The sequence below is a fragment of the Paenibacillus tundrae genome (assembly GCF_030812775.1).
Lineage (GTDB): Bacteria > Bacillota > Bacilli > Paenibacillales > Paenibacillaceae > Paenibacillus > Paenibacillus tundrae_A.
On record NZ_JAUSTI010000005.1, the window covers coordinates 287791 to 345461 of the forward strand.

At 44.5% G+C, this 57671-nt stretch carries 54 protein-coding genes and 1 tRNA gene (2 of these 55 only partly in view); 45 read left to right on the plus strand and 10 right to left on the minus strand.

The window, feature by feature from the left end:
• The 9 genes from J2T19_RS11620 to J2T19_RS11660 all read left to right on the plus strand — a co-directional run.
• Positions 1-1258 carry the final stretch of a DNA polymerase III subunit alpha gene (locus J2T19_RS11620; RefSeq protein ID WP_307215812.1) on the plus strand. 2756 nt of this gene lie to the left of the window's left edge, so 1258 of the gene's 4014 nt are visible here — the last part of the coding sequence; the start codon falls outside the window, past its left edge; the stop codon is at positions 1256-1258.
• Positions 1259-1473: 215 nt separating this feature from the next.
• Positions 1474-1965, plus strand: a complete 492-nt coding sequence (locus J2T19_RS11625; RefSeq protein WP_307215814.1) for a phosphatidylglycerophosphatase A family protein — start codon at positions 1474-1476, stop codon at positions 1963-1965.
• Between the two features lie 288 nt (positions 1966-2253).
• Complete coding sequence (locus tag J2T19_RS11630) at positions 2254-2442, plus strand: hypothetical protein (RefSeq protein WP_017689496.1); 189 nt, start codon at positions 2254-2256, stop codon at positions 2440-2442.
• 209 nt (positions 2443-2651) lie between these two features.
• Positions 2652-2846 (plus strand): hypothetical protein, encoded by a 195-nt coding sequence (locus J2T19_RS11635; RefSeq protein WP_156395426.1) that lies wholly within the window; start codon positions 2652-2654, stop codon positions 2844-2846.
• A 2-nt stretch (positions 2847-2848) separates the two neighbouring features.
• Positions 2849-3742 carry an acetyl-CoA carboxylase, carboxyltransferase subunit beta gene (accD, locus tag J2T19_RS11640; RefSeq protein WP_307215817.1) on the plus strand — a complete coding sequence of 298 codons (894 nt, stop codon included), beginning with the start codon at positions 2849-2851 and terminating at the stop codon, positions 3740-3742.
• Positions 3743-4774 carry an acetyl-CoA carboxylase carboxyltransferase subunit alpha gene (locus J2T19_RS11645; RefSeq protein WP_307215819.1) on the plus strand — a complete coding sequence of 344 codons (1032 nt, stop codon included), beginning with the start codon at positions 3743-3745 and terminating at the stop codon, positions 4772-4774.
• A 106-nt stretch (positions 4775-4880) separates the two neighbouring features.
• On the plus strand, positions 4881-6308 hold the full coding sequence (gene pyk, locus J2T19_RS11650; protein ID WP_145047808.1) for a pyruvate kinase: 1428 nt from the start codon (positions 4881-4883) through the stop codon (positions 6306-6308).
• Positions 6309-6444: 136 nt separating this feature from the next.
• On the plus strand, positions 6445-6948 hold the full coding sequence (locus J2T19_RS11655; protein ID WP_307215822.1) for an acyl-CoA thioesterase: 504 nt from the start codon (positions 6445-6447) through the stop codon (positions 6946-6948).
• Between the two features lie 5 nt (positions 6949-6953).
• Entirely contained in the window at positions 6954-7349 is a 396-nt protein-coding gene (locus J2T19_RS11660; protein ID WP_056695468.1) for an FxsA family protein, read from the plus strand.
• A gap of 108 nt (positions 7350-7457) precedes the next feature.
• Here the strand turns inward: J2T19_RS11660 and ytvI are convergent, their stop codons facing one another.
• On the minus strand, positions 7458-8576 hold the full coding sequence (ytvI, locus tag J2T19_RS11665; protein ID WP_307215824.1) for a sporulation integral membrane protein YtvI: 1119 nt from the start codon (positions 8574-8576) through the stop codon (positions 7458-7460).
• 605 nt (positions 8577-9181) lie between these two features.
• On the opposite strand from ytvI, the gene citZ reads away from it, so the two are divergent.
• From citZ to J2T19_RS11685, 4 genes are all read left to right on the plus strand, one after another.
• Complete coding sequence (gene citZ / locus J2T19_RS11670; RefSeq protein WP_307215826.1) at positions 9182-10294, plus strand: citrate synthase; 1113 nt, start codon at positions 9182-9184, stop codon at positions 10292-10294.
• A 150-nt stretch (positions 10295-10444) separates the two neighbouring features.
• On the plus strand, positions 10445-11737 hold the full coding sequence (gene icd / locus J2T19_RS11675) for an NADP-dependent isocitrate dehydrogenase (RefSeq protein WP_251382920.1): 1293 nt from the start codon (positions 10445-10447) through the stop codon (positions 11735-11737).
• A gap of 15 nt (positions 11738-11752) precedes the next feature.
• On the plus strand, positions 11753-12694 hold the full coding sequence (mdh, locus tag J2T19_RS11680) for a malate dehydrogenase (RefSeq protein WP_056695460.1): 942 nt from the start codon (positions 11753-11755) through the stop codon (positions 12692-12694).
• A 135-nt stretch (positions 12695-12829) separates the two neighbouring features.
• The gene (locus J2T19_RS11685) at positions 12830-13255 is read left to right on the plus strand and encodes a hypothetical protein (protein ID WP_307215829.1); all 426 of its coding nucleotides are present in this window, start codon (positions 12830-12832) and stop codon (positions 13253-13255) included.
• A gap of 316 nt (positions 13256-13571) precedes the next feature.
• Here J2T19_RS11685 and J2T19_RS11690 read toward each other — a convergent pair whose 3' ends face one another.
• Entirely contained in the window at positions 13572-15131 is a 1560-nt protein-coding gene (locus J2T19_RS11690) for a histidine kinase N-terminal 7TM domain-containing diguanylate cyclase (RefSeq protein ID WP_307215831.1), read from the minus strand.
• A 371-nt stretch (positions 15132-15502) separates the two neighbouring features.
• On the opposite strand from J2T19_RS11690, the gene J2T19_RS11695 reads away from it, so the two are divergent.
• The 12 genes from J2T19_RS11695 (at position 15503) to J2T19_RS11750 (ending at position 28872) form a co-directional block, all read left to right on the plus strand.
• Positions 15503-16372, plus strand: coding sequence for an SDR family oxidoreductase (locus tag J2T19_RS11695; protein WP_307215833.1), 870 nt, complete (start codon positions 15503-15505; stop codon positions 16370-16372).
• A gap of 336 nt (positions 16373-16708) precedes the next feature.
• Positions 16709-17050, plus strand: a complete 342-nt coding sequence (locus J2T19_RS11700; RefSeq protein WP_307215835.1) for a cupin domain-containing protein — start codon at positions 16709-16711, stop codon at positions 17048-17050.
• A 119-nt stretch (positions 17051-17169) separates the two neighbouring features.
• Positions 17170-18999 (plus strand): two-component system histidine kinase PnpS, encoded by a 1830-nt coding sequence (pnpS, locus tag J2T19_RS11705; RefSeq protein WP_307215837.1) that lies wholly within the window; start codon positions 17170-17172, stop codon positions 18997-18999.
• A gap of 164 nt (positions 19000-19163) precedes the next feature.
• Positions 19164-19892 carry a response regulator transcription factor gene (locus J2T19_RS11710; protein WP_128101191.1) on the plus strand — a complete coding sequence of 243 codons (729 nt, stop codon included), beginning with the start codon at positions 19164-19166 and terminating at the stop codon, positions 19890-19892.
• 151 nt (positions 19893-20043) lie between these two features.
• Positions 20044-21225, plus strand: a complete 1182-nt coding sequence (locus J2T19_RS11715) for a methyl-accepting chemotaxis protein (RefSeq protein WP_307215841.1) — start codon at positions 20044-20046, stop codon at positions 21223-21225.
• A 248-nt stretch (positions 21226-21473) separates the two neighbouring features.
• Positions 21474-22229, plus strand: a complete 756-nt coding sequence (gene pstB, locus J2T19_RS11720) for a phosphate ABC transporter ATP-binding protein PstB (RefSeq protein ID WP_145045917.1) — start codon at positions 21474-21476, stop codon at positions 22227-22229.
• Between the two features lie 59 nt (positions 22230-22288).
• Positions 22289-22948, plus strand: coding sequence for a phosphate signaling complex protein PhoU (phoU, locus tag J2T19_RS11725; protein ID WP_145045919.1), 660 nt, complete (start codon positions 22289-22291; stop codon positions 22946-22948).
• A gap of 186 nt (positions 22949-23134) precedes the next feature.
• Complete coding sequence (gene polA, locus J2T19_RS11730) at positions 23135-25786, plus strand: DNA polymerase I (protein ID WP_307215845.1); 2652 nt, start codon at positions 23135-23137, stop codon at positions 25784-25786.
• A gap of 131 nt (positions 25787-25917) precedes the next feature.
• Complete coding sequence (mutM, locus tag J2T19_RS11735) at positions 25918-26748, plus strand: DNA-formamidopyrimidine glycosylase (RefSeq protein WP_307215847.1); 831 nt, start codon at positions 25918-25920, stop codon at positions 26746-26748.
• Between the two features lie 169 nt (positions 26749-26917).
• On the plus strand, positions 26918-27706 hold the full coding sequence (locus J2T19_RS11740; protein ID WP_307215849.1) for an MntP/YtaF family protein: 789 nt from the start codon (positions 26918-26920) through the stop codon (positions 27704-27706).
• 9 nt (positions 27707-27715) lie between these two features.
• On the plus strand, positions 27716-28312 hold the full coding sequence (coaE, locus tag J2T19_RS11745; RefSeq protein WP_307215851.1) for a dephospho-CoA kinase: 597 nt from the start codon (positions 27716-27718) through the stop codon (positions 28310-28312).
• Complete coding sequence (locus tag J2T19_RS11750; protein WP_056695432.1) at positions 28309-28872, plus strand: lytic transglycosylase domain-containing protein; 564 nt, start codon at positions 28309-28311, stop codon at positions 28870-28872. The genes coaE and J2T19_RS11750 overlap by 4 nt, the downstream gene beginning before the upstream one ends.
• A 164-nt stretch (positions 28873-29036) precedes the next feature.
• On the opposite strand, the gene J2T19_RS11755 is transcribed toward J2T19_RS11750, so the two are convergent.
• Positions 29037-29258, minus strand: a complete 222-nt coding sequence (locus tag J2T19_RS11755) for an alpha/beta-type small acid-soluble spore protein (RefSeq protein WP_053783555.1) — start codon at positions 29256-29258, stop codon at positions 29037-29039.
• Between the two features lie 116 nt (positions 29259-29374).
• Here J2T19_RS11755 and nrdR point away from each other — a divergent pair, with 116 nt between their 5' ends.
• The 3 genes from nrdR (at position 29375) to J2T19_RS11770 (ending at position 31956) form a co-directional block, all read left to right on the plus strand.
• Entirely contained in the window at positions 29375-29842 is a 468-nt protein-coding gene (gene nrdR / locus J2T19_RS11760) for a transcriptional regulator NrdR (RefSeq protein WP_056695429.1), read from the plus strand.
• 207 nt (positions 29843-30049) lie between these two features.
• A tRNA-Ala gene (locus J2T19_RS11765) sits at positions 30050-30122 on the plus strand.
• 424 nt (positions 30123-30546) lie between these two features.
• Positions 30547-31956, plus strand: coding sequence for a stalk domain-containing protein (locus tag J2T19_RS11770; RefSeq protein WP_307215855.1), 1410 nt, complete (start codon positions 30547-30549; stop codon positions 31954-31956).
• A 134-nt stretch (positions 31957-32090) separates the two neighbouring features.
• On the opposite strand, the gene J2T19_RS11775 is transcribed toward J2T19_RS11770, so the two are convergent.
• Complete coding sequence (locus J2T19_RS11775; protein WP_307215857.1) at positions 32091-32477, minus strand: RidA family protein; 387 nt, start codon at positions 32475-32477, stop codon at positions 32091-32093.
• 108 nt (positions 32478-32585) lie between these two features.
• Here J2T19_RS11775 and J2T19_RS11780 point away from each other — a divergent pair, with 108 nt between their 5' ends.
• From J2T19_RS11780 to J2T19_RS11795, 4 genes are all read left to right on the plus strand, one after another.
• Positions 32586-32924: a winged helix-turn-helix transcriptional regulator gene (locus J2T19_RS11780; protein WP_307215860.1), complete on the plus strand. Its 339-nt coding sequence runs from the start codon at positions 32586-32588 to the stop codon at positions 32922-32924.
• A gap of 471 nt (positions 32925-33395) precedes the next feature.
• A complete protein-coding gene (locus tag J2T19_RS11785; protein WP_307215862.1) occupies positions 33396-34205 on the plus strand; it encodes an alpha/beta hydrolase in 810 nt (269 codons plus the stop codon).
• Positions 34206-34251: 46 nt separating this feature from the next.
• The gene (locus tag J2T19_RS11790; RefSeq protein ID WP_307215864.1) at positions 34252-34773 is read left to right on the plus strand and encodes a MarR family winged helix-turn-helix transcriptional regulator; all 522 of its coding nucleotides are present in this window, start codon (positions 34252-34254) and stop codon (positions 34771-34773) included.
• A gap of 193 nt (positions 34774-34966) precedes the next feature.
• Positions 34967-36322 carry an FAD-binding oxidoreductase gene (locus J2T19_RS11795; protein WP_307215866.1) on the plus strand — a complete coding sequence of 452 codons (1356 nt, stop codon included), beginning with the start codon at positions 34967-34969 and terminating at the stop codon, positions 36320-36322.
• 124 nt (positions 36323-36446) lie between these two features.
• Here J2T19_RS11795 and J2T19_RS11800 read toward each other — a convergent pair whose 3' ends face one another.
• The 3 genes from J2T19_RS11800 to J2T19_RS11810 form a co-directional block, all read right to left on the minus strand.
• Complete coding sequence (locus J2T19_RS11800) at positions 36447-36746, minus strand: putative quinol monooxygenase (RefSeq protein WP_307215868.1); 300 nt, start codon at positions 36744-36746, stop codon at positions 36447-36449.
• Positions 36747-36877: 131 nt separating this feature from the next.
• Positions 36878-37528, minus strand: coding sequence for a nitroreductase family protein (locus J2T19_RS11805; protein WP_307215870.1), 651 nt, complete (start codon positions 37526-37528; stop codon positions 36878-36880).
• A gap of 31 nt (positions 37529-37559) precedes the next feature.
• A complete protein-coding gene (locus J2T19_RS11810; protein WP_307215873.1) occupies positions 37560-37979 on the minus strand; it encodes a MarR family winged helix-turn-helix transcriptional regulator in 420 nt (139 codons plus the stop codon).
• A 436-nt stretch (positions 37980-38415) separates the two neighbouring features.
• On the opposite strand from J2T19_RS11810, the gene J2T19_RS11815 reads away from it, so the two are divergent.
• The 3 genes from J2T19_RS11815 to J2T19_RS11825 all read left to right on the plus strand — a co-directional run bounded on the left by J2T19_RS11815 (position 38416) and on the right by J2T19_RS11825 (position 41937).
• The gene (locus J2T19_RS11815; protein WP_307215875.1) at positions 38416-40017 is read left to right on the plus strand and encodes an AraC family transcriptional regulator; all 1602 of its coding nucleotides are present in this window, start codon (positions 38416-38418) and stop codon (positions 40015-40017) included.
• 108 nt (positions 40018-40125) lie between these two features.
• Positions 40126-41106 (plus strand): ABC transporter substrate-binding protein, encoded by a 981-nt coding sequence (locus tag J2T19_RS11820; protein WP_307215877.1) that lies wholly within the window; start codon positions 40126-40128, stop codon positions 41104-41106.
• The gene (locus J2T19_RS11825) at positions 41107-41937 is read left to right on the plus strand and encodes a (2Fe-2S)-binding protein (protein ID WP_307215879.1); all 831 of its coding nucleotides are present in this window, start codon (positions 41107-41109) and stop codon (positions 41935-41937) included. It abuts the gene before it with no gap.
• Here the strand turns inward: J2T19_RS11825 and J2T19_RS11830 are convergent.
• The gene (locus J2T19_RS11830) at positions 41926-42369 is read right to left on the minus strand and encodes a hypothetical protein (RefSeq protein WP_307215880.1); all 444 of its coding nucleotides are present in this window, start codon (positions 42367-42369) and stop codon (positions 41926-41928) included. The genes J2T19_RS11825 and J2T19_RS11830 overlap by 12 nt on opposite strands.
• 336 nt (positions 42370-42705) lie before the next feature.
• On the opposite strand from J2T19_RS11830, the gene J2T19_RS11835 reads away from it, so the two are divergent.
• From J2T19_RS11835 to J2T19_RS11860, 6 genes are all read left to right on the plus strand, one after another.
• Positions 42706-44130 (plus strand): flavin-containing monooxygenase, encoded by a 1425-nt coding sequence (locus J2T19_RS11835; protein WP_307215882.1) that lies wholly within the window; start codon positions 42706-42708, stop codon positions 44128-44130.
• 232 nt (positions 44131-44362) lie between these two features.
• Positions 44363-44845, plus strand: coding sequence for a hypothetical protein (locus J2T19_RS11840; protein WP_307215884.1), 483 nt, complete (start codon positions 44363-44365; stop codon positions 44843-44845).
• Between the two features lie 232 nt (positions 44846-45077).
• The gene (locus J2T19_RS11845; protein ID WP_307215885.1) at positions 45078-45824 is read left to right on the plus strand and encodes a DeoR/GlpR family DNA-binding transcription regulator; all 747 of its coding nucleotides are present in this window, start codon (positions 45078-45080) and stop codon (positions 45822-45824) included.
• 1 nt (position 45825) lies between these two features.
• Positions 45826-46737, plus strand: coding sequence for a 1-phosphofructokinase (gene pfkB / locus J2T19_RS11850; RefSeq protein WP_307215887.1), 912 nt, complete (start codon positions 45826-45828; stop codon positions 46735-46737).
• A gap of 79 nt (positions 46738-46816) precedes the next feature.
• A complete protein-coding gene (locus J2T19_RS11855; protein ID WP_307215889.1) occupies positions 46817-48784 on the plus strand; it encodes a PTS fructose transporter subunit IIABC in 1968 nt (655 codons plus the stop codon).
• 230 nt (positions 48785-49014) lie between these two features.
• Positions 49015-49797: a class I SAM-dependent methyltransferase gene (locus tag J2T19_RS11860; RefSeq protein ID WP_307215891.1), complete on the plus strand. Its 783-nt coding sequence runs from the start codon at positions 49015-49017 to the stop codon at positions 49795-49797.
• Positions 49798-49978: 181 nt separating this feature from the next.
• Here the strand turns inward: J2T19_RS11860 and J2T19_RS11865 are convergent, their stop codons facing one another.
• Positions 49979-51118 (minus strand): zinc-dependent alcohol dehydrogenase, encoded by a 1140-nt coding sequence (locus J2T19_RS11865; protein WP_056695385.1) that lies wholly within the window; start codon positions 51116-51118, stop codon positions 49979-49981.
• Positions 51119-51194: 76 nt separating this feature from the next.
• Positions 51195-52358, minus strand: coding sequence for an oxalate decarboxylase family bicupin (locus J2T19_RS11870; protein ID WP_307215894.1), 1164 nt, complete (start codon positions 52356-52358; stop codon positions 51195-51197).
• 265 nt (positions 52359-52623) lie between these two features.
• Between J2T19_RS11870 and J2T19_RS11875 the strand changes: the two genes are divergently transcribed.
• The 4 genes from J2T19_RS11875 to J2T19_RS11890 all read left to right on the plus strand — a co-directional run.
• Positions 52624-55239, plus strand: coding sequence for a J domain-containing protein (locus tag J2T19_RS11875; RefSeq protein ID WP_307215896.1), 2616 nt, complete (start codon positions 52624-52626; stop codon positions 55237-55239).
• Complete coding sequence (locus tag J2T19_RS11880; RefSeq protein ID WP_307215898.1) at positions 55220-55906, plus strand: DUF1266 domain-containing protein; 687 nt, start codon at positions 55220-55222, stop codon at positions 55904-55906. Before J2T19_RS11875 ends, J2T19_RS11880 begins: the two co-directional genes overlap by 20 nt.
• 4 nt (positions 55907-55910) lie before the next feature.
• Complete coding sequence (locus J2T19_RS11885) at positions 55911-56822, plus strand: LysR family transcriptional regulator (protein ID WP_307215900.1); 912 nt, start codon at positions 55911-55913, stop codon at positions 56820-56822.
• Positions 56823-56957: 135 nt separating this feature from the next.
• Positions 56958-57671 carry the 5' portion of a spermidine synthase gene (locus J2T19_RS11890; protein ID WP_307215902.1) on the plus strand. It continues 24 nt past the right edge of the window, so 714 of the gene's 738 nt are visible here — the first part of the coding sequence; the start codon lies at positions 56958-56960; its stop codon lies off the right edge, out of view.

Below are 57671 nucleotides of genomic sequence, written 5' to 3' on the forward strand. Positions count from 1 at the left end.
TACAGCCGCAGGAACAGCAGCAGAACTGGACGAGGGAGCACAGACGCTTACAAGGTCAGGTGCCATTCGCTTTGGTCTTGCTGCAGTCAAAAACGTAGGTACCCAAGCGATGGAAAGCATCATGATTGTGCGTAAGGAACGACCTTTTGACAGCTTGCTCGACTTTTGTCGACGTGTCGATCTGCGGGTGTGTAATAAACGGGTAATTGAATCGCTGATCCAAGCGGGAGCTTTTGATTCGTTACCTGGTCATCGAGCACAGTTACTTGCGATGCTGGATGAAACGGTGGAGGCCGCGCTAAAATGGCGTAAGGAACGTGAGGACTTACAAATTCAATTGTTTGATTTTGTGGAGACACCGAATTGGGAGATTGAATATCCGGAAATTCCACCTTTCTCTGCGAGTCAGCAGTTGGAGCTAGAGCGTGAATTACTCGGTTTATACCTCTCGGGTCATCCGCTGGATGACTTTGAGAAAATACTTGAATCCAGCGGTGCAGATCGGATTATGGAACTGACCGAGGCGGCCGATGATACGATGGCGGTTGCCGCAGGCATGGTTGTCTCTGTGAAGTCGATTACGACGAAACAGGGGAAAGCGATGGCGTTCATGGAGCTCGAAGACCAGATTGAACGCTGTGAAGTAGTTCTCTTTCCCGAAGTATGGCGGCGAAGCCAGCAGGTGATCGGGAAAGGTGAACTGCTCGTCGTGCGTGCCAAAGTGCAGCAGCAGGACGAAGGGTTTAAGCTGCTGGCTGAGGAGGTGGCGTCGCTCACACCGACGGCACTGGAACAGCAGCTACGCAGTCGCGATCGGCGCGCGAAGCCCGGTAGCGCTTCACGCCCAGCGGCTGCGCCGAAGCAGCCGGCTGGTGCGGGTGTTGGAGCCGGAGCGCAACCTAGCAGCGTAGGCTCTGCAGCAGTGCGCGGTAGCGATGCTGCAAGGGGTGACACTGCCGGGGCGAGAAGCGCTCCGAGCGGACGCCCCGGTGCAGGCAGTGCGGAGCCGACTCGTCGGCCTCAGACGGTGGAGCAGCGAGTGTTTGTGAAGATTAGCCCTCAGGCGGAGACGCCCGAGCTGCTAGCGCGATTGAAGCAGCTTCTAGAGCAACATCCAGGGCCTGTAGCCACTGTGCTCTTCTATGAGCAGCAGCAGAAGCTACTTGCACTGAGTGACGGCTATCGAATCAAGCCTTCTCCAACCCTCTTTGCCGAAATGGAGAACATGCTTGGTGAAGGAACCGTCAAAATTAAATAGGTTCAGCAGACAACTTGTCTGTCTGTCTTCATAACATAAGAAGAACCTGTTCGGTGACAACCGGACAGGTTTCTTTGTGTTTCATTTATTAATTATTACCGGCTGAATTGACATAGTGAGGCTTTTTTTATGAACATTTTGTGAGTGTACTGCATACACTTGAGAACACCGAAGAACCTGGGGTTCTCCGGGGGAGTGAGGCGGGAGGTCGAGATATGTCATATGAAATCGTAGAAGCTATGCTGGCCCGGCGGGGTGTACAGATTGAAGCGATCGCGGAGATTGTATATCAACTGCAAAAAGGGTACCACCCGGAACTAACCATGGATGATTGTGTCATCAGTGTTAAATCTGTACTGCAAAAACGTGAGGTGCAGTATACGTTGTACACAGGCATAGCCCTTGATGAGCTTGCAGAGAAACGTTTGTTGCCTCAGCCGCTACAGGCTATTATGGAAGCAGACGAATCCTTGTACGGAGTGGACGAGACTCTAGCTCTTGGTATTACACATGTATTTGGTATGATTGGTTTAACTAGCTTTGGTTATCTGGACAAAGAAAAAATAGGCGTTATTCATGACCTGAATGAGCATGGATCCGCCATTCATGTGTTTCTGGACGATCTTGTTGCAGGGCTTGCAGCAGCAGCTTCCGCTCGTATTGCACACAAAAATATTAAAGCCAAGCAATACCCCGGTGATGTATAAACGAGCATCTACGTATAGGTTGTGATGTTAGAAACGTCCTTTGTAGAGGTAGAAGTGCAGGTCTTCCATGTCGTAGTGGTTGCTTGGAAGACCTGCATGTGCGTACTCAACACTTCAAATTGCAAACATTCTGTTGACCGTATCAGGTGTCTTTGGGGAGCAAATATCCCTCATAATCCTGTTTTCTGCCGATAGATCCTGAACCCTTTCTTGCAGAAAAAAAGTGAGGTATGTTATCATTAGTCCAATATACGGGCTCTGAACATTAGCTTAGGGGGCGGACATGGTATGTGGACGGTGATTTACATTGCACCGACGGCAAAGGTTGCGGACAAGATCAAGACCAAGCTTTCGGAAGAAGGTTTTCTGGTACAGACCCGTCCCATCAGTTTATCCAAACAGCAATTTGAGATTCGCGTTCCTTCAGGGGAACTGGAAGAAGTCCAGGAAGTGCTGAATTCGATTCTGCATTCCTGATCGTTCAACATCAGACACACGCCTTGGCGAATGAGAAAGTACCATTGGTACATAAGGCTGACCGCGTAAGCGGAGAGAGAGGAATCGACTTGCATGTGCTGTATGCTGCTGTCCTTCCTTCTTTTTTTGTTAGGACAAGAACCGATCTCGTTGCATTCGGAGACCCTACCAAGATAGATTTAAGCATCGGCGCAACAATCTTTCGGTAATTGCAGGTAACATCAATCGTGCTGACAGAAGCCGCTGATCCTTGCCTTATGCCGGTGGATTTTTTTGTTGTGAGTGCTGGACAAGACCCACGGCAGCTTGTGGGACGTAAGCGGTTTACCGTCGTACGCGGAGAAGTCGTCATTGACGATAACTGCAAGTTGCGGCTAATCAAATCAACGGCTGGAGAGGTGTAGTTGTGTTCAAAGATATATTCCAGAAGAAAAGGAAGTACGCCACCATACCTTCCGAGCGTGCGCTTCAAGGCGAAGGTCAGGAAGTGAGTGAGCGCCCAAAACGAGAAATACCTGAAGGGCTAATGAACAAGTGCAGCAAGTGTGGCACGATTCAATATAGTAAGGAATTAGAGAAAAACCTGAAGGTGTGTCCTTCTTGTGGTTACCATATGCGTCTTAACGCCATGGAGCGTATCGGGATGATTTTGGATGAGCAAGGATTCATGGAACATGATGCGGATATGGTATCAGTTGATCCTCTTGGCTTTCCAGGGTATAGCAGCAAGCTGGAGCAACAACGTCTGAAATCCGGTTTGAAGGAAGCTGTTATTACAGGTGAGGGGACGATAGAAGGCTTACCTGTTGTAGTAGCGGTTATGAGCTTTGACTTCTTTACAGGTAGTATGGGTTCAGTGGTAGGAGAGAAAATTACCCGTGCTATTGAATATGCTACAGAGAAGCGTCTGCCTATTATTATATTCTCTACATCGGGTGGTGCTCGGATGCAGGAGAGTATTCTCAGCTTGATGCAGATGGCCAAAACAAGTGCAGCGTTGTCCCGATTAGATGAACAGGGCGGCCTGTATATTTCAGTGATTACAGATCCGACTACCGGCGGTGTTTCGGCGAGCTTTGCGAGCTTAGGCGATATTAACATTGCTGAACCGGGAGCTGTATTTGGCTTTGCCGGTAGAATTGTTATTGAACAGACAATTCGTCAGAAACTGCCTGATGATTTCCAAACAGCAGAATTTAATATGCAGCATGGACAGCTGGACTTGGTGGTTCACCGGAAAGAACTTCGTACAACCCTTGCCAAGCTTCTAGATATGCATAGTGAAAAAGGAGGGGTCTAAATGGCGGGTGAGTTGCCATATGAAGCGCCTCTGGTTGAGATGCGCAAAAAGATTGAAGAGCTCGTACAGTTCGGTCAGGAAAAAGGCATCGACTTCACAGACGAGATTGCGCGTCTGGAGGAACGTTATCATAGACTGGAAGAAGAAATATACTCTGGCATCACAGCGGCTCAGAAAATGCATCTGGCTCGGCATCAGCAGCGACCAACAGCCCTCGATCTAATTCAGTTAATTTTTACGGATTTCATTGAGCTGCACGGTGACCGTATGTTTGGCGATGATCTGGCTGTTGTTGGTGGATTAGCGAAGCTAGATGGCAAAACAGTTACCGTCATCGGCCAGCAGCGGGGGAAGGATACAAAAGACAATATCGCCCGCTTTTTCGGGAGCGCTCATCCGGAAGGTTTCCGGAAAGGGCTTCGTCTGATGAAACAAGCTGACAAATTCGGACGTCCAATTATTACGTTTATTGATACTAAAGGGGCGTATCCGGGTAATACTGCTGAAGAGAGAGGTCAATCGGAGGCTATTGCTCGTAACCTAATGGAGATGGCCAAACTGTCTGTGCCAGTTATTGTTGTCGTTATTGGTGAGGGCGGAAGCGGTGGCGCACTTGCACTAGCCGTAGGTAACCGTGTGCTCATGCTGGAGCATGCCATCTACTCAGCGATCTCTCCGAATGGAGCAGCTTCGATTCTGTGGAAGGATGCAACGAAGGCAGATCAGGCTGCAGAAGCCATGAAGATTACTGCCAAAGATCTACTGGAAATGAACGTTATTGAGGATATCATACCTGAACCTCGTGGCGGGGCTCACCGGGATTATGAAGCATCTGCGGCAGCCATTCATGAGGCGCTAATCCGTCATCTGGATGAGATGAAAGGGTGGAGCAGCGACCAATTGAAGCAGGATCGCTATGAGAAGTTCCGTAAGATTGGCTCGGTTACATTTGAATCTCCAGTCCCAGATCAAGCTCCTCAACCACCTGTAGAAGTGGATGTAGTGAATAATTTGTCGGGAAATGCTGAATGATGTGACGAATTTCCTATACAAATGAACCAAAGTATAGTAAATTTAATAGTTGGAAAAAGAAAAAGATATATACAGAGAGACCTTTTAAAATCGGAGGAAACCCAAAATGCGCAAAACGAAAATTGTATGTACGATTGGCCCATCCAGTGAATCACTGGAAAACACGAAAAAATTGATTATGGCCGGTATGAATGTGGCCCGTCTGAACTTCTCCCACGGTGATTTCGATGAGCACGGCGGACGGATCAAAGCGATTCGCCAAGCATGCGAAGAACTGAACAAAACAGTAGCGATCCTGCTGGACACCAAAGGACCGGAAATTCGGACAGGTAAACTCGAAGTTGAGCCAATCGAATTGGTTCAAGATGAGTACATCACTTTGACAACAGAAGAGATTCTGGGAACCAAAGAACGTCTTTCCATTACGTATGCAGATCTCCCAAATGATGTTGAGCCGGGATCTACAATTCTGATCGACGACGGTCTGATCGGACTGACTGTGGTGGAAGTGCAAGGCACCGAGATCAAATGCCGTATCGTTAACGGTGGATCGATCAAGAGCAAAAAAGGTGTTAACGTTCCGGGCGTTGCTATTTCTCTGCCGGGTATCACTGAAAAAGATGCTAACGATATCGTATTTGGTATCGAGCAAGGTGTCGATTTCATCGCGGCTTCTTTTGTGCGTAAAGCTAGTGACGTACTTGAGATTCGTGAATTGCTTGAAAAGCATAATGCTGGACATATCCAAATCATCTCCAAAATTGAGAACCAACAAGGTGTCGACAACTTGGACGAAATCCTTGAAGTGTCTGACGGTCTGATGGTTGCTCGTGGAGACCTGGGTGTTGAAATTCCTGCTGAAGAAGTACCATTGGTACAAAAACGTATGATCGAAAAATGTAACGTTGCAGGTAAACCGGTTATCACGGCTACACAAATGCTGGATTCTATGCAACGTAACCCACGTCCAACACGTGCTGAAGCAAGTGACGTGGCTAACGCAATCTTTGACGGTACAGATGCAATCATGTTGTCTGGTGAGACAGCTGCGGGTAAATACCCAGTTGAATCCGTTCTGACAATGTCTCGTATCGCTGAAAAAGCAGAATCTGCTCTGCCTTACCAAGAGCTGTACCTGAAGCAACGTGTTGCTCAACAAACAACGGTGACTGAAGCAATCAGCCAATCGGTTGCATTGTCAGCTCAAGATCTGAACGCAAAAGCGATCATTACTTCGACTGAATCAGGACATACAGCACGTATGATCTCGAAATATCGTCCAGAGTCACCAATTATCGCTGTAACAACAGAAGACAGAACTTCCCGCCGTCTCGCACTGGCTTGGGGTGTAACACCTGTCAAAGGTAGATTGGTTGATTCCACAGATGCATTGTTTGAAAATGCAATCGAAGGCGGAGTGAAATCCGGACTTGTTAAAGAAGGCGACCTGGTTGTTATTACAGCTGGTGTACCTTTGGGTCGTTCCGGTTCCACGAACCTGATCAAAGTTAGCCAAATTCCAAACCAAGCTTAATTGTTGGAATGGATTTAATGATGTTAAGAACAGGAATGAAGCAATGGGGCATGATATGTCCCATTGCTTTTTTCCATCTATATACCGATGTGCAACCATAACACATTCAGACTCGTATAACGAAGGGAGTAACCTCATGGAGCAAAATGGAGCAGGAAATTGGTACGCGGCGAACCTCCGCGTGCGTTATCAAGAGAGTGATCAGATGGGTGTAGTTTATCACGCTAACTACTTAAATTGGTTTGAGATCGGTCGAACTGAGATGATTCGCCAAATGGGGTATACATATCGTAAAATGGAGGAACAGGGGTTACTGCTTCCGGTAACCGGGCTGGATGTGAAATATCATAAACCTGCAAGGTACGATGATGAAATTGTGATTTTCACCCGAATTGCTGCATTTAGCGGTCTACGACTGAATTACGAATATGATGTAAGACGAGTGACTGCAGACAATGGTGTCAACAGCATAGGGCAGCGAGTGTGGTCATCTGATGAATCTAGACCAGGAGAACGATTAGTCACAGGCTCTACTCAACATGTATGGGTGAACGGCGACTGGAAGGTAGTAAGGCTGGATAAGGTAGCCTCTGAGCTCTACAGTGCACTTGAGAAAGTGTGGCTCTCAGGAAAGGAGTAATACGAATGCGTAGATGGATGTGGGCTGTACTGCTCATCGTTCCGGTTATTGAACTGTTTGGTTTTATTCTTATGAGCGACTGGATCGGAGCGGGAAAGACGCTGCTTCTTATGATTCTCACGTCCTTGATCGGTATAGCAATGCTGCAATTTGAAGGACGGAAAGTGCTTGTGGATGCCAAAACCGAGATGGAACGAGGTAAAGTGCCTGGCCGAAAAATGGTCGATGGACTATTTGTTTTCGTTGGGGGATTCTTGCTATTGATTCCGGGTTTTGTTACGGATCTCATCGGGTTTACATTGGTGTTTCCATTAACACGTTCGGTGTATCGTCTGTTTTTCTTAGGATGGCTTGAGAAAAAAATGAAGAATGGCAGTATCAAATTTTATCGCCGTCCGTAATGATCATATTGATTCGAACAAAAAAGGCTCCACCCGTGCAGATGCATCTGCCGAGTGGAGCCTTTACTCATACGCTTAGTAACCTTTCTGTACGCTTCATCGAACCCATCATCGGACCCTTCCGTTGATGATGTATGTTCGCAGATCCCGTAGCACATTGGCTCGATTGAATGCATCGAGAATCACCAGGCTTACTGGGCCGATGATCAAACCAAGTACGCCGAATAGCTTCAACCCTACAAACATGCCGACTAGTGTGGCAAGAGGGTCTAAGCCTACACTACTAGCTAATACTTTGGGTTCAATAATCTGTCGTGCAATCAGCACGATCAGATAGATAACCGATATGCCAATTCCAAGGTACAGATCCCCATTCATAATGAGATAAGCTGCCCACGGGACCATCACTAATCCAACACCGAGATAAGGTAACAGATCAACAAGTCCGATAAGAAGTGCAATCGTGAAAGCAGACTTAACCTGCAAAATAAGTAATCCAATCATCACAAACACAGCGGTAATGGAGATCATGATGAGTTGTGCTCTTGCATAACCAAACAGAGCCTTTTTTAGGTCATTCCATATGTCAGTGATCGGTTTACGGATGGAGGAAGGTACCCAGCCAGATACGGTGATACTATGACGGGTCCAACTTTTGCTAATAAAGAATGTGGAGAGAAGCACAACGATTAGGACTGCACCCATATTAGGCAGCGAAGTGAGTAGATTTAGAATTACGTTGAAGAATCCAGTCACAAGGTCCGTAACCGCCGTTCCGACCGTCTCCGTTGTTTTGCTGATGTTGCTATTGATCGTTTCCTGATAGTTTGGGTTTTCTTTGTAGAATTCATTAATCTGTGTAATCAAACTTTGGATCGTATCATTCTCCGTCCAGCGGATAAAGACAGCCTTTATTTCATCAACATGGAGATCGAAACTTGTCGTTAATGAAATGACCTCTTTCACCATGCGAGTTACAGCAGCCGATAAGACAAGTACGATTGCCCCGAAATACACAATCAGCGATAAAGTGACAGCGAGCCAGCGTGGAAACCGTGCTTTATGCTGAAGCAGTTTCACAAGGGGGTTCATGGCATAAGCGATGATCCAGGCAATTGCAAAAGGGTACAGCAGGGGAAACAGCAGATAAATGGCCACCGCGATGAGAATCGTCGCAATAATTACCCATAATCCGCGCATTAGGCGCTTTAATATAATTCTGTCCAAACCTCACGTCTCCTTATCTAATAGTTCATTCAGTTCCAGTTCCATGAAGGTATCTAATTAATATAGAGCAAATAGGACATTTTGAAACGCCAATTTCGCGAAAATGCATGAGATTTGTGTTCTTTTGCCTAGAGTATGCCAGATGGCAGGGGATAATAGCAATAAAAAGAAGAAGTTGAATAGGACTACGTTAAAACTATATATATGAATCAATTTCATAATACCTTTAGTCGCTTCAATCAAGGGTAGATAATAGATTAAAATGGTTCAATTTGTCTATATCTACTCACAAAACTTCATTTCCAGTGGTTTATGAAATTGATTCGTGTAGAATAAAATGTCAACCTTGTTTGTGTAAAGGCTTTCAAAAATGCTTTATCGGGTCGATAAATATGTTTGATGTGCAAAACAGCTTCCGTCATGTTCACATAAACGACAAAATCCAGTATGATTATATAAGTAATTATCGATTGACAGATGATAAACCCGAATTTTTACTTCTTTACTATTTTATGAAATGTAAATGTTTACAACACCAGGAATGCTTATGGAAAGCTTCATTAGGCTAGTGTTTTTTGATTTCGTTTAATAAAGGAGAGAGTAATATGACAGCTACCAAAGGTCTGGAAGGCATCGTTGCAACAACCTCCTCGATCAGCTCTATTGTAGACGGTGTTCTTACATACCGTGGATACAATATTGATGATTTGGCAGAGCATGCAAGCTTTGAAGAAGTTGCTTATTTGCTGTGGTTTGGTAAATTGCCGAACGCAGATGAATTGAAATCCCTTCGTAAAAGTTTGAGTGATTACGCGCCGATCCCAAGTGATCTGGTTGCACAAATCAAATTGTATCCCAAAAACATGAGCACGATGGCAGCTCTGCGTTCTGCCATTTCTGCCCTAGGATTATATGACGAGCAGGCTGACGAAATGACGGCTGAAGCGAACGAGAACAAAGCGGTTAAATTGCAGGCTCAATTGCCAACGATTGTTGCAGCTATCGCTCGTATTCGTGAAGGTAAAGAACCTGTAGCACCAAAAGAAGGCGCTTCCATTGCCGAAAACTTTTTATATATGTTGACTGGTGAAGAACCGTCGGATACAGCAGTAAAAGCCTTGGATCAAGCGCTCGTATTACATGCGGATCACGAGTTGAATGCTTCCACTTTTGCAGCGCGTGTAACTGTTGCGACGTTGTCCGATATTTATTCCGGCGTGACTTCCGCTATCGGGGCGTTGAAGGGGCCGCTACATGGCGGTGCTAACGAAGCCGTAATGAAGATGTTGAATGAGATTGGCACACCGGATCGCCTTGAAGCAGCAATTCAGGAGAAACTGGATAACCGTGAGAAAATCATGGGCTTTGGACACCGTGTGTACAAAAATGGCGACCCACGTGCGAAACATCTGCAGAAGATGTCTAAAGAACTGGGCGACATGAATAATGATACACGTCTCTATGATATGTCTGTGAAGATTGAAGAATTGGTTACAGGACAAAAAGGTCTGAAGCCAAACGTAGACTTCTACTCTGCATCTGTCTATACACAGCTAGGCATTGAGCACGAGTTATTCACACCAATCTTCGCGATTAGCCGGGTATCTGGTTGGACTGCTCACATTCTGGAGCAGCTCGCAGATAACCGCATCATTCGTCCTCGTGCTGAGTACACTGGACCAACAGAACAGAAGTACATTTCAGTCGAGCTTCGCTAATTACGTCAAAACCAGTATAATAATGAAGGATGGGGCGAAGGGTGAATTCGATTGACGAGAGTCAGTCGAAGACGAAAGACCCTTCCCTCGATTAGACAAGCGGTATAATCATACCTAAACTCATACAACGATCAAGGAGGAATTGTAACTATGAAATTAGAAAAATTCGCTCATCCAACTGAAGGAGAAAAAATCCAGATCGATAATGGTGCACTGCAGGTTCCTAACAACCCGATCATTCCGTTCATCGAAGGTGACGGTACAGGTCGCGATATCTGGAAAGCTTCCAAGCGTGTATTGGACGCAGCAGTTGAAAAAGCATATGATGGCAGCAAAAAAATCGCTTGGTACGAAGTATTTGCTGGTGAAAAAGCATTTAATACATATGGGGAGTGGTTGCCGAACGATACGCTCGAAGCGATTCGTGAGTACATCGTAGCAATCAAAGGACCTCTGACTACACCAATCGGTGGTGGTATTCGTTCCCTGAACGTAGCACTTCGTCAAGAGCTTGATTTGTACACATGCCTGCGTCCAGTGCGTTATTTCGACGGCGTACCTTCCCCGGTTAAACGTCCTGAATTGGTTGATATGGTTATTTTCCGTGAAAATACAGAAGATATCTATGCGGGTATCGAGTATGCAGAAGGTTCCGATGAAGTGAAAAAAGTTATCCAATTCCTGCAACAGGAAATGGGCGTTAACAAAATCCGCTTCCCTGAAACTTCCGGTATTGGTATCAAGCCAGTTTCTTCCGAAGGTTCCAAACGTTTGGTTCGTGCAGCGGTACAATACGCAATCGATCACAACCGTAAGAGCGTTACGCTGGTACACAAAGGTAATATCATGAAATTTACCGAGGGTGCCTTCAAAAACTGGGGATATGAAGTGGCTGAAGAAGAGTTCGGCGATAAAGTATTCACTTGGGCTCAATACGATATCATCAAAGATAAAGAGGGTACAGATGCAGCGAATGCAGCTCAAAAAGCAGCTGAAGATGCTGGCAAAATCATCGTAAAAGATGCGATTGCTGATATCGCCCTGCAACAAGTATTGACTCGTCCAGGCGAATTTGATGTTATCGCAACATTGAACCTGAACGGTGACTATCTGTCCGATGCACTTGCAGCGCAAGTGGGCGGAATCGGTATCGCTCCAGGAGCTAACATTAACTATGTAACAGGACATGCTATCTTCGAAGCTACACACGGTACTGCTCCTAAATATGCTGACAAAGATGTCGTGAACCCTGGTTCCGTAATCCTGTCTGGCGTAATGTTGCTTGAGCATCTGGGCTGGCAAGAAGCGGCTAACCTGATCTACAAAGGTATGGAAACATCCATTAACAATAAAACAGTAACGTATGACTTCGCTCGTCTGATGGACGGAGCAACTGAAGTGAAATGTTCTGAATTCGCTGATCAAATCATTAAAAACCTGTAAGGGGAGATGTGAATCGTGACTATTCAGCGCAAAAAAATCACAGTAGTCGGTGCCGGTTTTACCGGTGCTACGACTGCACTGATGCTTGCCCAAAAGGAACTCGGGGATGTCGTTCTAGTAGACATTCCTCAACTGGAGAACCCGACAAAAGGTAAAGCACTCGATATGCTGGAGGCAAGTCCTGTTCAAGGCTTCGACAGTCATATCGTCGGAACTTCCAACTATGAAGATGCTGCAGGTTCGGAGATTGTTATTATTACGGCAGGAATTGCCCGTAAACCGGGAATGAGTCGTGATGATCTGGTCAATACGAATGCGGGAATCGTGAAGTCCGTCTGTGAAAATGTGAAAAAATATTGCCCTGATTCAATCGTCATTATTCTGAGCAACCCGGTAGATGCAATGACTTATGCAGCGTATAAAACTCTTGGTTTTCCCAAAAACCGCGTAATTGGTCAGTCGGGCGTACTCGACACTGCCCGTTATTGTACATTTATCGCTCAAGAATTGAACGTATCTGTTGAAGATGTGCGTGGTTTCGTTCTGGGCGGTCACGGGGATGATATGGTGCCTCTTGTTCGCTATTCGAGCGTTGGAGGCATTCCGATTGATACGTTAATTCCAGCAGACCGGATTGAAGCGATCGTACAACGTACACGCGTTGGCGGTGGTGAGATCGTGAACCTGCTTGGTAACGGTAGTGCGTATTATGCTCCAGCAGCTTCCCTCGTGCAAATGACGGAAGCCATCTTGAAGGACAAAAAACGTATCATTCCTGTTATTGCTTATCTTGAAGGTGAATATGGCTATAACGATCTGTTCTTAGGCGTTCCAACGATTCTAGGTGGAGACGGGATCGAGAAAATATTTGAATTGGATCTGACTGCTGAGGAAAAAGCAGGGCTGGATAAATCTGCTGAGTCCGTTCGAAATGTCATTTCGGTTGTAAATATTTAAGTTTGAAAAGATTTTGAACAAGAACAAGGAGAAAACCCCCGAAAAACCGGGGGTTTTCTTTCTTTTGGATAAGTTCCCCAGTATAATAGTATGTGATGTATAGCACACTGAAATGAATTGAGGAGGATGGAAATTTTGGGAATGATTATGTATCTGCTTCATATTGTTGGAGCACTGTCGTTAGGCTTCTACCTAATTCTGCCGTTCGTAGTCGGTAGAATCCGTAAGCTGAATGTAGCAGCACAAGAGGGCGCATTCACATCACTTCGATCTTTGAATCGTATCGCTCAGTATGGACTGATTATCCAGCTTCTCACTGGGGGTTACCTGATGACAAAAGGGGAGTACTCTCACCTCTGGATGGGTGTAGTGGTTGTCTTGTTGCTTGCAATGGCTGCCATCGGTGGAATTATGGGTAAACCGCTGCGTTTGGCTGCAGAAGGTGTGAAAAGCAACCGTGATGTAAGTCCAGAACAGGGCAAGATTCGTATGTTCAGTACACTGCTGGCTGTGTTCCTGCTGATTATGGTTTATCTCATGGTAGATAGCAGCGTAATCTAAGAATGAATATTACTACAATACGTAAAGCGTTCTAACCTGATTTTATGCCTTTGTCGATTGTGCCAGTAAGATGGGACAAGCTGACCTGAGGTGATATCAGGTGCACATACAAACCAAGATACAACCAAAACAGACAGCCTTAGGACTGTCTGTTTTTTTTTATTTATGCTATTCACGAGATCAGATGTATTTAACTATTGATAAAATTGATGATGTACGATCTTAAAGATGCGCTCTCAGAATTGATCTGTGTAAGTAAAGCTTATTTGATCTAGAAACTATCTAGAAACTAGTTAGTTTAACTTAGCTAAGTGAATTAAGCGAGACTGACGTTGTAGGCGAAAACTGCGTTCCGTCCATTACGCTTCGACTCATACAACGCATGGTCTGCATCTCGTAGTAACGATTCTAATGAATCATCTTCCCCGTTGTATTGTGCGACCCCGAAGCTTGACGTCAGTGGGATCAGGACACCTTCAACCTCAAGTGGCTCATTGAACAATGCAACTCGTAGCTGTTCAGCAAGCTGCTCACCATCCTGAAGGGATGCGCCGGGCATAGCTATTACGAATTCTTCCCCGCCATATCTAGCAAATAGTATCTCAGAGTTCAGATAACGATTACATACCGTGACAACATGAATAATTGCTTTATCACCCACATCATGTCCATAGGTATCATTAATTCGTTTGAAGTGATCGATATCAAACAAGATAAAGGCTACCGGCCGAAAAGTTAGCTTGGCCTCATTCAAGATTTCCTTCCCTTTGTTCAGAAACTGCGTTCGGTTATAGATTTTGGTGAGTCCATCAAAATAGGCCATTTGTTTAAGTTGCTCTTGAAGAAAACGTTGTTCGGTGATATCTATGAGCATAATCAAAATTCCAACGACCTGAGCGCCCTTATTAAACACATAGGAGGTTCTAACCTGATAACATACAGTATGTCCCTCTAATTGCCAGTATAAGTCGGTCTGAAGTCCTTCTCTAAAGTACTCTACGGGAAAGGTTTCCCCAGATAGGCTAAGCCAGATATCATCCCAACGTTTCCCGATCATCTCTGGCTCAAGTTCAGGCAACATGAGATGCATAGCTTTATTGTAATCTACAAGACGATTGGAACTGTCGAGCACGAGTACACCTTCACGCATGCTCTCAAAAATGCTGTCTTTGGCAATAGGGACGATCATAAGAAGGCGAGATGATAAAATAGCCCAAATATACATCGCAGATGTAACGCACATTAACACCGGAACCGGATCCATACCACCAGGAGTTAATCCAAGCAAATACACAAAGGCAGCAACCATTGGAATGAGCTGTGAGGTGATTAGCGTGAGCAATTGCTTGCGGTACATTTTCTTCGTATGTCTCCATTGTGCAACTAGAATAAGACAAGCGCATAACAGACAAGAGAAGGTAAATGCTCCGTGCACAACATACCATTGACCTATGGAAATATCCATAAGCGGAACAACAGAGTCAGTTCTGAGCCAAACCTCTTTATAATATAGATGGTGATAATCATTCGTGGCTACCATGAAGAGTGTGATGGAAGGAATGATAAACATGGCAATGGTCGCTTTACGAGATAAAGTTTTCCCAGTGTATTGAATCATAAGGAGCAGGCCAAGTGAAGCGGAGAAAGGCATACCCATATACTGAACGACTGTCCAAAATTTCATCTGCTCCAGTGTATTGCTTGCTAGCTGAATCGCATACCCAAAGGTATAAACGGAAAGGGCAGCTGTATAAAGCATGAATACTTTAGCACTGGGAATTTCAGCTCTTCTGAAATAAGAATATAAACACAAAAAGACATTCAAAACGGCTGAAGTCGTTACAAGTGTTATATATGAATCAATACTCGATCCCATGGTTTGGTCTCCAAATCGTTAAGATATCTAAAAATCATCTGTACTGTACATTGTACATCAGCCAAAGCGGCATAGGAATACAAATTACGATTTGAAACAGGGCTTTTTTTAAAATTTATCGAATTTTATGACCGAATAGATTGTTATGCAATGAAAAAAATCGAAATACATAAAATTACATTCGAGTTGTGCTTAATCCATACCATTTCCTTGTTTAATTTAGAAGAGCAGTGGTAAGTAAGTTTAGAGACAACATTGTTGGAGGTTGTCAGGAAGAAGATTCATGATCAGAATAATCTGTCCTGTTCATGCCATCCTACACAGTGAGACGAGAATCAATATCCAATCCAGTAATGAGAGGAGCATGCTTCATGTCAGCGCAAACACAAACCGAAAAAACAATGCCAGCCCAACATCAGAATCAGCAACCTGGAATCGAATCAGAGATGAATCCTAGACCCGAGTTTGAGAAACCTGAGTATAAAGCAGCAGGGAAATTGTTAGGTAAAGTGGCGTTAATCACGGGTGGAGATAGCGGTATTGGACGAGCTGTAGCAGTTACTTATGCAAAAGAAGGTGCCGATGTCGCGATTGTGTATCTGAACGAGCATCAGGATGCCGAGGAGACGAAACGACAGGTTGAGCAAGAAGGCAGAAAATGCATTTTGATTGCGGGTGATATCGGTGATACTCAATTTGCCAAAAAATCCGTGCAACAGACGATTGAGCAACTAGGTAAGCTTGACATTCTGGTGAATAACGCTGCTGAGCAGCACCCACAGCAACAATTAGAGGATATTACACCTGAGCAATTGGAGCGCACGTTCCGCACTAATATCTTCGGAATGTTTTATATCACTCAGGCGGCATTGCCACATCTTAAAAAAGGCAGTACCATTATCAACACGACATCGATTACAGCCTACCGAGGCAATCCATCCTTGATCGATTACTCATCGACGAAAGGTGCGATTACGTCGTTTACACGTTCCTTGTCTATGAACGTTGTGGAGAAGGGAATTCGAGTTAACGCCGTAGCTCCTGGCCCGATCTGGACACCGCTTATTCCATCAACATTTGATGAGAAGAAAGTAAGTGAATTTGGATCAACTCAGCCGATGAAGCGCCCAGGACAGCCTGACGAATTAGCCCCTGCCTATGTATATTTGGCTTCAGATGATTCCTCTTACGTAAGTGGTCAGGTTATGCATGTGAATGGCGGCGAAGTAGTGAACGGCTAAAGCAACCTCAACCTAAGATGAATGTAGATATGACGTCCCGTTACCAGTCTAGCTGGTCGGGACGTCTATTTAATATCAGGTGTGGCTTACAAAAAGATTGAGAATCGATAGAGAATTTACATAGAACAACATCAGACCTAATAATCACATGATATTTTATCTAGATATCTATTCTATATGTAGGTTGTTCCTTGGATCTATGGCAGGATGTCAATAACTATGAGTGAAGGCGATTATAAAGGTAACTATAGAGTGTTTACCTGTATTAATGCTCATATTGTCGAAAGAAATCTGTGATAAGATAGACAAACAGATATTCGACAGGGGGAACCAACCGTGAAGATTAGTAAACAAAATGCATCACATTATATATGGGGAAATCATTGTGATGGATGGCACTTGCTACAGAACGAAGGATTGAGCATCATCCATGAGCGAATGCCAGCGGGAACAGTTGAGATTAGACATTATCACTCGGTTAGCCGACAATTTTTTTTCATTTTAAGTGGCATAGGCTATATGGAGCTCCAAGGTGAGGAATTCGAACTTGAAACGCATGAGGGAATAGAGATTCCTCCAGGCGAACCTCATCAGATGCAGAATCGAAGTGCAGCGGATGTTGAGTTCCTGGTCATCTCTCTGCCGGGTACACGCGGAGATCGTATCGAGTTAATTTAGATGGCGACCCATTGGAGAGCCCAGAGGTCAATTTTTGAACGGATAACGAACGGAAGTATAATCGAGTACACGTATCAGAAGATGTACATTTGATAAATCAACAATAAAGGAAGAGATTGATGAGACCATTTCGAGTTCGCCTCTCCATCATCATGATGGTTCTAATTGGTGTATCCGTTATTGTAGCGGGATATACGATGGGCAGAGTGTTTAAAACAACACATACCACAGCTTTGGAACAAACGATGGTGCGTGAGATTAATCTGTTAAAAGCAACATTTCCATTTCACGATGCAAGCGATCCGACATCTCCCGAGACTAGACAATATTATTCTGCGCGTGCACTTGAACTCGATCGGCTGACGGATTCCCGAGTAACCTTTATCAATAGAGATGGGACAGTCATCGGCGACTCGGAAAGTGATCCTGCCAATATGGATAACCATCTGGAACGTGAAGAGATAAAGGGAGCCATTGGAGATGGCTATGGTCAGGCAATACGATATAGTGAGACGTTAGGACAGGACATGCTCTATGTTGCACTTCCTGTCAATTCAGATCAGAGTGACATGGTTGAAGTGCCTGGAGGTAAATTTGACGGTTATATACGTCTATCTATGAGCCTAGCGGCTGTAGATCAAGGACTTCAGCGTGGCTGGGTCATTACATTCACCGCACTTGGATTGCTATTTCTTATCGTAGCACTCGTCAGTTATCGTGTGGCACGCAGTTTAACCTCACCAATTGAGCATATCATCAAGGTCGCACATCGAATAACCAAATTAGAATATGACGCCAGAGTGGATGTCACACGCCGAGACGAGATTGGTCAGTTGGGGCTTGCGATTAACGGGATGGCCGATAGTCTTCAGACGCAACTCAAAACGATCCGTGATAATGAGGCGTTGCTACAAAGCGTACTTGCCAATATGACAGGCGGCATTGTCATGGTAGACGCAGGGCAGTCGATTGCATTGGTGAATCGAGAAGCAGAGCGGATGCTGGGTATTCAGGCTGCGCGAGTTACAGGTAGACCTTATGTAGAATTAAAGAAACACTATGAGCTAACACGCTCTATTGAGGAGAGTGTTGCACTACAAGAACGAATGCATGAGGAAGTAAGCGTATTTAATCCAGAGGAACGATTGATTCGGATTGATGGCGTGCCCATGACTGAAGACGATGGTAGTTACCGCGGGATGTTATTCCTTCTTCAGGATGTGACAGCAATTCGTAGGCTGGAGTCGATGCGAAGTGAGTTCGTAGCCAATGTATCTCATGAACTGAAAACACCTGTAGCAGCGGTAAAAGGATTTGCTGAAACGTTGTTAAGTGGTGGTGTGCAGGATAAGGAAACAGAACGTTCATTCCTGAAAATCATCTATGATGAAGGGGATCGACTGAACCGACTAATTGGAGATATCCTGGAACTGTCCAAAATTGAATCCAAGCGTGCTCCATTGCAATGTTCACCTGTTCACGTTCATTCCTTCTTCGAAATGGTTCTGGGAACACTGTCCACTGTGGCCGAGAAGAAACAGATCCGGATGCAGATGGTTGTCCCAGAGGAACTCTATATTGAGGCAGACGAGGATAAGATGAAACAGATCTTTATCAATCTATTGTCCAATGGCATCAACTACACACCTGAAGGTGGACGCGTGAAACTTCAAGTGACGGTAGAACGTGAGGATGATGAGGAGCAGGTCGTATTTGCGGTATCAGATACCGGCATAGGCATTCCGAAGAATGATTTGCCAAGGATTTTTGAACGTTTTTACCGTGTAGATAAAGGCAGATCACGTAATTCGGGTGGTACGGGACTTGGTTTGTCTATCGTAAAACACCTTGTTGAACTGCATCACGGCAAACTTTCCGTAGAAAGTGAACTCGGTCTTGGAACAACATTTCGTGTGATTCTTCCGTTAATTCAAGATGAAGAAGTATAGGCCTCGGGAAGTGAATTGTAAAAAGGTGTGCTTTTCTTTACACTAAGTTAACAAATGGGTGCTATGATAGGAAATGTGTTGTGGCTATAGAACAACTATAATAGGTGAGATTGTTCTCATAGTTGGTATGTTTGAACGCGCACTATAAGGAGAGAAGGGGTATCATGGCACAGCGTTTGCTTGTAATTGAAGACGAACCTACATTATCAAGATTACTTACGTATAACCTTACACAGGAAGGCTATGATGTAACAGCGGAGGATCACGGATCTTCTGGATATGATCGAGCATTATCCCAGGAATTCGACCTGATATTGCTAGATTTGATGTTGCCAGGAATGAACGGTCTAGACATTCTGAACAAATTAAGAGTTCAAGGTGTAACCACGCCGGTGATCATTCTGACAGCCAAAACCGGTGAAGCTGAGGTTGTACAAGGTCTGAAATCAGGAGCAGATGATTATATCACGAAGCCATTTGGCGTATCGGAATTGCTCGCCAGAGTAGACGCAGTGTTAAGACGATATTCCAACGGTGAGGACTTGCCCCAACCTGAGGACAAAGAAGGCTCCCGAATTGTATTGGGTGAATTGGAGATTTATCCTTTGAAGTATGAAGTAACACTTGGTGGACAGTCCATTAGTTTGCGGCCGAAGGAGTTCGAAGTACTTCTCTATCTTGCGAAGAAACCGGGCGTTGTGCTCACTCGCGATGATCTGATGAATGCAGTCTGGGGCTTCGATTATATCGGAGGTCAACGTACAGTCGATGTTCACGTAAGCTCATTGCGGAAAAAGTTAGAGTTAGATCCAGAATCGGTTCACATTGATTCGATTCGTGGTGTAGGTTATAAATTGGTTGTAAAAAGAAAAACTCCCCATCATTCGAGTTAACGATGATTGGGGAGTTTTTTTTACATTGATTTTACATAAAGAATTATTTTCCTTCATGAATGAAGAGTAGCATAAATTCGAATGATTGATACTTTATACCTACATAATGCACCGCAGGATGGAGTTCATACGTAAAGGAGAATGCGCATTTATGCCTATGTTGCTTGAAGCGAGACAACTTGACTTGTCCGAACAAGACAGTCGTGTACAAGAGAACATAACCGAGTTGAAGGAAGTTCAAAATTCTGAAAACACACTTCTTAAGCATCCGTTATCGATTCGTGATTATTGCCGAGAAGTTCCGGTTGTACATGTACATACCACTTGTGGGGAAGCGGCTAGTATGTTAAATGCAAATGAGGCCTATCCATGTATCGTAATGTGTGATGAACAGATGAAGCCGCTTGGTTTGTTAATGAGGGAGACGTTGTATCGACTCCTTAATGGACGTTTTGCAGCAGATTTATTTTATCGTAAGGCAGTTCAACATGTCGTGGATTCATTGCCGGTTATTGTGGACGTTTCAGCAGATGCACCAAGCATTATTGATATTGCGTTGAAGCGAGAAGAGCAGCACTTTTATGATTGTATCCTGGTTACAGAAGAGGACAAGCTACTAGGCGTCTTAACCATGCGGGATATGATGTTTCTATCACGGAAGTTGCAGCATCAGGCAAGTGAGGAGCGTATACGAACGATCACCGAATCAAGACAAGAGATTGCCCGCATTAACGAATCGGTTACAAGTTTAGTCCATGCTGCGGGACAAGCGGGAGAAGAAGCACAGCGAATTATGCATCTATCCGAGGATGGAGAACGTAGCCTTACACAAGTCGAAACGTCGTACCAGCGGGTCTACCGGCATATGGAGGGGCAGCGTCAGCATACAAATGTAATGTTGGACTCTATTCAAACTGGTGCAGGGATGGCAGGTTCTATCCGTTCCTTGGCAGATCAGAGTGCTCTGCTTGCTATGAATGCTTCTATTGAAGCTGCTCATGCAGGAGAATATGGTCGCGGATTCCAAGTGGTAGCCGGTGAAATTCGCTTGCTTGCCAAGCAGACTCGTGAGGTAGCAGGGAATATGTCTTCTTTGCTTGAAGGTATCGGTGACCTGACGAAACAAACCGTAGAATCGATCCGGGCAAGTGCCGCGGAGATTGATGACAGCTCAACACACGTTACTGCTGGAGAGTTAGCTTTCAGAGAGTTGAACAGTGCTGTTGCAGGAATGTCTCGTATTGCAGAGGGTATAGCTTCGGAGGGAGAGAAGGCGGCAGATATGGCTTTACATATCCGTACCCAGTTGAAAGAGATGGCTCGTTCTGATTAACCACTTCATCTTACCAAATTTTAAACCTAATTAATGCATATAAAGGCATCCATCGTTGCTGTGATTTAACCCCAAGGATCATGGCGAAGAAGATGTCTTTTTACATTCCGTTAACATGAAAGTGATACGGTTTTTACAATGGGAAGGTAGGATGTTAAGGATGGCCAACAAGCTTGTTCTGATCATAGTGATTGGACATCAACGTAAAGGGACTAAATTTCCCTGCAGCGAAGGAGAAGTGAGCATCCATGAAAGACCTCATTCATATTGATAAACTTAATTTATACTATGATACGCATCATGCGCTTAAAAATATATCGATGGATTTGCCGGAGCGAACGGTTACTGCGTTTATTGGTCCATCGGGTTGTGGTAAATCCACATTGCTCCGTACATTGAATCGGATGAATGACATGATTCCAGGCGTTCGCGTGGAAGGACAAGTAATGCTGGACGGCTCGGATATCTACAGCAACGAGATCGAAGTCGAAACGTTGCGCAAGCGAGTGGGCATGGTATTCCAGCAGCCGAATCCTTTTCCAAAATCAATCTACGATAACGTAGCTTACGGCCCACGTCTGCATGGGGTAACGCAGAAAGCTGAGCTGGATCAATTGGTGGAGCAAAGTTTAACACATGCTGCCCTGTGGGACGAAGTGAAGGATGTACTCAAAAAGTCAGCACTAAGCCTATCTGGTGGTCAACAGCAGCGTCTATGTATTGCACGTGCACTTGCTGTTCAGCCTGACGTATTACTTATGGACGAAGCAACCTCAGCCCTCGATCCAATCTCTACGCTTAAAATAGAGGAGCTTGTTAAGGAACTGCATAATAAATATACGATTGTTATGGTAACCCATAACATGCATCAGGCCGCGCGGGTATCCGGTCGTACGGTATTTTTCCTGAATGGTGAAGTGGTAGAGGCTGCGGATACCGAGACATTATTCTCCACACCGCAGGATTCCCGAACCGAGGATTATATATCCGGAAGGTTCGGTTAAGTAAGCTGATTGAATGTTCCCGGCATATCCGGAGATGATGGACGAGGGGGATGGAACCTATGATTCAAAGAAAAGAATTTGATCAAGAGCTCGAGGAATTGCGTACATTGCTTCGTGAGATGGGCGAGCACGTAGGAACAGCATTGGATGGTGCAATCGAGAGTCTACAGACACTAGACGTGGATAAAGCTCAGGTCATCATCAAGAATGATGCGAATCTGAATGCGCTGGAAGACAAAATTATGGAACTTGGTTCCAAGCTCATTATTACACAACAGCCGGTTGCCAAGGATTTACGCCGCATTATCGTTGCTTTCAAAATCTCCAGTGATCTTGAGCGCATGGGTGATCTTGCATTGGATGTAGCCAAAGTGACACTTCGTATGGAAGGTCAAGAGTTAATTAAACCCCTTGTTGATATTCCGAGAATGGCTGAAATCGTGAAGGTAATGATCGATGAAGCGATTGAATCCTTCCTGAAGGAAAACACGGATCTGGCTTACAAAATGGCTCAGACTGATGATCAAGTTGACCAACTGTACAGCCACATGATCAGTGATCTATATACCTTCATGACAGATCATCCGAACCGGGCTTCACAAGCGATGCTGTTGATGATGGTAGGTCGCTACATTGAGCGTATCGGTGACCACGCAACTAACATTGGCGAGAGCACGGTATATCTGGTGACGGGTAAACGTCCGGATCTGAACCAGTAATTGTAATTTATAAGCATACGTTTGGAATTGGGGACTTACATGCACGGAATGAAGGAACTTTCTCAGGACGCCTATTCATATAGGTTGTTCAAGGGAAGTTCCTTTTTTGTTGTTGCAGGTGTGTATGGTATCATGAGAGTAGATATAGAATCTGAAGTGTGACCATATGATACGTGAGGTGCTGGAATGGACAAGTTTATTCTCATAGATGGAAATAGCATTATATATAGGGCGTTTTTTGCAATGCCGCCGTTGACCAATTCAAAAGGATTACACACCAATGCGGTTTATGGGTTCACCACAATGCTGTTAAGGCTACTTGAAGAGCATAAGCCGACACATGTGATGGTGGCATTTGATGCGGGCAAGGTGACTTTCCGTCACGAAGGATATCAGGAGTACAAGGGTGGACGCGAGAAAACACCAACTGAATTGTCGGAACAGTTCCCATTGCTCAAAGAATTGCTGCGAGGATTCGGCATTGCACAGTTTGAGCTTGAAGGATTCGAAGCGGATGACATCATCGGAACGTTGACCAAACGTGCTGATGAAGCAGGAAGACAGGTGCTTGTTGTATCGGGTGACAAGGACATGCTACAGCTTGCCTCTGACCATGTTCATATCGGGCTAACACGCAAAGGTGTAACGGATATTGAATTGTATGACCCTGCCCAGATTAAGGAGCGTTATGGCTTGACTCCATTGCAGATTATTGATCTGAAGGGTCTGATGGGCGATACGTCTGATAACATTCCAGGCATTCCTGGAGTGGGAGAGAAGACAGCATTAAAGCTGTTGCATCAGTTCGGTACCGTAGAGGATGTACTAAATGGCACAGCCGAGCTGAAAGGTAAAATGAAAGAAAAGATCGAAGCTCACGCTGAAGATGCTCGGATGAGTAAGCAGCTAGCTACGATCCATCGCGAGGTTCCATTGGAGCAGACGTGGGAAGATATGCAATTTGCAGGCTTACAGGAAGAGACAGCAGGGCCAGCACTGGCGAAGCTAGAATTCAAGTCATTGCTTGAACGTCTGAACTTCAGTGGCAAGGTAGACGCAGTAGAAGTTGTACCAGCGGCTGAGGTCAATTCTACGATTGCTACAGAGGAAACAATTGAAGACCTATTTGCCTCGCTCGAAACCATTGATGTTATACATGTGGAAACGCACGGTGACAATCCGCATCAGGCGGAATTGGTTGGGATCGCGTTAGGTTCAAGCGAAGAATACATCTTCTTGTCTCCCGAACTGCTTCAATCGAAGGCAGCATCTTCTGTAAGAGCATGGCTAGCGAATTCAGACGAGCCTAAGCGGGGGTATGATCTACACCGTGTAGATCTTGCACTTCATGCCCACGGCATTGAATTTGCAGGAGCAGCTTTTGACGTGCAGTTGGCTGCATATCTGCTCGACCCTACAGAGTCCAACCAGACGATCAGTGGCTTAACTGCGAAGTACGGGCTACCGTCTCTGGTAGAGGATGATACGGTGATGGGCAAAGGCGCCAAGTATAAAGTGCCTGAGGTGGAAGTGTTGGGTGATTTCCTATGTCGCAAAGCGGCGGCAGTAGCAGCCATTATCCCACTGCAGGAGAAAGCGCTTGAGAGTGATGAGATGAATTCACTGTTCCATGAGCTGGAGATGCCATTATCACGTATTTTGGCTGATATGGAGAAGCAGGGAATCAAGGCGAATACGGCTGATTTGCAGGCTCTGGGTCATGAATTCGAAGAACAGATTGGTCGATTGATGTCCGAAATTTATCGCCTCTCGGGTACGGAATTCAACCTTAATTCACCGAAACAGTTGGGTGAGATTTTGTTTGACAGATTAGGTTTGCCTGTGGTGAAGAAAACCAAAACGGGTTACTCCACCGATGCGGAAGTGTTGGAAAAACTTGCTCCGTATCATGAGGTAGTCCAGCATATTTTGCAATACCGTCAGTTGGCGAAGCTGCAATCCACTTATGTGGAGGGTTTACTGAAGGAGATTTCACCGCGAGATGGCAAGGTTCATACGTATTATCGTCAGACGATCGCGGCTACGGGACGCCTGAGCAGTCAATTCCCGAACCTACAGAACATTCCGATCCGGATGGAGGAAGGTCGTAAAATCCGGAAGGTATTCGTACCTTCGGAGCCTGGTTGGACGATATTGGCAGCAGACTATTCTCAGATCGAATTACGTGTACTTGCACATATCTCAGATGATGAGCGATTGAAGGAAGCTTTTGTACATGATATGGATATCCATACGAAGACGGCCTCTGACGTATTTGGGGTGAAGGCTGAAGAAGTGGATAGTGATATGCGTCGATCAGCTAAGGCGGTAAATTTCGGAATCGTGTATGGCATAAGCGACTACGGTTTGTCCCAGAACTTGAACATAACGCGTAAAGAGGCTGCGCAGTTTATTGATCAATACTTCGAAGTATTCCAAGGCGTACGTCGGTATATGGATGATATTGTGAAAGAAGCGCGTAAGGATGGCTATGTCAAAACGCTATTAGAGCGTCGTCGTTACCTCCCTGAAATTAACGCAAGCAACTTCAACATACGTTCCTTCGCCGAACGTACAGCGATGAATACACCAATTCAAGGAACAGCGGCAGACATTATCAAGCTTGCTATGGTGCAGATGGATGAGGCGCTGCGTGAGCGTAACTTGAACAGCCGTATGCTGCTTCAGGTACACGATGAGCTTGTATTCGAAGTGCCGGCAGATGAACTGGAAACGATGAAGGAGCTTGTGCCAGCTGTCATGGAAAAAGCGTTAGAGCTGTCTGTGCCGCTCAAAGCTGAAGTTAGCTACGGGGAGAACTGGTACGAAGCGAAATAATAGATCATGGTTGTATGGAAAGCAGTGGAATCTACCGATATTTTACAATTGGTTTCTCCCATGCTTTTGACACAAGAAAGGGTGCCGCTGAGCTTCATCTTCCGTTATAATATAGGGGAGGTGAGAACATCATGCCGGAATTACCGGAAGTCGAAACAGTCAGAAGAACATTGAATCAACTTATTGTAGGCAAGACCATTGATCGAGTTACGGTTAGTTTGCCGCGTATTATTCAGCGGCCGGACGATATAGATGCTTTTGCATTAGAACTTGCGGGACACACAGTTATTGGTGTGGAGCGCAGAGGTAAGTTTTTACGTATTTTGCTGGACGGGCTGGTGCTTGTCTCTCATCTTCGGATGGAAGGGCGCTATGGTGTGTATCAGCAACACGAAGAGGTAGAGAAGCATACCCATGTGATCTTCCACTTTACCGATGGAACTGAATTACGTTATAAAGATGTACGTCAGTTTGGCACGATGCACTTGTTCAATGCAGGAGAGGAGCTTGTCTCCAAACCTTTGTTGAAGCTAGGTCTAGAACCGCTTGATCCGGCGTTTACCGTTGCTGCTTTTCGCGATGCTGTTGGCAAACGGACAACCAAGATCAAGGCTGTATTATTGAATCAGGCATACGTCGTCGGAATTGGGAATATATATGTGGACGAGGCTCTGTTCCGCGCAGGTATTCATCCGGAGACGATTGCCAAAACATTGTCTGAAGCTCAGCTAACGGTGTTGCATGAAGCGATTGTGTCGACCTTGCAGGATGCAGTCAATGCAGGTGGCTCGTCGATTAAGTCTTATGTAAATGGTCAAGGTGAGATGGGTATGTTCCAGCATCAATTGAAAATTTACGGACGCAAAGCCGAGCCTTGTCATAATTGCGGGACAATAATTGAGAAAAGTGTAGTGGGTGGCAGAGGTACACATTACTGCCCGAAATGCCAGCCTATACTGTAGTTGCGTCGCTGCGCTACGCCTGAAGTCAACATTACTTTTTGAACGATCTTTTAAACTGAAGCACCCTTGGATTCCTCCTTCCATATACTGATATGGCAGAAATAAGCGGGCGTATACCCATACTGACATCTGTCGGTTGGAATGGATCCGCACAGGGGAGGAATCCGGGGTGCTGCATCATTTTATTTCATTACTGGCGCTTGCTTTGGCGCTTAGTTTAGATGGTTTTGGAGTCGGGATTACATATGGGCTGCGCAAAACCAAGATTCCGTTGTTGTCCATTGCTGTTATCTCTATTTGTTCGGGATTAGTAATCGCTTTGTCTATGCAGGTGGGGGTGCTTCTCTCCCGTGTAGTTTCACCGAATGTAGCATCCGAAGTTGGGGCTGTGATATTGATTGCGATTGGTGGATGGTCACTATTTCAGCTTATACGCAAGCAGAGTAAGGAAAGAGCGGAAACGGATGAAGGTACAGTGGAAAATTCGGCAAGCGAGCATGTAGAGAGTAGAACCAACGGAGCATCAGCCTTAACGGAGCAAGAGGTAACTTCCAAAGGGAAAAACCAGGTTCTCGCATTGGAACTGGAGCAATCAGCTTCAGGTGGATCTGTGGAGCGGATGGTCTTCACCTTAGAACTTCGAAAATTAGGTGTCGTCATTCAAATACTCCGAAGTCCCTCCAAGGCAGACATGGACAATTCGGGAAGCATCTCGACTCAAGAAGCGATGTGGCTGGGTATTGCACTATCACTGGATGCATTCGGTGCAGGGCTTGGAGCTGCATTACTCGGATTTCCAACACTGTGGACAGCACTTGTCATTGCGTTGTTCAGTGGAGCATTTCTGTCACTCGGGATGAAGGTTGGACTTCGTTTTGCTGCGCTGCAATGGATGCGTCGATTGTCCGTGTTGCCAGCACTGTTATTAATGTTTATGGGAATTATGAAGCTGTTGTGAGGTGAAATGATGAATATTGGCTTAACCGGCGGGATCGCCACAGGAAAGAGCAGTGTTTCCGCCCTTCTTGCCAGTAAAGGAGCACTGCTCATTGATGCAGACGTTATTGCCCGGGAGGTCATGATGCCCGGGCATCCTGTTTTGGCTGCCGCTGTTCAGCGGTTCGGACAAGCCATTCTTCATGAAGACGGGACATTGGATCGGAAGAAGCTAGGCAGTATTGTTTTCCAGCATCCAGAGGAACGTAAAGCGCTTGAAGCTATTACCCATCCGGCGATTCGCCGAGAGATGAGAGAACGAGCGGCCACATATGAGCAGGCATACCCGGATAAGCTTGTGGTATCGGATATTCCTTTATTGTATGAGTCTGGTCTGGAAAAAGGGTTCGATGAAGTCGTCGTGGTATACGTGCCTAGAGCCGTGCAGAGAGAACGATTGATGAGCCGGGATGGGTTGACTGGTGAGCAGGCTGACGCCCGGATTGCGGCTCAGATGGACATCGAGCAGAAAAAGATGCTTGCTGATATCGTTATCGATAACAGTGGAGCATGGCACAATACAGAACAGCAAGTCATCTCTTTCCTTCAAGGTAAGGGATTAATATGAAATGGCTACGTAAGAAACGGGTACTGCTGTTGATGTTTGTTTCCTTCGTTCTAGTGCTGTTCTTGAATACCAACTGGATGGCTTGGTTCTACCCGATTCATTATAAGGAAGAGATTCGGGCACAATCCTATAGCTATGAAGTAGACCCGTTTCTAATTGCCTCAATTATTAAGGTAGAGACTAACTTCAAAACAAGCTTGGAATCTAAGCGTGGTGCGATCGGACTTATGCAACTCATGCCGGATACGGCCAATTGGATTATGGAGCAGGCCAAAATTCCGGGTACGTCATTAGAAGAACTGAAGCATAAGCCTGAGAGGAACATTCAGCTTGGTACTTGGTACCTGAAGAACTTATCCGATCAGTTTGATGGCAATGAGGCGGTCATGATTGCTGCGTATAATGCGGGACCAGGTAAGGTTAGTAGCTGGCTCCGAGATGGCGTGTGGGATGGGTCATTTGATACAGTCAAGGACATTCCTTTTGGGGAAACCCGGCACTATGTACAACGCGTCATTTATTATTATAATCAATATGTTAAGATCTATAATACGTTCTAGTTCGGATATATCGTGTGATGCTGTAGCTAGATGCAGGTAAGTGTGAAAATGTATGGTTCTCATGCATGGTACAAGAGTCGGTTATAATAGTAGAAGCACAGAGCAGACCGGTTGTTCACCGGTCGCCCCATGCTCCTCTATAATACCGTATTACGATGCAGATATTATTGGTATTGACCTGCCAATTGCTGTTCTGCAATTGTTACCAGACGCTTCGTGATGTATCCACCGATCGAACCGTTCTCGTAAGAAGTCATGTTACCTTGGTATCCGTCTTGTGGGATGCTGATTCCGAGTTCTTGAGCAACTTCGTATTTCAGTTGTTCCAGAGCTGCGGAAGCTTTAGTTACCACCAAGTTGTTGGAGTTACCGTTGCTTTGTGCCATTGCTGTTCACCTCCTCGCGGTTGGTAAAAGTATTATGTGTCGTAGATACCATTTTCATTACAAAATGTTTACAGGGAACTTATGGAAAAAAGTAAAACATGGGAAGTGACCAAAAAATGAAATGTCCTTATTGTGCTTTTATGGGCACCAAGGTGCTTGATTCCCGTCCGGCCAATGAAGCAAAATCCATACGTCGACGTCGGGAATGCGAGCAATGTAGCCGCCGATTTACCACTTTTGAGATGGTGGAAGAAACACCGCTGATTGTTATTAAGAAAGATGGAAGCCGAGAAGAGTTTAGCCGGGATAAAATACTCCGCGGACTTATTCGCGCATGTGAGAAACGTCCAGTCTCGGTGGAGACACTTGAGATGATGGTTTCTGAAGTAGAGAAGTCTTTGCGTAATACCGCTGATGCGGAAGTAGAAAGTCGCCAGATTGGTGAGTTATTGATGGAACAGCTCTTTCCCGTGGATGAAGTGGCCTATGTTCGCTTTGCTTCGGTGTACCGTCAATTCAAAGACATCAATATGTTCATGAAAGAATTAAAATCATTGTTGTCCAAAGAAGACCTGGAGGATTAGATTCCTGGGGCAAAGGGAGAAGAGCAAGCTGGGGTTACGATACGTCGTCATGATTGTGTTCCAGGTAGGAAGATTGTTCTTCTCCAGATCCTTTAGGCTGTATTGAGCGATTAGAAAAAGATATTGACAGTAAAACAGGTATTGAATATGATAAAGGGGTCGCCTGCGGAATGCTGCAGTGGTGGACGAGTTATTATTGTATATCTTGGGGCCTTAGCTCAGCTGGGAGAGCGCATCGCTGGCAGCGATGAGGTCAGGGGTTCGATCCCCCTAGGCTCCATACTTAAAGAACCCGCTAAACACTAGGATTTCCGAGTGTTTGGCGGGTTTTTGTAATGTGAAAGTGCAGTTTTTAGATGTAAGAAATTCAGTGCACACAAAAAATTAAAAGATGATGCTTCTATAACTAAAGGAAGCCTCTGTTTTCACACCCGCGTGCAGCGCCCAGCACTCAGTGCGGCGCTTTATGGCCGGGTGGTCAGCTTGGTTAAAATATAGTAGAACCTACATAAGTGTTCTGTTATGATGATGGAAGGTTTATAAGTTTATAGCACAGAAGCAACTAAATATGATAGTAAAGGAGTGAGCATTCTTTAGGAACATCTTGCTGGAGAGATACATAGTTAGAGCTAGAAGGACATCCATTTTTAAGATCAAAGACTTCTTGTAACAATAGCTACGAAGAGAATGGGGAATAAAGAGAGATGAAACGAAATGTATTGAGATGGTCTGCTGTGATGATGATGTGGGTTGTGATATTCATGCTCACGCCTAATCTGACATCAGCAGCGGGACTTCATTTTCCTGAACGGGATGAGGTCAAGCGAACATGGAATCAACTGCAGGACATGAATGCTGGATTAAAGACTTATGATACCGAACCTTCCTTTAAAGCACCATATGAGATCGGAAAAGTGAATCAGACGATGCTTGAACAAGCCTTGTTAGCTACGAATCTGGTTCGTGCCTTGGCTGGGTTGCCAAGTGATGTGCAGTTGGATAACGAATTGAATGAGTTGGCACAGCATGGTGCGGTCTTACTGGCAGCTACCGATAAGCTGTCTCACTATCCTGAGAAGCCAGGAGATATGACAGATGAATTTTATAACAGAGGTTATCAATCCACTAAAAGCAGCAATTTATCAAGCGGAAGAAATAATCTAAGTAGAAATGTACTGGACGGTTATATGCCAGATACAGGCAGGAATGCAGATCGCGTAGGACATCGCCGTTGGGTGCTCAATCCTTCTTTGCAGAAGGTGGGTTTTGGTATCGCTGGTGGATATGGTTCAATGCAGGTGTTCGACAAATCTCGTGCTGAGGCAGTGAATTATGATTACATCGCATGGCCGGCAGCAGATTTCCCGCAACAGTTATTTGGCGGTTCTCACCCGTGGTCGGTCACGTTGAATCCCGACAAGTATGAGAAGCCTTCTTTGCAGAATGTAAAGGTACAAGTAACTGATCTACAAAGCCAGAAAAAATGGGCGTTAGATAGTACAAATAACGATCTAAACAAGGATCTATACTTGAATGTGCAGTTAAGTGGGTTCGGCGTGTCTAATGCGATTATTTTCCGTCTGGACGGAGTAGAGGAGTACACAGGGAAATACCAAGTTAACATTACTGGCTTGCGTACAGTGGGTGGACAGGCTACCGAGCTATCTTATACGGTAGACTTCTATGATTTATCCCAGCACTTCTATCCGGGCGAGACGGAGAAATGGAACTTGCAATTTTCTGTTGAGAAAGCATGGTCATATGAGACACGTACGGGAACGAAATATTTTGATGAAGAGAATCGTCCTTATATTGAAAAAGGAAGCACACTCGTTCCATTAAGACTAGTTAGCGAGTCACTTGGGCTTGACGTTCAGTGGGCTCCAGTTGATCGAGTCATTCGGATCTCAGATGATAAGAAGGAGATTGTTTTGAAGACAGGTAGCCAGCAAGTCCGGGTCAATGGTGTAGAAACGACAGTTTCAGTAGCTCCAACAGTCGTTCGGGGTGTTACCTTTGTGCCACTGCGATTTGTGTCTGAACAGTTGGGTCTGTCTGTTGATTTTGAAGAGAGTAGCAAGTTAGTGCGAATTGAGCGGGAGTACGTGCACTAAGTCGCTCTTTTAATTGTGGCAGTTTTTTGATCAGACTGTACTAATTGTTATGAGAAGCGGGATTCCCAGCTATATGCTGAGATTCACCGCTTCTTATTTTTATAAAGAGAGGCTACCAACCGCTTATAATAGCGTTATTCCGTATGTGCTACTGCTCTGATCTCGACTAATTGTTCGGGGAAAGCTAAGTAGGTAACACCAATAAGGCTACCCGCAGGACGATGGTGTTCCCCTAGGTATTCTTTAAAAATCTCAATAACTTGCCCTCCATGTTCCTGTGCGTTGGTTAGGTATACCTCAACATAAGCGAGATTGTTTTTCGTAATGCCGAATTGGGATAACACGTGATCTAGATTATCTAGAGTTTGACGCGTCTGGGTTTCAATATTACCAACCCCAACGAACTCCCCTGTTGCATTATGGGAGAATTGACCTGAGATGTATAAGGTACCGTTTACACTGTATCCTTGTGAAATACCGTGATCCCAGAGATTGTGATTATACGTTTGAACTGCATTCATATGTTTCTCTCCTTTACTTCAAAGTAAGGCTAAGTATAAACTTAGGACATAGAATAGGATAGTACGCACTTTAAAGATAGGTACTATCTGAAAGGATAGTGTGAAATAATGGGAATATCAGATTTGAACGGTGGAGATAAGAATATTGCAGATACCCCCTTTGGTTATACGATGTCCGTAATCGGAGGGAAGTGGAAAATGATTATCCTCTATCTCTTAGCGGAAAAACAAACGGTTCGCTTCAATGAAATGAAAAGACAGCTTGGGGTCATCACATATAAGACGCTAAGCGCACAACTTAAAGAGTTGGAAGCTGATGGCATGGTCAAGCGGGAGGAATATCCGCAGGTACCACCTAAAGTGGAGTACAGCCTCACGGACAAGGCTAAGACATTGTTGCCTGTGTTGGAGCAGCTATGTGATTGGGGAGTTAAGAACCGCAGTTAGCACGAACGTGGAATTTTCGAGAATTTGGTTGTATAGGAGAATCATCCCACAATGATAGAGCGCATCGCTGCCAGCGATGAGATAAGAAGTTCTACGTCAAACTTAATTCAGAACTCATTCCTGAACTCCGCCATAAGAGCACCTCACATCATGTGATGGTGTTCTTTTATGTTTAACTATATCCTCTGCCAAAAAGGCTAAAAGAATCCGTTTGAAGAGTTTACATTGAACACCGTAACTTGTACGAAATATATGTATTATAACTTTGTTGTAAACGCTTTAATTTGGCGTAGACAAAGGTAAACGCAAATGATATATTGTTTCTACAAGAAACAATATTATTTGTAATGAATATGAAATCCGAAGGTCAAGTGCATCAGAAAAATACAATTAAGGGCACACATATGCTAAGGAATTTTATCGATTTATTTTCCATTTAGTGTTTGAGTGTACCAGAAGGTAGGGGTAAATATGAGCACAATGGAGATAACGATTCAATCTTTTGACGGAACTCAGCTTTATTTCTGTAAAAATGTTGTCAGTAATGCAAAGGCAGCGGTCGTTATCGTTCATGGGTTATGCGAGCATGCTGGGCGCTATGATTATGTAACGGAAAAACTGAATAAACGTGGAGTTAGTGTTTATCGGTTTGACCATCGGGGTCATGCCAGATCAGAAGGGCAGCGCACGTTCTATAGGGATTTTCATCAGATCATTGATGATGTCAATGTCATTGTTGAAAAAGCATTGCAAGAAAGCGGCGATATCCCGCTATTTGTCATTGGACATAGCATGGGCGGCTTTGCAACTTCTGCGTTCGGAACGAAATACCCTGGCAAAGTAAAAGGTATTATCCTTTCAGGAGCACTAACTCGTTACAATACGAAGGTTGCCGGAGAACTGCCGCTTGACCTGCCACTTGGCACGTATTTTCCGAATGAGCTTGGAAGTGGTGTATGTAGTGATCCAGAGGTTGTATCTGCATACAATAATGACCCGCTTGTTGAGAAGCAGATTTCTGTGGATTTGTTCAATAGCTTGGGGTATGGGGTGGCGTGGCTGAAGGAACATGCGAAACAATTTGTTGATCCGGTGCTTGTTCTGCATGGAGCAAATGATGGACTGGTGAGTGAACAGGATTCACGCGACTTTTACGGAGATATTGCCTCGACCGATAAAACGTTGAAAATTTACGCACACCTCATGCACGAGATCTTTAACGAGCCGACTCGAGATGAAGTGATTGAAGAAGCGATAACCTGGATTGAAAAACATATCTAATTTCAGTACATTTAGAGAGAGAATTTGAAGATGAAAGGGATTACCCATGAAATTAGAATGGATGGGCAACCATCGAACACTCGTTGAGAAGATCATTAAATACGGTAATGCGTATTCAAACACGTATAAGTTGCAGCGAAGTTATGGCACGAATGTCATATTCTCAGCTTCGCAAATTCAAACCTTGGAATATATTCTTGAAGCTGAGGACAAAGAGGAAAAAATGTCTGAAATGGCAGCACGTCTTGGTGTTAGTCGGAGTACATTCTCCAAAAATGTGAAAAACTTGACGGAAAAAGGCTTGCTGGAGAAATACCATTTGAGCGGAAATCGCAAAGACATCTATGTTAAACCTTCGGCAAAGGGACGTGAAGTGTATGCCGAGTACACAGCGTTTGTCCGTGAACTTTGTTTTGATGAGATTTTCCAATATGCGGATAACATCTCCGCAACTGACCAAGACAATTTTATTCGCATTTTGGATAAATTAGCTGATGTTTTAGTCTGGTACGGTGAAAAAGAACAGGTTACGCGCAAGCTGATTAAGATTGATCCAGTCGACCAATAAACGTATCTCTATCGATTAGAGCTGATCATTAATTCTCATCGTATAAGGAGTTTTCCTATGGCATGCACTTGGCCGAGAAGGAAGATTCTTTTTTTTTGTGAACTCGCCCATTCCCTCCGCGAATGTCCCTCATACAGTATAAGGTACTTTCGTGGAGTGGAAGTCAACAAATGGTTAATGGGGAGAGTGTCATATGGTGAAATTATCAACCAAGCTTACCGGACGGGTTATTTATAAAGGAGATCCAGGTTATGATGCGGCACGTAAAAATTGGGATCCACATACCGACAGAAAGCCAAAGGTCTTCGTCTTTGCTCAAAAAACGAAAGATGTCTCCAATGCCATTAAGTGGGCTCGTGAGAATAACGTACCAATTCGGCCGCGGAGTGGAAGGCATGCGCTTGAAGTGAATTTATCGCAGGTGAATGGTGGCATTGTCATTGATGTTAGTGAGCTGAATTCCATTAAGCTGGATTCTAAAAAGGGAACGGTCGTTGTCGGCACAGGAAACCGAGTGGGGAGAATCGCCCATACGCTGGCGAAAAAAGGTTTTATTGCCCCCTTTGGTGACAGTCCTACGGTCGGTATTGGTGGAATTACATTAGGTGGCGGGATCGGACCGCTGCAACGTACCATTGGATTAATTAGTGATAACTTACTCGAACTAGAGATGGTAGACGCTAACGGAAAAGTGATTCGGGCTAACCGAAATTGTAATGCAGACCTCTTCTGGGCATCCCAGGGAGGCGGCGGAGGAAACTTTGGGGTATATACCAAATACAAATTCAAAGTACGTCGTGCGCCGGCAAAGGCTACCGTGTATCGCATTACTTGGCCATGGGCTCAATTCGAGAAGGTACTTAAAACTTGGCAAACGTGGGCTCCATCTGTAGATACAAGACTTGGAAGTGAGTTGTCCATTGGCCCCAAAAAGGGTGGAAATGTTAGCATGGAGGGGTTATTCCTCGGTTCCAAAACAGAAGCTCTTCGCCTGTTAAAGCCACTTACCAGTGTAGGTACACCTACTCAAACCATTATTCGCTCGGTACCTTATCCCGATGCTGTAACCTTCCTGTTACCCCCTGATCCGGTACTTACTCAAAGGTATAGTAACCAGTTCTCATCCGGATTCGCCAAACGTCCATTTCCAGAACAAGCGATCAAGTCGATGCGTAGATTTTTGGAAAATGTAGAAGGGGAGTTTGCGGGGTTCTTTTTTCTCAATTGGGGCGGCGCAGTAAGTCGGAAATCCCCTAGGTCTACAGCATTTTTCTGGCGCAAAGCGAAGTTCTATGTGGAATGGAACAGCTCGTGGACGAAACCATCGCAAGCCTCCAAAAATATTGCAATCGTGCGTAACACACGCCAAAAATTACAGCCATACATTGTAGGTTCATATATAAACGTGCCAGACCAAGGCATCAAGCATTCAGGTCCTGTATATTACGGTGCTAACTATGCCAGATTACGCAGAGTGAAAGCCAAATATGATCCCAAAAATGTGTTCAACAATCCGCAAAGCATCACTCCTGCTCGTTCAATCAAGTAAACTGAATTCACTACGATGCAGTTGAATAAACAATAGAAAAAGCCACATGAGTTCATTATGGATGAACCCATGTGGCTTTATTGTTCTGTTCATACCGCATAGCCAGGTATGCAACGTGAAGAGATTAATTCGTTTTAACAGCTTCTCCAGCAAATACTTCAACGTCCATAGGTGCAGCCATGAATGCTGCGGCTTGTTGAACAAAAGCTTGGAAATGCGCACTTGCGTTATGAGAAGCAGTAGCTGCTTCATCTTTCCACAGTTCAACCATAGTATATTTTTGTTCCTGCTCTGTATGTTTCAACAACTCGTAGCTGATGTTGCCTTCTTCTTGGCGTGTTGCAGCCACCAATTCTTTTGTTGCAGCAAGGAAAGCTTGCTCTTGATCCGGTTTAACTTGCAGGTGTGCGTGAATGATAATCATAATAGTCTACCTCCGTTGTAATGTATATTTGTTGGCTCGAATGGTTGTTACTCCCGTAAGTGGGAAGACAAGAATCATTTCGGTTCTATCAACTAGAATTTAACTAGAACCAGCGTTAACTGTAGATAAGATTATGCCCAAGTTGTAATTGTATCAACAGGCAGACGATAGGAAGGGTGACCTTCTTTCGCAGATTTACCGATGGAGATCAGCATTACCGGTTGATAACGCTCTTTGTCCATTCCGAATGTTTCAGCGATTTGATCTTTCTCGTAACCACCAATTGGGTTCGTGTCATAACCGTGTGCACGGGCGGCGAGCATCAATTGCATGGAAGCAAGACCAGCATCAATCAGGTTAACGTCACGCAGATCTGCTGCAGACATATTATCATAATAAGGTTTAACAAATTTAACTTGTTGATCTTTGATATCCTGTGGCATGAAACCATGCTCTACAGCTTTGCCGAAGATCTCTTCCAGGTATTCAACGTTGTTCATATCGATAAATACCCCAATGACAGCGGCAGAAGTCAACACTTGATTCTGATTGAATTTAGCTAGTGGAGCTAGTTTTGCTTTGCCTTCTGGAGTGTCTACAACCAAGAAACGCCATGGCTGCATATTAACAGAAGATGGTGCACGTGAAGCTTCAGCCAGAATCTCAGTCATTTCTTCACGACTAATTTTAACTTCAGGATCGTACAGTTTAACGGAGCGACGACCGTAAGTAATTTCGTTAAAGTCATTTGTTTTTTGGAATTTGCTTTCAATTGTACTCATGTATAGTTCTCTCCTCTATATTTAGGCTGGTTTAAAAGTTGTTTTGCATACGTTCCAAGTAATTAGCGAGGGCTAACACTTCTTCTTCACTAAAGCCTTGTAGGATCTGGTTAATAAAATTGGTTTTCTCTGTCTTATAGCCTTCAATTTGCTTGCGACCATGGTCTGTCAGACGAACAAACGTTACCCGGTTATCCTCGGGGTTCTTGCGTCTGGTCACCATCTGATCCGCCTCAAGTTGTTTCAAGTGGCGTGTAATGGCAGCACTATCGATGTTAATGATTTTCTGAAGCATGGACTGGTTAATCTCATCAACCTGATCCAATTCATGCAAAATCTCAAATCGAGAGGAGCTGATACCTGTACAGCGTTCGAACTTGGGACTGATTTTGTTGCCCAATACATTCAGCAGATTGATGATTTGTTCTTCTTTGGAAACCATACGTGTCATGACTAGACCTCCCGGGTGAATCTGAATCATGAACAACGGCGTATGTTAACAAATAATTAAAGTTGCCAGTATACAATGCCATTGCTTAATGATTACTACGTCGGATGCTGTCGTTTATTGAGGGATCAATATTTGAGGTATCAATCATTGACGGCTCAATTAATATATCATGCCTTTTATGGATTTGCAACAGGCTAACAAAAAATGGAGTTTGTATTTTACGCAGCAGATATATCTATGTAGATGTAGTTTATCCGTTAGAAGGCAAACATATTGGTTATGTTCCATTGAGAATTATTATCATTTTAACTATAATCAAAAGAACACTACATATATATTGCAAGTAGATACGATCAAGAATTGGTTACTGAACGCCAAACAGTAGATTGGTATTCAAGGGTTAGTGGGTTTGATCCGAACAGGAAAGGAAGTCAGCATGGAAAAAATAGATTGGATAAAACGACTGGAGCAGCTGTTTTTCTCTGCTGTGCATGTCCGTCAATACTCCAGCAAGCCGGGAGAAATTCAGCGAAGAACCTGGAATAAGTTTGCTCTATGTAGAGTTATCGCTGGAAAGGGAACTCTTACGATCAATGACGTTGTGCATATAGTGTCACAAGAGGAGTGGTTCCTGCTGAAGCCTGGAATGCGTGTGGAGCTCCAGACGTATACGGAGGCACCCATCCGATATCAGATCATTTTATTTTCGTGTGCGGCAGTTACTCGCAGTCAGAATAATTGGCATGCGTCGACGTTTGATTTTCCTGTTACGGGCAAGCTGAACATATCTTCAAATACACGTTATATTCATGAGCTTATGAATGAACTGGTGAGTGGTAAACGTCCTACAGAGAGTCCAGTAAACTTACGTAGGAAGCATCTCGTGCACCAGTTATTGATACAGCTAATGAATCAGGTGAAGCAAGCAGCTCCACCTGTAGCAGGTATGGATCTGGCTCTTGAATACATGAAGGATAACTATACCGAAGATCTTCGTATTGAGCAGATGGCCCAAATGGCGGGGCTTAGCGTGAATCATTTTACAAGAACGTTCAAACGGCAACTTCATATGACGCCCATGGAATATATACAGAAACAACGTATGGCCAAAGCCAAACAATTGCTGTTCTCCTCCGATAAGATTAAAGCGATCGCAGAGCAGGTTGGCTATAGAGACGAGCATTATTTCAGCAGGGTGTTCAAGAAAAATGAAGGTATTGCTCCGACCCTGTACATGAAAAAGAAAGTAGATCGAATCGCCACCACGTATTATGGGCTGGACGATTACGTCATTACGCTTGGTCTGACGCCGGTATCCGCTCTATCCTATGATCAGAGAGTGGCACATCCGGTTGCTCTTCCTGCACTGCAAGCACACCGCCAACACGGAATTATGTTGAACAGCTTCAATGAGAGTTACGACAAGCTGCGAAGGTTGCAACCAGATTTAATCATTACGAGTGACCGACTAGAGCCTAATGAAGCACTGCATCACATTGCTCCTACGACAATGCTGGAACACAGTAATCATTTTGATGAAAGACTTCTGTACATGGCTGACATTATGGGACGAACTGAACAGGCTGAGCGGTGGATTGAAGAGCATGCAGATCTAAGCCAGCTTCTACGAGGCCGCCTTCAATCGAGGTGGGGGAAGCAGCGTGTGATGTTTCTTCGGGTGACCTCGACGTTTTACCGAATGTATGGACGGAATAGCCAGACCGGGGCGTTACTGTATGATGATCTAGGGTTTCAATTGCCATATCAATTTCCGGAGAAGCAATGGGCTGTTGAAATGCAATTCAATGCTTTGCGTTTATATGAGGCAGATCATATTTTTGTCATGGTCGATCCGACAGCTGAGGCAAGGGTTCAATTGCATCAGTTGCAGAGTTCGGCAGAATGGCACGCATTGAAGGCGGTTCAAGATGGTCATGTATATAATGCAGAGGATATTTTCTTCAAAACGCTAGGGCCTACAGGTCGCATATGGGCAATGAAATACGTAGCAGAGCAACTTGGTATTACGGTACGGTGATATTGTCCAAGCGAAGAGAGTGAAATAATCCATGGTAAGCAGGGACTCTTTTCCCTACTATAGTGATAATGATTATTATTATTAAATAGTAGAGGGGTTTTACTACAAATGTTTAGACAGAGAGCATCATGGATCGTACTGATAACCCTGCTTGTGTTTGTACTAGCGGCATGCGGGAAAACGTCGGAAGTAGCAGAGACTGCACCTCAGGATCAGCACACATCGGCAGAAGAGAATGGTACGCAGACGATTGAACATCTTAAAGGAACAGCGGTTATACCACAGAAAATTGATCGTATGGTTGTATTGTCTTCTGCTTATATTGATCACATGTTGACGATAGGTGAGAAGCCAGCGGGTGTAAATGTAGAAGTGCGTTATGGAGGAGATTATCCTCCTTATCTTGCAGATCAATTGGCTGGAGTTCCGACCGTAGGTTCTGCTGACAGCCCTAACTTAGAAGCTATTCTTCAGATTGATCCAGATGTTATCGTAATTGAGAGCCGAACGGCTGAGAATGCGTATGAGCAGTTGGAGAAAATTGCGCCGACCATCGTTATTGGCAACGAATGGCTCGATTATGCGGACGATGCCACCTATTGGACACAGGACTTGTTAACTATTGCAGGGATGTATGACAAGGTCGATCTGGCCAAAACAAAAATTGCTGAAGTGGAACAACAAGCCAACCAGCTTAAAGCAAAAATTGAACAATTGGATGAGAAGAAACTAGCTTATCTACGTGTAAGAGAGAAAACATTACAGATCTATGCGGCAAAAGGACATCCAACCAATACGCTGTTGTATCATGATCTTGGATTTGAACCTACTGGGGTGACACCAGCCGAACAACGTGAGGATCTATCTATGGAGAAGATTGCAGATATTGATGCTGATTTTGTAGTTCTGGAGGTTGACCCAAACGCTGAGGATTATCTAAATGGCATTAACGAAAGCTCCCTTTGGAAGAGTGTTCCTGCGGTCGTTGCAGATCAGGTCTATACAACGGATTCCTTGTGGTTGTTCAAGGGCTGGGGAGCTATTGGACGTAGCGAGATTATCAACGAAATTGAAGATATGATTCAATAGATGGGACGTTATCCAGGTTCGAATCAAGGTTCAGATCCGAAACACGCCGAGCTAGTTGAGGCATTACAGCACTTTTTTGTGACGAAGATTAGAAGTTCATGGGAGACTTCCGAGTATTCCTTTACGGTGAAAGATCTGCTTGATGAGGAGCGACGAAAATCGTTTCTACGTGAACAGGCTACACAGCAGGGGCTTAAACTTGGAGGCACGGGAAGTGTTGCTGTTGGCACACTTTTTGCGAAGCGTTATTCGGTATGGGTTATGGCTGTCGTCTCTGCGTTCAGTCTGTATGACACCTTACTCCGAATTGAAGACAACGTTGTACGTGTGGAACTGACTGGATCAGGCAGGATGCGTTATGAGAGCCAGTTGGAGCAGGTCACCGTTGCGTATGCAGATATTGCTAAACGAAAATCCCAGCTCAGCTTGCTTAAAGGAAGAATGCAGCTACATCTGGAAACGATCTTTAAGGGTGTAGCTACTGATACAGGAGCGAGTGAGAAGGTCATGTGGGCACTTATTGCACACAATGTGCAACAGCTGTATGCACAAATGATCCATGATGAAGGCATATGGAAAACGGCTGAACGATTAACACGAATACAAGAGGATCGCAGCGTATGGCTTGCTCCGCAAGGTGATACCGAATCTCCGTTTGCGAGTAAGCTAAAATGTTTCGAGCATCCCAAGTGGCAAGGACAGCCGCTTTTGATACGCCGATATTGTTGTTTGGCCTATCAGGTTGGAAGCGGCAGTCATGCACATGGATACTGCAACAGTTGCCCGAAGTTAGATTCGGAATCCCGATTGCGTAATCTTCTACAATCGTGAGCTAATACATTTGTAACGCATTGTGCGAATCTGTTTCAGTTGCTCCATGTTCTCTTCAAAAGTAATACCTGAGGCTCTGTCCAGCCCATGTCCAAGATCCTTTTTATACTTGAAAGGGGCTTCTGGATATAGCGCAATAATATGAAGCTGGTTCCACCCAGGGTAGTCTGGATGATGCGTCCACACCTGTTCAGTCTCCAGTGCGTAGAAGCTATGACACCATCTTCGTTCATTACAAATAATATGCATGGCTGGACCATTTCGCTGCATCATGATGTCGCGGAATTGTTCCAATTTATTGTGCTTTACAACGACATATTCAACAACCTGCAGCGGCTTCAGCCAGCGTCTGCGGGTTTGTTCACTTTGAACGGGGAAATGGCTATGTGGCGTGCTGGAGAGCAACTCTTCATGAACGACGAGATTCAGCAAATGGCTGTATACGTTGTAGTTCGTTCTGAAGTGCTTCGGCTAACTCATGATATGGGAAGTCCATTCATGCATACATTAATCATCAAGCCACCTCTATAAGAGGTGTTTCGTGTAATTTAACAAGTATGTATGTTGTTTTTAGAACGGATGACAAGAAATCTCCCATCAACTTCAAATGAAGCTTCACAACTCATATAATAACGCTAATCTATTTCCATAAGGACATGAGAAGTGACGAGAATAATCAACAAAACGAACAATAAATGAACAATAAACTAACAATGAAAAACGATCGGAAAATAGTTCATAAGGGTACCAGGAGAGGGTTGATGAGTTGTGAGCCTTGAAGCTTTGAATGAACGTGTTATGCATGATCTTGCTTGTTTGTCTTATGGTGGTGCGGACTGGACATGTGCAAAACAACATACAGAAGGCCATGTCTACGATGTTGTCATTGTGGGCGGGGGGCAGAGTGGACTAGGAGCTGCGTTTGGACTTCTTCGTGAACGAATCTCCAACATTGTTGTTATTGACGAGAATGTAGCTGGATTTGAAGGCCCTTGGGAAACTTATGCACGTATGGTTACGTTACGAACACCCAAACATCTGACCTCCATTGATCTGGGCATCCCGTCCTTAACCTTTCGTTCCTGGTGGGAGGCGCAGACTGGGCGTGAGAGCTGGGAAGAAGTAGACAAAATTCCTCGAGGAGATTGGATGAACTATTTACGTTGGTACCGGGAAGTATTGAAACTGCCAGTGATGAATGAGGCGAAATTGACACTTATTGAGCCTATGGAGCATGGGATATACCGACTTCAGGTGAATAGAGCTGGAACGAAAGATTTCCTTTTTGCACGTAAGGTGGTGCTCGCGACTGGAATACAGGGTGGCGGTGAGTGGCATGTGCCGCCGATGATTGCGGATAAGCTGTCTCGGGAGCTGTATGCACATACTTCTGAAGCGATTGATTTTGAACGATTAAAGGGGAAAAAGATTGCTGTGCTTGGCGGAGGTGCCTCCGCCTTTGATAATGCGAGTTATGCGCTTGCTGCTGGTGTGGCAGAAGCTCATGTATTTGTACGACGAGAACAGCTTCCGCGCGTGAATCCGATTCGTCAGATGGAACAGTCGGGGATGATTGAACGCTTCCATGCCCTGTCTACGTCAGATAAATATGCAGTTATCTCCCATTTTTTTAAATTTAATCAGCCGCCAACGAATGATACGTTCAATCGAGCAGCGGTCTGGCCAGGATTCAGACTACATCTGAACTCAACATGGCAGCAAGTCGAGGCTCAAAATGATAAAGCAATGGTTACAACGGAGCAAGGTACCTTTACGTTTGATTTTCTTGTGGTTAGCACAGGCTTACTTAGTGATCCGGCTCTTCGTCCAGAACTGCGATTAGTTGAAGGACATATTGCACGCTGGGCAGATCGTTATGAGCCACCTGTAGAACATCGCAATGCCTTACTTGATGCCCATCCTTATTTAACCTCAGGCTTTGCGTTGACAAGTCGAGATGAGGAGGGAGCTTCTCAGTTACACGGACTCTTTGTGTTTAATTATTCTGCACTGGCAAGCTGCGGTTTATCCGCTTCGGCTATCTCGGGAACCAGAAGTGCAATCCCCAAGTTAGTTTCCGCCATAGCGGATCAGCTCTTTTTGGACGATCGAGATATGATATTACAACGCTTTTTTGCTTATAATGAACAGGAGTTCACAGCCACATGGGCAGAGAATGCTGCGCTGAAATGAGCACCTATGAACACTTTAGGCACATTCGCAGAGTGATTTAGGTCTGTTTGAAAACTCAGATTATTGATAATTTCCAACAAATCCAGAATACTTGCGGTTGAGTATACTAAACGTGTGCGAGGCATCAGCATACGTTTTTTTGCTTTTTTTTGTGTGATAATCTTACACTTCCCGACGATTTGTTGTAAAATGTCGATTGGAACACGTTAGAAGGCAGGTGGTTGTACTAGACATGGTTGAGGTTGAAATGAGTTATGAACAGTTCAGAGCACATATAAAAAAAGCATCGCGGCAGCGTAATGTACCGATAATTAAAATCGTTGCCTTTCAAGAAAAGTATATGAAGATTGAAGAGGTTCAATTTTTCGACGTAGAGAAAAACTACATGAGTGTCCAGGCATGTAATACCGTATGGATGAATCTGGGGAATAAGTCGTTTCACAATCTGGTGTCTCAACACTTGAATGATTTCAAGAATATGGAGAACCTTGGACGAAGTTCATTCGAGAATTTGATCAGAGAATTATATGATACTGCTGTGCCTATACTTATAAACTACGATCCGAATCAATATTACACGTCAGCCCAGTTGGCAGAAATTTTGGCAATCGACGAGGGTAAGCTGATTGAGCAACTAGAGATGGGACGTTATAAAGGTGCGTTCATCAATGAAGAGGGGCAGTGGCTTAAGCCTAAACCGCAGATGAATGGATAAGGGAAATCCTGCAGTGCAGCAGAATGTTGCATTTCAGGATTTTTATCGTTCTAATATAGAATCAATAATTAGCATTTGAATGAATTTGAACGTTTTGGGTGAATATGGTTCAATATTGAAAGGTTAGATCGGCGAAAATTGCATGATTTTGAAGGTTTATAAATTATTTTGAATGAAAATGATTGTTTTTTACTGAATTTATGATACTATAGAAGCAGTTGGAGGAATGAAGATGCTGACTGAAGAACGATATGCTGCAATTATAGAGCGCTTACATTTACAGGGAATTGTGAAATTACAGGAGCTTGTCGATGTGCTTGGAGCCTCTGAATCAACAATCAGGCGTGATCTTATCGATTTGGAAAGTCGTCAAATGCTCAAACGAATTCATGGCGGTGCTGCATTGGTCAATGAGAAGTCATTGGAACCTGGTATGGAAGAAAAAACGTTCAAAAACATCCAACAAAAGGTGTCGATTGCTCGTTTGGCTGCACAGGAAATCCAAAATGGCGAATGTGTTTATCTCGATGCAGGGACAACGACCCTTGCTATGATTCCTTTTATTGAAGCGAAGGATGTCACCGTTGTGACAAATGGACTATCTCATGTGGAAGCCTTAGTAAGCAAGCGGATTCGTAGCTATCTGCTAGGCGGCATGATGAAAATCCATACAAAAGCTGTTATTGGTAGTATTGCGTTGCAGAACATGGATAACTTCCGCTTCGATAAATGTTTCCTTGGAACGAACGGGGTAGATCCCGAAATGGGGTATACAACTCCTGATCCGGAGGAAGCCTTGATTAAAAGGCGTGCACATCAGTTGTCGGGGAAATCTTACGTACTGGCTGATTCCAGCAAAATCGGGGAAATTACTTTTGCCAAATTGTTTGATTTGGAAGAGGCAGATCTGATTACGGAGCAGGTACCAGAACACTGGCGGCACTTAATCGCCCAGAAAACTAAAATAATCGAGGGATAACATGATATATACGTTAACACTTAATCCTTCCATCGATTATATCGTGGAAGTGCATGATCTGAAACTTGGTGGACTGAATCGAATGAACCGGGACTTGAAACTTCCGGGTGGTAAAGGCATTAACGTATCACGCATTCTTAATCAGCTTGGTGCCACGAACACAGCATTTGGATTTCTTGGTGGATTCACAGGACGTTTCATTAATGATCGATTGCAGGAAGAAGCGATCCGTACTGACTTTGTTACCATTGCAGATGACACACGCATCAATATCAAGCTGAAGCATGGTGAAGAGACAGAGATCAACGGACTTGGACCTGCGATTAGCTCTGAAGAGTCAGAACAATTGCTTCAGAAGATGTCAGGACTGCAGCAAGGGGATGTCGTAATTCTGTCGGGAAGTGTTCCACCTGCGCTGGGAGCCGATTTTTATGATCGTTTGATCAAGGTATGTAAACAAGCTGGCGCTGAATTCGTTATTGATACGACAGGTAAGGCATTAATGGATGCTCTTGTCCATGAACCGTTGCTTGTCAAGCCGAATCATCATGAACTTGCAGAACTGTTCGGCGTGAAGATTGAAACTCGTGAAGAACTCATAACCTATGGTCGCAGAATATTAGAAGCAGGCGCTAAACATGTGCTTATTTCCATGGCTGGTGAAGGAGCATTATTCATCACACAGGAAGAAGTTCATCATGCCAATGTTCCCAAGGGAGTTGTGAAAAACTCGGTTGGTGCAGGAGATTCCATGATTGGTGGATTTGTGGGTACTTACGTTTTGAACGGGGATCTGCTTGAAGCATTTCGTACAGGTGTTGCATCTGGTAGTGCTACTGCGTTCTCTGATGATCTTGCGACGAGAGAACTTATTGATGAATTACGCACGCAAGTCAGCATTACTAAACTGTAGTTGAACAACAGAAGGTTTACATTGTATACATGATCGGCCTGCGAATGCAGGTCGACTGAACCTAAGGGAGTGTACCAAAATGAGAATAACAGATCTGATGATCCAAGAAACGATGATCATGGATTTACAAGCGACAACAAAGGATGAAGCCATTGATGAATTGATTGCCAGTCTGAACAAAAGTGGACGAATCAACGATCCTGTTTTGTTCAAAGAGATGATTTATAAACGTGAAGCTGAATCCAGCACCGGAATTGGCGGCGGTATTGCTATGCCACATGCCAAAACATCCGCAGTCAATGAACCAACGGTTGTATTTGCAAAAAGCCGTAAAGGTCTTGACTTTGCTGCTCTTGATGACGAGCCAGCGCATGTGTTTTTCATGATTGCAGCACCAGAAGGTGCGGGTAATACTCATCTGCGTACACTTGCTGCACTTTCCAGGTTGTTGATTGATAGCGATTTCATCTCGCAATTGATGAGCACGGATACACCGGCAGAAGTTAGCGCGTTGTTCGATGCTAAGCAAGCTGAAGAGGCGAAGAAAGAGGAAGCTAAAGAGAAAGCAAAAGCAGAGAAGGCAGCCGCAGCTGCAGCTACTGCATCAGCTAACAAAGAGCAAACCTCTGGTGTGATCGTTGGAAATGCTAACTCCGAAGACTTTGTCGTTGCGGTTACGGCGTGTCCAACGGGGATCGCCCACACATTTATGGCAGAAGATGCACTGAAGAAAAAAGCGCAAGAGATGGGCATTAACATCCGAGTAGAGACGAATGGTTCCGAAGGTGCTCAGAATGTTCTGACTGCTGATGAAATTGCGCGTGCCAAAGGCGTTATCGTGGCAGCAGACAAAAATGTAGAGATGGCTCGTTTTGATGGAAAGCCTGTTCTGCAAAGACCTGTAAGTGACGGTATCCGCAAATCCGAAGAACTGATTCGTAAGGCCGTTAACGGCGATGCACCGATCTATCGTAGCCAGGGTGCAGCGGGTAAGAGTGACGAAGCTGCAGCAGGTAAAATGAGTGTAGGTAGCAAAATCTACAAAGACCTGATGAACGGGATCTCTCACATGCTTCCATTCGTCGTGGGTGGCGGTATCCTGCTGGCAATTTCCTTCCTGATTGAGCAAATTGCAAGCCCGGAAAACCCGCTTGTACAATTGCTGCAAACGATCGGTGGTAGCACAGGTGCATTCCACTTCTTAATCCCTGTGTTAGCTGGTTTTATCGCGATGAGTATTGGTGATCGTCCAGCGTTAATGCCAGGTATGGTCGGTGGTTTGATGGCCGTGAACTCTAATGCTGGTTTCCTTGGCGGACTTGCTGCCGGTTTCCTTGCAGGTTATGTCATCATTGGGCTGCGCAAAGCACTCAAAGGATTGCCAAAAGCTATTGATGGTCTGAAACCAATTCTGTTGTACCCTGTGCTTGGTCTATTGATTGTTGGTGCAGTGAGTTACTATATCTTTGATCCAATCTTCGGATCTCTGAACACATGGCTTGTCGATGCACTTGGCAATATTGGTACAGGTAATGCGGTATTGCTTGGCTTGTTACTCGGTGGCATGATGTCTATTGATATGGGTGGACCATTCAATAAAGCCGCATATACCTTTGCAATTGGTGTCTTCACATCCAGTGGTAACACAGATGGTGCTTGGATGGCTGCTGTTATGGCAGGCGGGATGGTACCGCCACTGGCAATTGCTCTGGCGACAACATTCTTCAAATCTAAGTTTACAGATCAAGAACGTAAATCTGGTTTGACGAACTATGTATTGGGCTTCTCGTTCATTACAGAAGGTGCGATTCCATTCGCAGCTGCAGATCCGCTTCGTGTATTGACCTCCTGTATCCTTGGTTCGGCTGTTGCGGGTGGACTGACACAATTATGGAACATTAACGTACCGGCTCCACACGGTGGAATCTTCGTTGCATTTTTGGCAAACCACGCCCTGTTGTTCTTGCTTGCAGTAGCAATTGGTGCAGTGATCTCGGGTCTCATTCTGGGATTGTGGAAGTCGAAATTGCCTAAGGTTGTAAAATAAATAAAATTCAATTCTAAGTTATGAATCAAGATAAGAGCATTTTCTGAGTAACGTGTACTCGGAAGATGCTCTTTTTTGATTGTCACTCCTTTAGGTGTATGTTATGATTTAATGGTAGTTTAATGAAACTAAGTTTCACCTAATGAAACCTATAGAGCGAAAAGGAAAAAGAAAATGTATTAATGTTTAAATTTCGAGGAAGTTAGATCAAATGGAATGGAGGAGAGTTTATGTCTAATGAGATTAAAGGACAGGTTCAGAAGCAATTTGCTAGTAATGCGTACAAATATGTCACGAGTGCTCGGCATGCCAAAGGTGAGGATCTAGCATGGTTGGTTGCATCGTCCGAAGTGAATTCTTCGATGCACGTGCTTGATATTGCTACAGGTGGAGGGCACGTTGCGAACGCGTTGGCACCGCTTGTGAGCCGAGTAACTGCATTAGATCTAACCGAGGAAATGTTGCAGGTAGCACAGCAATTTATCCACGGGAACGGACACACCAATGTTGAGTTTGTAGCAGGCGATGCGGAGCAGCTTCCCTTCCCGGACAATACCTTTGATCGCGTAACCTCTCGGATTGCTGCACATCATTTTCCAGACGTTACTGCTTTCGTTAAAGAATCACTACGGGTCTTGAAGCCAGGTGGCAAGTTGCTGCTCATTGATAACGTTGCACCTGAGAGCGATGTGTATGACCGTTTTTATAATGATATTGAGAAATGGCGTGATCCAAGTCACGGTCGTGCATGGCGTAAATCAGAATGGATCTCAATGCTTGAAAAGGCAGGCTTCAGGATCGACGCTATGGTGACTTTTGAGAAGCCTTTCCAGTTTACGGATTGGTGTGAGCGTGCTGCATTGCCAGCAGAGGCGATGAGAGAGTTGGAACTGAGCATGTTACAAGCTGGAGATCAGGTTCATAAGTACTTTAAGCTTGAGACATCAGAGGCTGGGAACCTGTTAAGCTTCGAGGGAGAAAGTGTGTACATTCAGGCTCGTAAACCTCTGTAGTTGTGGAGGAGTCTATTCAACGGGTGCACAGGGTCATCATCGTTTGAATGTCTTAGGTATTTAACTTATTTATTTTAGTTCTCCGAAAAAATAGGTAGACGTGCCCATCAAACTGTATGGGGCGCCTACCTATTTGGGGGTGGAGTTCATATCTAATGATGTGTCATAAGATACATCTGAATTATGGTTTTAAGATGACTTTGGTACACTCGTCTTCATGATCGTTGAAGATTTTGTAGGCTTCGCTGGCATTTTCTAGCGCAATACGGTGGGAGATGATTTCCGTTGGATCGAATTCCCCAGCCGTAATTTTGCGGAACAATTCTGGCATATAGTGAATAACGGGAGCTTGTCCCATTTTAATATTAATATTTCGTTCGAACAGATTCCCAAGAGGGAACATGTTGTAGGAGGAACCGTAGACGCCGGTAAGATGAAGTGTACCGAATTTCCGCACGGCCTTCATCCCAATCTCAATGGCTCCGAGGGAACCGCCATGAAGTTTAAGCTTTTGCCCAATTTCCTCAAGCGTCGATTTTTTGCCGTCCATACCCACACAGTCAATAACAACGTCAGTACCTCCCTGAGTGATTTCACGGATGTACTCGCCCATATCATCGTACTCTTCGAAATTGTACACTTCTGCATCATTCATGCGTTTGGCCTTGTCCAATCGGTAGGGAAGGCGATCCACAGCGATTACTCGCTTAGCACCCTTCATCCAAGCGAATTTCTGTGTCATGAGCCCGATGGGGCCACTTCCTAGCACAGTAACGGTATCCCCAGGTTTGACGCCAGCGTTCTCTACACTCCAGTATGCCGTAGGGAGCACATCAGATAAGAACAGTAGTGCCTCATCCTCCAGTTCACATGATTCAGGAATGACAAATGGCATGAAATTCCCATAAGGTACACGCAGGAGTTCTGCCTGCCCTCCGGGATAGTTACCATAACGATCGGTAAAACCGAGATAACCACCAGTATGAATTTCCGGGTTCCCATTGGAATTATCGCATTGACTCTCCATGTCGTGGTTACAGTAGAAGCACTCTCCGCAGGAGACGTTAAAAGGCAAAACGACGCGATCTCCTTTTTTTACCTTTGTTACTTCGGGACCAACCTCTTCCACAATCCCCATCGGTTCATGACCAATAACATAATCTTTCTGGGCAGGAAGGGCTCCCTGATAGATATGAAGATCAGACCCACATATGGCGGTGGAGGTAATGCGAACGATAATGTCATCCTTTTGTTCCAAACGTGGATCTTCAACCTGCTTCACCTGAATATCCTTAATACCTTGAAACGTAACAGCTCTCATTGCAAAATTCCTCCTTAAAGTTGATTTCTCTCTTCTTTACCCAATAATTTCTAATCTAAAAAATAATATCGATCGTTTAGACGACAGGCCATTTCTGTTTACGTAAAGCGTTGAGCAGTTCAGCAGAAGCATTCAGATTATCCCGAACCAGCTCCCGTGGGGTTAATGCCATCCATTGATTAAGTGAAATATCTTCGAAACGATCGCTTCTGAAAATCTCCAAAAACCATAGTGTGTCCTTACCCGTATTCTGGATATAATGCCCCATGGCTACAGGAACATACCCTACATCTCCAGCCCGATAGTCAAATGTACGCGCAATACCATTGCCTCCAAAAACAGTCATTCGCCCTTGCCCAGTCAAATAATATTGCCATTCATCTGCATTGGGGTGCCAATGAAGTTCACGCATCCCTCCAGGCTTAATCTCAACCAGTGCGGCTGCTACCGTTGTGGAGATGGGGAAGTTACTCGAATCTACAATTCGCACACTTCCTCCAGGAGTGATGATCGGTGTCTGAGCTAACAAACGATGCTTGAAGGACAGAGGAACGGTTCCGTAGGGTGACTGTACTTCCTGACTTGCAAGAGAACCGGGAACCTGATCTTGAAAAATATACACCTGTTCTGCCGGCATGCCTTCAAATGCGGCTTCAGATACACCGAAATTCAGAGACAATACGTCAGGCGGCGTATGTGCAAACCAATCGGAAATGGACAGCGTGTTGAGATCTGAGAAGGCTCCATCATCGAATACGAGTAAAAATTCACAGCCCTCGTCTAGTCCCTGAATGGAATGAGGTACACCCTTGGGGAAAAACCATAGATCGCCTGGACCAACATCAGCGATGAAATTGCGACCATTCTGATCAACGGATGTAATTCGTGCGGTACCTAGAATCATATAAGCCCACTCCGATTGTTGATGCCAGTGAAGCTCCCTTACGCCTCCAGGGGTGAGGCTCATATTAACGCCTGCAAGCGTCGTTGCAATTGGAAGATCCCGAACCGTGATCTCGCGTGACCATCCGCCATGATTCAATTGCATATGTGTATCAGAGAAGGACATTCTCAGATTGGGCAACAATCCGTTATCTGTCGATGGAGGTACGAGCATATCCGGATTTTGCAGATCTCTCATCACATCACGCGGCCCACGATCTGGCCCGCCTGCACCATCTTTGCGTATCGGCTGGGGTACAATGAATGGCTTACCATGCTTTTGTGTTCCTCTGCTCATAACGAACGATTCCTCCTTGACTTATGTACATTAGGATACATTCTACAAACCTGATATCCATCTATTGTCGATGTCTTTCTTACACCTATGAAGTAGGGCTTGTAGAATATGTAGGACATTAGTAAAAAGACATGAAGCAGACCTTAGCAAAGAAGCTGAGTTTACTCTAAATATGATATATTAGGAGGAGTAAAAGTGTTTAATATAGTGAGCAGTAAGTAGATTGTAGATGGTCAAGAATTTTAGAATAGAAGGGAACAACATCATGGACTACTGGGGCATACTCGGTATTGAACCTACCGAAGATTTAAGCATAATTAGGAAGGCGTACACGTCACAATTAAAACATAATCATCCCGAAGACAATCCAGAAGGCTTCAAGAAGCTTCGAGCAGCCTATGAGCAAGCTAGGAAGATGGCATCAACGGGCATGATTGCTTCAACCACAGAGATACAATTAGAGAATGACCGTACAGATTATGCAGATCACATCACAAAAGCTGGAGCAGATCCATTACAAGATATACATATAGAAGACCTGACGATGGGCACTCCGAAGCAGGAAGATCCAGTCGTAGAGGCAGTGAAGCATTTTATAGATAGAACGATTAAGCTTTACGATAATTTTGATTCTCGCATTCGTTATGACCTTTGGTTGCAGCTTGTGGAAGACGAGCGATTCTGGAGCATACAGGTTCGGGAGATTTTGCAAACGGAATTGTTAATGGTTCTGAGTGAACGTAACTGGCTGCCAATCTCGGTATGGAGGTTGCTGGATGAGACATTTGACTGGACAGAAAATGAATTTCAGTTAAATGAGCGATTCTCTTCATCTTTCCTTGGTCATGTTCATTACCAGTGTCATAGCCCGTACGATTTGCACCTTGAACACTTGCAACAGGTTGTTGCAGAGGGACTACAGGTAGATGAATATCTATATCTCCGTGAATATGCAAGGCGGGCACTTATCCATCAAGACTTGAATATTGCGCATGAGATGCTGGGCAGAGCATATGAGCTGTACGAACAAGATCCCGTATTGTTACGTTTAATTGGAAGATATTCGATCAACGTGGAGGACTGGGAGACCGCACTCCATATGTATTCAAGACTTGCTGTTATATCTCCCGATGATCCTCAAATTCTGCGCCACTTGGCAGACATGTTACTGAAGACTGGGCACACGGAAGAAGCGTTATCTGTAAACATGCAATTATCGGAAGCTGCGGAGCCAGTGATCTACAGTCCAGCACTATCGTCTGCAGCGCAATGTCTGGCTCTACTGGGACGCAATCGTGAGGTTATTGATTTATATCAAACAGCGTTAGAGCGCTTCCCAGCGGATCTTGAACTACGCATTCGACTATGGCAGGTTCGAAATGAATATGAGCTAGAGCGCATTGCAAGTTTGGAAGCTGAGCTTCAAGATAATCGTTTCCTTGTAACGGAGCAGATTGAGGAGCTGATCGAGCTTTATCTTGTAAGGAAACGATCAGACAAGGTGTTGTCCATGTTTGCAGGATTTGATCCCAAGGTGCAGTTAAGCAGTAACGCTTGGTTTTCGGCTGCCCAAATCGCATACGAGGTGGATCTCAATCTTGCATTACATTACCTTAATCAGGCAGTCAACATTGCGACAGAAGAGGATTCTATTCATCAAGAAGCTTTATATTTACGCACAAAGGTTAATCATGACCTCGACCACTTTGAGGAAATGATACCAGATTGCTTCATCCTGAAAGAATACATGTCAGAGGAGCCTGCGGTCTATTATTTTCTCGGTGAAGCCTATCGGATGTTGGATCAGTATGAACAGTCAATTACGAATTATTTGCAGGCTAGAACATTAAAGGGCGGCACAGGGTATGATCATGGATTAGCGTTTAGTTACTATAATTTAGAACAGTATGATCAGGCGGTATCTCATTTTGAGACATATATAAACGAAGGTAATGAAACTGCCAGTCTCTATCAATACCTTGGCATTTCTTATATGAACGTTGATAGGTTAGAAGATGCGATCCAATGTTTCCAAACATGCTTGAGCATCGAGGATGATCCAAATACGTTGTATTACCTGTTCAAAACCTATCAAAGACAGAGCAAAATTGACCTTACATTGTCTACAATTGATCTCTATTTGAATTCGGGTGACACATCGTACAAAGAAGAGGCTCTTGGTTTGGCGGCAGATTTATATTTTGCTCGAAAAAACTGGAACATTGCTCATGATTTCTACTTGGCGCTTCATCATGAATTATTGGATGCCTCCATGTTACCTAAAATGATTGCCATCTGTCTGCTTGCAGAACGTAAATTTGAGGAAGCGGCGGTATGGATTCGCAAGATCCAAAATAAAGAGCCTCAGAATCCATGGGCACTTCTGCAGATGATTCGTATCTTGGCAGAACAGAGACGGTGGGAAGAGCTAGACACTGCAATCGTGCATTATTATAAAACGGTAGAACCTACTAAGATTGACGGTTACAGCTACTTTTATGGTGGATTACATTTATATGAAGCACGTAAATACGATGTCGCTCGCAAAATGCTCACTCGTGCTTACGAATTTGGTTTGCGAGGGGATACATGTAGTTTGCTAAGCCTGACCTATATGCATCTTGGACAAGGAGAGCAAGCACTTGCTTATGCAAAAGAAGCTGTGGCAGATCGACCTCATCATGCCGATTATATTGCACGTCTTCGAGATATCGAGGAACGTCTGAGTCACCGTGGAGCATGGTTCAATAAGCTCAAGTTTAATGTATTCCAGGGTGGACTGAAACAGACGGAGCCTCTGCAATTCCCGGATCTTTTGAATGATGAAGAGCTTAGACCGTATTATAACGTGGAGGTATTCAATGATGCATTCTTTGCTTGATACAAGACAGCAGTGGACATTGGCAGCAGGAGCCATCTTACTTGAGGCGAATGGGTTGGACTTCGCTGCAGGATACGATATTGATATATTGGAAGGAAAAAGAGAAGGTATCACGGAGATGCTTAATCGAGGATGGAGTATTCGAGATGAAGAATCATTTCAACGGCAGATGGAAAGTTTTCGTGAGGACAGGGGACACCAAGCTGGCTTTGATCAAGATCGAGCACTATTGTCCGTCATGACTTATCAGGAGCAAGAGAACTATATTTGTAGCATAAAAGATGAGAAACGACGCGCTCAATTCAGGGTTATTCAAGTTTACGACAGTCGCCTGAATACTGCAGGAATTTACGCATGGGATTGGGGGAGAGCCATAGCGATTACACGAATGGCGATGCAGATCGGTTATGTCGATGAAGAGACAGCATGGGCATTTATGTATGAGATGGCGCAACGAATTCAAACAGCGTATTCAAGCTGGACGGAATTTGGACTTGCTTATATTATTGGACGACAATATTGGCATGAGAATTTTGAGGAGCACGAGGCATTGGAGCACTTCTCACTTATCGAACCTTTATTGAAACGAACAGACAGTCCTTGGAATCTACTGCGTTGGGAAGAGGAGAGTATTGCTCTACCAGTTGATTTAGAAAGAGAGGGGTGAAACGTTGACACTACAACAATTAAAATATGTGATTGAGGTTGCCACACGTGGCTCCATGAATGAAGCGGCCAAGCGGTTATTTATTTCCCAGCCGAGTCTGTCGAATGCGATCCGTGACTTGGAACAGGAACTGCGAATTACGATCTTTGAACGAACTAATAAGGGTATCTCTCTATCCAAAGAAGGTGTCGAGTTTCTAAGTTATGCTCGCCAAGTTGTGGAGCAGGCAGAGCTGCTGGAGAATCGTTACCTCAATGCGAAGCCCTCTCCGCAGCATTTTTCTGTATCCACTCAGCATTATGCATTCGCAGTGAACGCATTCGTTCATCTGGTTCAGCAGTATGGTCAGGAAGAGTATGAGCTTGCGTTACGAGAAACGAAAACGTATGAGATCATTCAGGACGTTAAAAGTCTTCGCAGTGAAATTGGCATTCTCTATTTGAATGAGTTCAATTCGAAGGTCATTAATAAATTATTGAAGGATGCAGGTCTTGTATTTACGAGCCTGTTTACGGCGAAACCTCATATCTTCATCAGTGTGCAGAACCCGCTTGCGAAGCAAGCTTCCGTTGCGATTGAACAGCTTCAGGATTATCCTTATCTGTCATTCGACCAAGGTGAGTACAATTCGTTTCATTTTTCTGAAGAAATTCTAAGCACGTTATCTCATCCCAAAAGCATACAAGTCAATGACCGTGCGACGTTGTTCAATCTGCTCATTGGCTTGAATGGATATACGATCTCAACGGGTGTGCTTAGTGCGGACTTAAACGGTAATGAGATTATTCCGGTTCCATTAGAATGCGAAGAAACGATCAATGTAGGTTGGATTAGTCACAAAAGCACATCCTTGTCTAATCTAGGCGTTGCGTATGTACAAGCATTACATGAAGCCATCGGACATAATGAAGCTTAAGGTTCATGTAGGCGTTAAAACACCGTTTCGGGGGTTTATCCGAGCGGTGTTTTTTAGTTTTGTTCAGTGGATTAGTGCCTTATGTGAATTTGATCTATAATAAGTATTTTATAGATGATGGAAGGATGGATATAGGTGAGAGTTTTGTATCGCAATAAAAGTGAACAGCATGAGCTGAAAGTCTATGACACGAAGCGTTTATATGAAGAGCAAGGACATTTTCGCGTGTTGGAGTTTTCTAATGAAGCTGTTCAGGGGGCAATGGATCTCGACCGCCCTGAACGAATCGTATTGGAATATCCGAGAGCCATGGTACATCTCATGGAACGGAATACGTCTAACTATAAATCTGTCTATATCATTGGACATGGGATTGGTACGTTACCTACATATTTGTCGGAGAAGCAGGTAAAGGTAGCAGAGCTTGATGAAGAAGTGCTAGAGATCAGTCGGACATTCTTTAATTATGCGGGAGACGATGTCAGTGTTGGTGATGGACGTGAATTATTGCAGCAGGAATCTTCTGGTGCATATGATTATATCGTTGTTGATGCTTTTACAGCTGAGGGGACTCCTAAACAGCTCATCTCAATCCCTTTTTTCAAGATTGTGAAGGAGAAGTTAAGAACAGATGGTATGGTCATGCTGAATGTATTTGGCCGGGCAGGTAATGATCAGCTCGTGAATGCAATTCATACGACGTTATGTGAGTTATTTGACTATACACGCTCATTTGCATTGCCTGTTGAGACGGAGGACGAGCAGCAGAACAGAATTCTTGTAGCTAGTGATCAGCCGATCGCCTTTCAGACCAAACATATGGCAGGATTTGTTGAACAGGAGCTGGGG

What these genes read in the sequence shown, in the direction of transcription:
- J2T19_RS11625 (WP_307215814.1), top strand. Translation starts at nt 1,474, where the DNA reads ATGTCATATGAAATCGTAGAAGCTATGCTGGCCCGGCGGGGTGTACAG.
- J2T19_RS11630 (WP_017689496.1), top strand. Translation starts at nt 2,254, where the DNA reads ATGTGGACGGTGATTTACATTGCACCGACGGCAAAGGTTGCGGACAAG.
- J2T19_RS11645 (WP_307215819.1), top strand. Translation starts at nt 3,743, where the DNA reads ATGGCGGGTGAGTTGCCATATGAAGCGCCTCTGGTTGAGATGCGCAAA.
- pyk (WP_145047808.1), top strand. Translation starts at nt 4,881, where the DNA reads ATGCGCAAAACGAAAATTGTATGTACGATTGGCCCATCCAGTGAATCA.
- J2T19_RS11655 (WP_307215822.1), top strand. Translation starts at nt 6,445, where the DNA reads ATGGAGCAAAATGGAGCAGGAAATTGGTACGCGGCGAACCTCCGCGTG.
- J2T19_RS11660 (WP_056695468.1), top strand. Translation starts at nt 6,954, where the DNA reads ATGCGTAGATGGATGTGGGCTGTACTGCTCATCGTTCCGGTTATTGAA.
- citZ (WP_307215826.1), top strand. Translation starts at nt 9,182, where the DNA reads ATGACAGCTACCAAAGGTCTGGAAGGCATCGTTGCAACAACCTCCTCG.
- icd (WP_251382920.1), top strand. Translation starts at nt 10,445, where the DNA reads ATGAAATTAGAAAAATTCGCTCATCCAACTGAAGGAGAAAAAATCCAG.
- J2T19_RS11690 (WP_307215831.1), bottom strand. Translation starts at nt 15,131, where the DNA reads ATGGGATCGAGTATTGATTCATATATAACACTTGTAACGACTTCAGCC.
- J2T19_RS11695 (WP_307215833.1), top strand. Translation starts at nt 15,503, where the DNA reads ATGTCAGCGCAAACACAAACCGAAAAAACAATGCCAGCCCAACATCAG.
- pnpS (WP_307215837.1), top strand. Translation starts at nt 17,170, where the DNA reads ATGAGACCATTTCGAGTTCGCCTCTCCATCATCATGATGGTTCTAATT.
- J2T19_RS11710 (WP_128101191.1), top strand. Translation starts at nt 19,164, where the DNA reads ATGGCACAGCGTTTGCTTGTAATTGAAGACGAACCTACATTATCAAGA.
- J2T19_RS11715 (WP_307215841.1), top strand. Translation starts at nt 20,044, where the DNA reads ATGCCTATGTTGCTTGAAGCGAGACAACTTGACTTGTCCGAACAAGAC.
- pstB (WP_145045917.1), top strand. Translation starts at nt 21,474, where the DNA reads ATGAAAGACCTCATTCATATTGATAAACTTAATTTATACTATGATACG.
- phoU (WP_145045919.1), top strand. Translation starts at nt 22,289, where the DNA reads ATGATTCAAAGAAAAGAATTTGATCAAGAGCTCGAGGAATTGCGTACA.
- polA (WP_307215845.1), top strand. Translation starts at nt 23,135, where the DNA reads ATGGACAAGTTTATTCTCATAGATGGAAATAGCATTATATATAGGGCG.
- mutM (WP_307215847.1), top strand. Translation starts at nt 25,918, where the DNA reads ATGCCGGAATTACCGGAAGTCGAAACAGTCAGAAGAACATTGAATCAA.
- coaE (WP_307215851.1), top strand. Translation starts at nt 27,716, where the DNA reads ATGAATATTGGCTTAACCGGCGGGATCGCCACAGGAAAGAGCAGTGTT.
- J2T19_RS11750 (WP_056695432.1), top strand. Translation starts at nt 28,309, where the DNA reads ATGAAATGGCTACGTAAGAAACGGGTACTGCTGTTGATGTTTGTTTCC.
- J2T19_RS11755 (WP_053783555.1), bottom strand. Translation starts at nt 29,258, where the DNA reads ATGGCACAAAGCAACGGTAACTCCAACAACTTGGTGGTAACTAAAGCT.
- nrdR (WP_056695429.1), top strand. Translation starts at nt 29,375, where the DNA reads ATGAAATGTCCTTATTGTGCTTTTATGGGCACCAAGGTGCTTGATTCC.
- J2T19_RS11770 (WP_307215855.1), top strand. Translation starts at nt 30,547, where the DNA reads ATGAAACGAAATGTATTGAGATGGTCTGCTGTGATGATGATGTGGGTT.
- J2T19_RS11775 (WP_307215857.1), bottom strand. Translation starts at nt 32,477, where the DNA reads ATGAATGCAGTTCAAACGTATAATCACAATCTCTGGGATCACGGTATT.
- J2T19_RS11780 (WP_307215860.1), top strand. Translation starts at nt 32,586, where the DNA reads ATGGGAATATCAGATTTGAACGGTGGAGATAAGAATATTGCAGATACC.
- J2T19_RS11785 (WP_307215862.1), top strand. Translation starts at nt 33,396, where the DNA reads ATGAGCACAATGGAGATAACGATTCAATCTTTTGACGGAACTCAGCTT.
- J2T19_RS11790 (WP_307215864.1), top strand. Translation starts at nt 34,252, where the DNA reads ATGAAATTAGAATGGATGGGCAACCATCGAACACTCGTTGAGAAGATC.
- J2T19_RS11795 (WP_307215866.1), top strand. Translation starts at nt 34,967, where the DNA reads ATGGTGAAATTATCAACCAAGCTTACCGGACGGGTTATTTATAAAGGA.
- J2T19_RS11800 (WP_307215868.1), bottom strand. Translation starts at nt 36,746, where the DNA reads ATGATTATCATTCACGCACACCTGCAAGTTAAACCGGATCAAGAGCAA.
- J2T19_RS11805 (WP_307215870.1), bottom strand. Translation starts at nt 37,528, where the DNA reads ATGAGTACAATTGAAAGCAAATTCCAAAAAACAAATGACTTTAACGAA.
- J2T19_RS11810 (WP_307215873.1), bottom strand. Translation starts at nt 37,979, where the DNA reads ATGACACGTATGGTTTCCAAAGAAGAACAAATCATCAATCTGCTGAAT.
- J2T19_RS11815 (WP_307215875.1), top strand. Translation starts at nt 38,416, where the DNA reads ATGGAAAAAATAGATTGGATAAAACGACTGGAGCAGCTGTTTTTCTCT.
- J2T19_RS11820 (WP_307215877.1), top strand. Translation starts at nt 40,126, where the DNA reads ATGTTTAGACAGAGAGCATCATGGATCGTACTGATAACCCTGCTTGTG.
- J2T19_RS11825 (WP_307215879.1), top strand. Translation starts at nt 41,107, where the DNA reads ATGGGACGTTATCCAGGTTCGAATCAAGGTTCAGATCCGAAACACGCC.
- J2T19_RS11840 (WP_307215884.1), top strand. Translation starts at nt 44,363, where the DNA reads ATGGTTGAGGTTGAAATGAGTTATGAACAGTTCAGAGCACATATAAAA.
- J2T19_RS11845 (WP_307215885.1), top strand. Translation starts at nt 45,078, where the DNA reads ATGCTGACTGAAGAACGATATGCTGCAATTATAGAGCGCTTACATTTA.
- pfkB (WP_307215887.1), top strand. Translation starts at nt 45,826, where the DNA reads ATGATATATACGTTAACACTTAATCCTTCCATCGATTATATCGTGGAA.
- J2T19_RS11855 (WP_307215889.1), top strand. Translation starts at nt 46,817, where the DNA reads ATGAGAATAACAGATCTGATGATCCAAGAAACGATGATCATGGATTTA.
- J2T19_RS11860 (WP_307215891.1), top strand. Translation starts at nt 49,015, where the DNA reads ATGTCTAATGAGATTAAAGGACAGGTTCAGAAGCAATTTGCTAGTAAT.
- J2T19_RS11865 (WP_056695385.1), bottom strand. Translation starts at nt 51,118, where the DNA reads ATGAGAGCTGTTACGTTTCAAGGTATTAAGGATATTCAGGTGAAGCAG.
- J2T19_RS11870 (WP_307215894.1), bottom strand. Translation starts at nt 52,358, where the DNA reads ATGAGCAGAGGAACACAAAAGCATGGTAAGCCATTCATTGTACCCCAG.
- J2T19_RS11875 (WP_307215896.1), top strand. Translation starts at nt 52,624, where the DNA reads ATGGACTACTGGGGCATACTCGGTATTGAACCTACCGAAGATTTAAGC.
- J2T19_RS11880 (WP_307215898.1), top strand. Translation starts at nt 55,220, where the DNA reads ATGATGCATTCTTTGCTTGATACAAGACAGCAGTGGACATTGGCAGCA.